Origin of the sequence: Sphingomonas sp. (genome assembly GCF_042095875.1) — a bacterium.
Taxonomy (GTDB): Bacteria; Pseudomonadota; Alphaproteobacteria; order Sphingomonadales; family Sphingomonadaceae; genus Sphingomonas.
Map to the genome: position 1 here is coordinate 44,885 of NZ_JBELMJ010000008.1, position 51,309 is coordinate 96,193.

The window sequence follows — 51,309 nt, forward strand, 5'->3', positions numbered from 1 at the left end:
CTGGCGGTGACGGGGGTGACGGCGGCGGTGTTCTTCTGGCGGGCGTATGGGTGAGGGGGGGCTGGCGAGCCGTGTAGCCGCGGCCCCTCTCCCAACCCTCTCCCCGAAGGGGAGAGGGCTTTTGGCTGTCCTTAGCCCGGCCGTTTCATCGCGAACTTGGCGGCGTCGGTGATCTCGAAGTAATCGGCGGGGCCGCCGCCGCGCAGGATCGGGTGGGCGCGCGCGGTTTGGTAGGTGCCGTTTTCCAGCATCGCGCGGTCGATGTGGATGCCGACGACCTCGCCGATGACGAGCCAGGTGTCGACCTGCTCGCCGCCGCGCGTCTCGAGCCGGATAAGCTGCGTCAGAACGCATTCGAACGAGGCGGGGCTGCGCGCCACGCGCGGGGCGTCGATCTTGCGCGAGGGCGCGGTATCGAGGTTCGCGAGGGTGAACTCGTCGACCTCGCCCGGCACGGTGGCGGCGCTCTGGTTCATCTGCTCGGCGAGCGCGCGTGTCGCGAGGTTCCAGGTGAAGGCGCGCGTCTGCTCGATGTTGGCGACCGAATCCTTCCAGCCGTTCGATGAGAAGGCGAGCAGCGGCGGATGGTAGTTGAGCAGGTTGAAGAAGCTGTACGGCGCCAAGTTGCGCACGCCGTCAGCCGACACGCTGCCGATCCAGCCGATCGGGCGCGGCGCGACGATCGCGTTCAGGGGGTCGTGCGCGAGGCCGTGGCCGTTCGCGGGTTCGTAGAAATGCCATTCGGTCATCGCGCGATAACTGTTATGGGTCGGATATGGACGCAACGCCGATCAACGATCCCGTCACCATCCGGCGCCACTCGCTCGCCACCCGGGTGTGGCACTGGATCAACGCGGTCGCGATCTTCATCCTGATCGGGTCGGGGCTGGGGATCAGCAACGCGCACCCGCGGCTGTACTGGGGACGGTATGGCGCGAACTTCGATCCGCCCTGGGCGACGCTGCCGCGGTTTCCCGCGTGGATTACCATCCCGCAGAACTATAATCTGGCGATTTCCAGGCGTTGGCACCTGTTCTTCGCACTGGTGCTCGCGTTTGGGTTGCTGGGGTACATGATCGCGAGCCTGATCAACCGGCATTTTCAGCGCGACCTTCGGCTGCGCGCCAAGGACCTGAGCCCGGCGCATCTCGCCGCCGACGTGCGCGCGCATTTGCAGTTCAAGTTCCACGACGAGGCGCATCCGGGCGCGTACAATCCGTTGCAGAAACTGTCCTACGCGGGCGTGGTGTTCGTAGCACTGCCGCTCGTCATCCTGACCGGGCTGGCGATGTCGCCGGGAATGGATGCGGCGTGGCCGTGGTTGCTGGAGCTGTTCGGCGGGCGGCAGTCGGCGCGCTCGATCCACTTCATCACCATGGCGGCGATCACCGCGTTCGTGGTGGTGCATCTGGTGCTCGTCATTCTGGCGGGGTGGCGGCGCCAATTGTGGTCGATGATTTCGGGCAAGTGGCGCGTGCCGGCCAGCGAGCGCGACGCGCGCGCGGAGACGCCCGCGGGAGAGGCGGCGGCCAAGGACCTGAGCCACGGCGCACGGGGAACGGAGGCGGTGCGATGATTCGGCGCAGGACGCTGATCGCGGGCGGCGGCGCGGGGCTGCTGCTGTCGGGGTGCGACCGCGTGATCGCGCAGCCGCAGGTGCGCGACATCATCTTCAAGGGCGAGGATATGCACCGCGCGCTGCAACGCGCGCTGATGAACCGCGACGCGCTGGCGCCGGAATATTCGGCCGATCAGCGCTCGCCTTATTTCCGCACCAACGGGACGCGCGATCCCGGGACGGCGGCGTATAACGCGCTGCGCGCCGGCCACTTCGCGGACTGGCGGTTGCAGGTCGACGGACTGGTCGCGCGGCCATTGTCGCTGTCGCTCAGCGATCTGGGGCAGTTTTCGCAGCGCGCGCAGATCACGCGGCACGACTGCGTCGAGGGGTGGAGCGCGATCGGCAAGTGGCAGGGGCCGAAACTTGGCGACGTGCTGAAACAGGCGGGGGTGCGCGACGCGGCGCGCTACGTCGTGTTCACCTGCGCCGATCTGTACGGCGGCGCGCCTTATTACGAGTCGATCGACATGGTGGACGCGTTCCACCCGCAGACGATCCTCGCCTGGGCGCTGAACGACCGCTTCCTCGATGTCGGCCACGGCGCGCCATGCCGGCTGCGGGTCGAGCGGCATTTGGGGTACAAGCACGCCAAATATCTGATGAAGATCACCGCGGTGAACAGCCTGACGGGCATCGGCAAGGGGCAGGGCGGTTATTGGGAGGATAACGTCGACTATGATTGGTACGCGGGAATCTGATCGTTTCCCCGCGTTGCTAGTGACAGCCGGGCGCACGATCCGTTAGCAGCCGCCGCATGGCACTGATCGACGTTTTCCTGCGCCGCGCGATCCGGCGCGGCGCGCTTACCCTTATCAAACCCGATGGCTCCAGCACCCGTTTCGGAACACCCGACCCCGCGCTGACGCCGGTTACCTTCACGATTCACGACAAGGGCGTGTACCGCGCGATCCTGGCCGATCCGGCGCTGGCGCTGGCGGAAGCGTTCATGGACGGGCGCGTGACGTTGCAGCAGGGCGACATCCTCGACCTGCTGACGCTCGCCACCGCCAATTCGCGCTGGGAGAATGGCGCGAACCACCTGGGCGCGAACCGCTGGCGCAAGGTGAAGGGCATGTTCCGCCACCGCTTCCTCCGGCTCAACAAGGCGCTGGAATCGAAGAAGAACGTCGCGCATCACTACGATCTGTCCGACCGGCTGTACGACCTCTTCCTCGACGCGGACAAGCAGTACAGTTGCGCTTACTACACCAGCCCGGACAACAGCCTGGAGCAGGCGCAGGCGGATAAGAAGGCGCATATCGTCGCGAAGCTGGCGATCGAGCCGGGGATGCGCGTGCTCGACATCGGCTGCGGCTGGGGCGGGATGGCGCTGTACATTCACGCGAAGACGGGCGCGGAGGTGCTGGGCATCACCTTGTCCGAGGAGCAGTTGAAGGTGGCGCGCGCCCGCGCCGAGGAGGCGGGGGTCGCCGACAAGGTCCGGTTCGAGCTGATCGACTATCGCGCGTTAGACCAGACGTTCGATCGCATCGTGTCGGTCGGCATGTTCGAGCATGTCGGGGTGCGCAATTTCCGCACCTACCTGGAGAAATGCCGCGACCTGCTCACCCCCACGGGGGTCATGCTGCTCCACACGATCGGGCGCGCCGACGGGCCCGGCTTCACCGACCAGTTCACCGACAAGTACATCTTTCCCGGCGGGTACATACCCTCGCTGTCGGAGATCATGGAGGCGAACAATTTCATCCGCTGGTTCGTCAGCGACGTGGAGGTGCTGCGGCTGCACTACGCCTTCACGCTGCGCGACTGGTACGCGCGGACGGTCGCGAACCGCGACGCGATCGTGGCGCTGTACGACGAGCGGTTCTTTCGGATGTGGACCTATTATCTGGCGGGCGCGATCGTGTCGTTCACCAACGGCCCGCTGGTCAATTTTCAAATCCAGTTCGCGCGCGACCGCGACGCACTGCCGCTGACGCGCGACTATATGGTGGAAGGGGAGCGGGCGTTGCGGGGATGAGGAATAGGTCGGCTAATGGCGTGTAATGACGCTCTACTACCCGCCATGAGCGACGCTCGCTACACGAGGTGCATGACCGAGTGGCGAAGAGGCTTTACCGCACCGAGCTCCAGCTATCCAGGCGCCGTCGTTTCTCTCGAATGCACGCGCTACATAGACGGATGTTCTCGTGGAGACGACTTGGGCGGTGAACGTCCTGAACCCTGATGGCAGCTGGGTGGCTCTCGCCGATGCCGACCACATCCAATCTAATCTGGACTCGCTGATTTCTATGCTGGCGCCATTCTGCGACGGAGAGACACGCTGGACGGCTGATCGTGACGGTCGCACCATGACGTTCTTCGACATGGTTCTCTCGACATGGCCGGACCAGACGAACGGCAGCTAGCCCTAAGAACTAGACAAGCGCCGTTCAGTTGGAGTCGGACCTTCAACGCCCCTTGGGCGGGCCACTCTTGGTAACGGCGCCGCGGGCTGCCGCGCGGGCGGCGGCGGCTTCCTGGCCATCGACGCGGCCGTCCTTGTTCAGGTCGTATTTAGCGAAGACGTTGCTCATCAGCGCCTGCGACTCCGCCTCGCTGACCTTGCCGTCCTTGTTGGTGTCGGCGCGCGCGATGAACAGCGTGGCGATCTTCTTCGCCTGTGCGGGGTCGAGCGTCTTTCCGCCGGCGACCTTCATGCGCTTCATGCGCGCCTCGATCTCGGCCTGGCTGAGGAAGCCGTCCTTGTTCGCGTCGGACGCGGCGAACTCGCCGTCGAGCTTGGTTTCCGCGCTCTGGCGCGTCTCCTGCGCGGCGGCGGGAAGCGCGAGGGCGGGGAACGTGAGGGCGGCGAGGAACAGGGCGCGGGTGCTGGGCACGGTGTCGGGTCTTTCCACGAGAAAACGGACGCCCGCGTTGGCGCGCGGCGCTTGTACCGCGCATGAACGCGAGCGGCGGATCGGGGTTCACTGCCTGACAAGGAGCACCGGCCGGCGTGCCGCTTGAACGGGTTTCGGGTCGCGTCGCGGACCCGCGGGGCCGGTCACGGACCCCTCAGCGCCGGTCAACGGTTGCATGGCCGCGCAGGCGCGCATAGGGCCGCGCGCGACTTCACCGCCCGTATGCAGGAGCTCCCCACGCCATGTCCGAGCCAATCAAGAAGGTCGTCCTCGCTTATTCCGGCGGGTTGGACACCAGCGTGATCCTGAAATGGTTGCAGGAAACCTACGGCTGCGAGGTCGTGACCTTCACCGCCGACCTGGGTCAGGGCGAGGAATTGGAGCCCGCGCGCGCCAAAGCCGAACTGATGGGGGTCAAGCCCGAGCATATCTTCATCGACGACCTGCGCGAGGAATTCGTGCGCGATTTCGTGTTCCCGATGATGCGGGCGAATGCGCAGTACGAGGGGCTGTACCTGCTCGGCACCTCGATCGCGCGACCGCTGATCTCCAAGCGGTTGATCGAGATCGCGCGCGAGACGGGCGCGGACGCGGTGGCGCACGGCGCGACCGGCAAGGGCAACGACCAGGTGCGCTTCGAGCTGTCGGCCTACGCGCTCGATCCCGACATCAAGGTCATCGCGCCGTGGCGCGAATGGGATCTGAACAGCCGCACCAAGCTGATCGAGTGGGCGGAAGCCAGGCAGGTGCCGATCCCGCACAACAAGCGCGGCGAGGCGCCGTTCTCGACCGACGCGAACCTGCTCCACACCTCGAGCGAGGGGCTGGTGCTCGAGGATCCGTGGGACGAGGTGCCCGACTACGTCTTCTCGCGCACGGTCAACCCGGAGGACGCGCCCGATCAGCCGGAGACGATCGAGATCGAGTTCGAGCGCGGCGACGGCGTCGCGCTGAACGGTGAGCGGATGAGCCCGGCGTCGCTGCTGGAGGCGCTCAACGAGCTGGGGCGCAAGCACGGCATCGGGCGGCTCGACCTGGTCGAGAATCGCTTCGTCGGGATGAAGAGCCGCGGCATGTACGAGACGCCGGGCGGCACGATCTACCTGGAGGCGCATCGCGGGATCGAGGCGATCACGCTCGATCGCGGGGCGGCGCACCTGAAGGACGAGCTGATGCCGCGCTACGCCGAGCTGATCTACAACGGCTTCTGGTTCTCGCCCGAGCGCGAGATGCTGCAGGCCGCGATCGACCTGAGCCAGGAGAAGGTGTCGGGGACGGTGCGGCTGAAGCTGTACAAGGGATTGGCGTCGGTGACCGGGCGCAAGTCGCCCAACACGCTGTATTCCGAGAAGGTCGTGACGTTCGAGGACGACCAGGGCGCGTACGACCAGCGCGACGCGGCGGGGTTCATCAAGCTGAACGCCCTGCGGCTTCGCTTGCTGGGACGGCGCGATCGCTGATCGCACCTAGAGGCTTGCTCGGGCGGGGCGATCGCTGAGTGATCCGGGCGGGTCGCGGAGGCTCGCCCGATTACGACAGCCTTGCGGGCGCACCCCTGTCGCCCCTAAGGCGTGGCGATGGACGCGGGGGAGCGGCAGTGGTGGCAGACTAGGTGGTTCGTCGTCCTGGCGGCGCTGATCGCGTGCGTGCCGCTGCTCTGGCCCGACATTCCGCCGATCGTCGACCTGCCCGGGCACATGGGGCGCTACCGAGTCCAGCTCGATCGCGGCGCGCACGCGTGGCTGGCGGACTGGTACACGTTTCAATGGTCGCTGATCGGCAATCTGGGCGTCGACCTGCTGATCGAGCCACTGGCTCCGATCATCGGGCTGGAGCCGGCGGTCAAGCTGATCGTGATGGCGATCCCCGCGCTGACGGTCGCGGGGCTGTTGTGGATCGCGCGCGAGGTGCAGGGGCGTATTCCGGCAACCGCGCTGTTCGCGCTGCCGCTCGCCTACGGTTACCCGTTCCAGTTCGGGTTCGTAAACTTCGCGCTGTCGATGGGGTTGGCCTTGTGCCTGTTCGCGCTGTGGCTGCGGATGGCGCGGCTGAGGCGGTTGCGGTTGCGCGCGATCGTGTTCGTGCCGCTGTCGTGCCTGTTGTGGGTGTGCCACACGTTCGGCTGGGGCGTGCTGGGCGTGCTCGCCTTCTCGGCCGAGATGATCCGCCAGCACGACCTGCGCAAGACGCGCCAGTCGGGGCATTGGGTGGCGAGCTGGTTCCGCGCCGGCCTGGGCTGCGTGCCGCTGGCGCTGCCGATGATCTTCATGGTGGTGTGGCGATCGGGCGCGGACGTGACCGGGCAGACCGGCGACTTCTTCTACTGGCGCACCAAGATCGCCTGGGTGCTGATGGCGCTGCGCGACCGCTGGCTGTGGTTCGACGTGGCGTCGATGGCGGTCCTCTACCTCGTGCTGTTCAAGGCGGTGCGCGATCCCCGCATCACCTACTCGCGGCACCTGGGCATCTCCGCGCTGTTCATGCTGGCGGTGTTCATCCTGCTGCCGCGGATCGTGTTCGGATCGGCCTACGCCGACATGCGGCTGGCGCCGTTCATGCTGGCGATCGCGCTGATCGCGATCCGGCCCAAGCCCGGCATGTCGTTCCGCCACGCGCACGTGCTGGCGGCGGTGGGGCTGGCGTTCTTCCTGGTGCGGATCGCGGCGACGACGGCGAGCTTCGTGCGATTCGACCGCGATTACGACGAGGAACTGGTCGCGCTCGACCACGTGCCGGTCGGCGCCCGGCTCTTGTCGTTCGTCGGGCATAATTGCCACAACGACTGGCGGATGAGCCGGCTGGAGCATCTGCCCGCGATCGCGCTGGAGCGGCGGCTGGCCTATACCGACGACCAATGGTCGATGGCGGGCGGGCAGTTGCTGACGGTCAATTACGACGCCGCCGGCGGCTGGGCGCACGATCCGACGCAGATCGTGACGCCGGTCAGGTGCCGCGCCGAATGGTGGCGTCCGGTCAATTACGCGATCGCGCGACTGCCGCGCGACGCGTTCGACTATGTCTGGCTGATCCGTCCGCCCAATTGGGACCCGCGGTTCGCGCCCGGGCTGATCCCGGTGTGGCGTTCACCGACGAGCGCGTCGGTGCTGTTCCGCATCGATCATTCGGTGCCCGCCCCGGAGGCGAGCGACGAGGAGCTGGGCATCCCGCACTACATCGTCGAGTTCATGCGCCGGCGGCGCGAGCAGTTGATCGCGGCCGGCGCGATCGGGAAGTAAGCGGCGCTTCAACGGGGTGAGGTGGTTCGTGCCGGGCCTACCGACCCCAGCCCCTCCCCTCCCGGTAAGGGGGGGCTCGTCGCGATCAACCGCGCTTGAACGGGGTCATCTGCTCGAGGAAATGCTGGTCGTGCTCGACCGCGGCGCGCTCGCGCACGAGGAAGTCGGACACCGCGCGGCGGAAGCCGGGGTCGGGGATGAAGTGCGCCGACCAGGTGGGGACGGGGGAGTAGCCGCGCGCGAGCTTGTGCTCGCCCTGAGCGCCCGCCTCGACCGTCTTCAGGCCGCGCGCGATCGCGGCGTCGATCGCCTGGTAATAGCACAGCTCGAAGTGGAGGAAGGGCACGTCCTCGGTACAGCCCCAGTAGCGGCCGTAGAGCGCGTCGGCGCCGATCAGGTTGAGCGCGCCCGCGATCGGCACGCCGTCGCGCTCGGCGAGGATCAGGAGCACGCGGTCGCCCATCGCCGCGCCCAGCAGCGGGAAGAAGGCGCGCTTGAGGTAGGGCGTACCCCACTTTCGGCTGCCGGTGTCCTGGTAGAAGGTCCAGAACGCGTCCCACTCGCGTTGGCCGATCTCGGCACCGGTGAGGTGGCGGATCGTCAGCCCCTCGACAGCCGCCGCGCGTTCCTTGCGGATCGCCTTGCGCTTGCGGCTGGCGAGCGCGGCGAGGAAGTCGTCGAAGGTCGCGTAACCGTCGTTCTGCCAGTGGAACTGCGTGCCCTCGCGGATCAGCCAGCCGGCGGCCTCGAACAGCGGAAGCTGGTCGGGCGCGACGAAGGTTGCGTGCGCGGAGGACAGGTCGTGTTGGCGCGTCACCGCCTCGATCGCTGCGATCAGCGAGGGGGCGGCGGATGCGTCGCGCAGCAGCAGCCGCGGACCGGGCACGGGAGTGAAGGGCGCGGCGACCTGCAGCTTGGGGTAGTAATCGCCGCCGGCGCGGGTCCAAGCGTCGGCCCAGGCGTGGTCGAAGACGTACTCGCCCTGGCTGTGGCTCTTGGCGTAGGCGGGGGCGACCGCCACGGGCACGCCGTTCTCATCGTCGACGATCAGCGGAATCGGTTGCCAGCCGGTGCGCTGCCCGACGCTACCCGAGTCCTCCAGCGCCTTCAGGAACGCGTGGCTGGTGAACGGATTTGCGGTGCCGGCGCAGGCGTCCCACTGATCGGCGGGGATTTGGGCGACGCCGTCGGCGATCCGTGCGGTGATGGCGGTCATTGCGCGCCAAGATAGGGGCGGGTGGGGGTGAGGGGTAGGGGCGCAATCTGCGCGATCCGTCCACCTGTCGTTCTATCCATCGTCACCCCGGACCTGATCCGGGGTCCCGCTTTCTCCGGCAGGTGAGGAAGAGAAGCGGGATCCCCGGTCGAGCCCGGGATGACGGGATGCTGGTGTGCCGGGTTGTTCGTGCCGCGGGCGGTTCGTGCGCGACCTACCCACCCCCGGCCCCTCCCTTGTCAAGGAGGGGAGTAGTCACTTTACAGCGAGCGTTCGATCTCGACGATGGCGTCGACCTCGACCGCGGCGCCGAGCGGCAGGACCGCGACGCCGACCGCGGAGCGGGCGTGCTTGCCGGCGTCGCCGAACAGCGCGGTCATCAGGTCGGACGCGCCGTTCGCGACCTTGGGCTGGTCGGTGAAGTCGGGCGTCGAATTGACGAACACGCCGAGCTTCACGATCCGCTTCACGCGCTGGAGATTGCCGAGGTGTTGACGAATCTGCGCGACCAGCATCAGGCCGCAGCGCTGCGCCGCGTCCTGGCCCGCCTCGAGGCTGACGTCATCGCCGAGGCGCCCGGTGACGATCTGGCCGTCCTTGAACGGCAGCTGGCCCGAGATGTGGAGCAGCCCGCCCGCCTCGACGACGGGCGTGTAGGAGGCGACGGGCGCCGCGGCCTGGGGCAGTTCGAGCCCGAGGTCGGCGAGTTTGCGGTCGATCTGGTCGGTCATACGGCGCGGATTGGGCGCGGCGCGCGCGTGGGTCAAGAGCTGGCGAGCGCGTCCATAGGCGGCGCCGGCTCGGCGGCGGCGAAGTGCGCCTCGATCCAGGCGCGGCCTTCCCGCCAATCGTCGATGCGCGCATGCGCGGCGGGGGCGGGCGCGATGCCGGCGGCGAGTTGCGGCTCCGACACCATGTGGAGGCGCCAGACCTCGGGCGCTTGCTCGGCGACCGATTGATGGTGGACGGGCAGGTCGTCGACGAACACCGCGACCGAGGGCGCGTACTCGGCGACCAGCGCGGCGACGGGCGCGCCCTTGCCGCCCTGGTTGCAGACAACGCGGTGCTCGATCCCGAAGGCGGCGAGCTGGTCGACGCGGTGGGTCTGGCACTGGTCCTGCAGGTTGGTGAGGATCACGACGTCGGCCTGTTCGGCCAGCGCGGCGATCGCTTCGCGCGCGTGGGGGACGATCGTCTGGCGGTGCATCTGGTCGGGGAAGAAGCCGTGGAGATAGCCCCACATCTCCTCCTGCGTGAGCGGCTCGCCCGAGCGGCGGCGCATGTTCTTGGCGAGTTCCCACGAGCCGAACGAGAAGTCGACCTGATGCTCGTCGCCGAGCCAGTCGGCGAAGTGGCGGACCATGTGGACGAGGACCTCGTCGCAGTCGGTGATGAGCAGGGGTCGGGTCATGTATGCTCCAGGGTCGCGCGCGCGGCAACCAGCGTCTCGGGACGGGTGTCCAGGTCGTCGGCGCAGGCGATCAGATCGGGTTCGTAGCTTTCGAGATAGGTGAGCACGGCGGCGAGCACCGCCGGTTCGCCCAGCCGCTCGCGCAGGTCGCCGGGTGCGAGGCCGGTGAGCGTCAGGAGGCGCCCGGCGCGGTCGTCGTCCGACAGGACCCAGGCGAGCGCGGACAGCGCCAGCGCCGCGGCGGCGTCGGGATCGATCCCATTTGTCAGCGGCGTGCGCATTGCCTATCTCTCGCTAAGGTCGATGGGGGTTAATGATCGCGTGGCAAAAAGGGTGCTCGTTGTCGAGGACAACGAACTGAACCTGAAGCTGTTCTGCGACCTGCTGCGCGCGCACGAGTTCGCGGCCGAGCCGGTGCGCGACGGACGCGAGGCGGTGGCGCGCGCGCGCGAGGTGATGCCGGACCTGATCATCATGGACATCCAGATGCCGCACGTGACGGGATACGAGCTGATCTTGGAATTGAAGGCTGACGAGGCGCTCAAGCACATACCCGTCATGGCGGTGACCGCTTACTCGGGGCGCGAGGACGAGGAGCGCATCCGCGCGGCGGGGGCGGACGCGTACGTGTCGAAGCCGATCAGCCTCGCGCGGTTCATGCAGGCGGTGGGGGCGTTGGTGTAGGATTGCTCCCTCTCCCCGGTGGGGTGAGGTGCATGTGTCTCTCAAAGAGCGGCGCCTGGATCAGCCCCTCACCCAACCCTCTCCCCGGAGGGGAGAGGGCTAATTGCGCGTACGACAAAAACCGCGGTGGATCGCTCCACCGCGGTTCTGGAACCCTCACGTAATCGCGCGGTCGGCGCGTGGCCGCCGGTGCGGATTACTTGATCTTGGCTTCCTTGAAGTCGACGTGCTTGCGCACGACTGGGTCGTACTTGCGGAACGACAGCTTCTCGGTCTGGGTGCGCGGGTTCTTCTTGGTCACGTAGAAGAACCCGGTGTCGGCCGAGCTGACGAGCTTGATCTTGACGGTGGTCGGCTTTGCCATGACCGTATCCTGTGCACGAATAGAAAACAAAAAGCGGCGAGGCGTGCCCGCTGGGCTGCCTTGCCGCGTCTGGGGGGCGAATGACGGATTCGTGCTGGCAAGTCAAGGCGTGTGCGCCGCCTGTATATCGCCCGCGGCATTTAGCCGCGCGTTAACGATGTCGCGCGCATGATCGAGGCGACGACGGGGAGGGTTGGCGCATGGTGGTCGGGCAGCAGAACAGCGTCGGAGCGGTGCCGAGCGAGGTGGGCGCGGTGAAGGCCGATCTCGCGCGGCGCGTGGCGGCGATCGAGTGGCGCGGCGGGCCGGCGCGGCTGGCGACCGAGCTCGACCAGATCCGACGAGTGGCGCGCGCACGGGCTGCTGCCCGCGCTGGTCGTCGCCCAGCAACTGGAGCGCGCGCTGGCGCGCGGCGACCACGGGCCGATCGTCCACGCCTGGCTGGCGATGCTGGGCGAGGCGATCTCGAGCGACCGGCAGGACGCGGCGGCGTCCGACACGTTCGCGGCGGCGTGCCAGGTGCGCTTCGCAGGCTGACGCGCGCGAGCTAGCACCGTGGACGCGTTGATGGCGGCGATCGTGCTGGGCGCGATCTGCCAGGTATCGGACAAGACGCCATGGCTGGCGGCGATCTTCGCCGACCGGTTCCGCAGCCCCGCACTGGTGGTGCTGGCGGCGGTGCTGGCTCTCACGTTCAACTACGCGATCGGGGTGGCGGCTGGGCTGGCGGTGACCGCGCTGCTGACGCCGGAGGCGCGATTGCTGCTGCTAGCGCTCGCGCTGGTGCTGGCGGGCGCGGGCACGGGGTTCCGGTTCAAGCGGCCCGACGCGCTGGAAGGGTGGCGGACGGGCGCCGCGTTCACCAGCATCGCGGGGCTGGCGATCATGGCGTTCGGCGATCGGATGCAGTTTATCGTCGCGGCGCTCGCCGGGCGCAGCACGCTACCCTGGGCGGCGATGGTCGGCGCGGTGATCGGCGGTGCGGCGGTCAACGTCGTGGCGGTGGCGCTGGGCCAGGCGGCGTGGCTGCGGTTGCCGCTGAAGGCGCTGCGCGTCGCGGCGGCGGCGATCCTGCTGATCGCGGGGGTGGTGATCGGGCTGAATGCGCTCAGGCTGGTGTGAGGCGGGGAGCAATTCGAGGCGCGAACCGTTGTGCGGGCGAAACCATCCCATCTGGAGACCCCGCGCCGTGGCCGACATCGATCCCAAGCTCGCAACCCCGACCGACCTTGCCCGCAACGACACCATGACCGCGGCCGAGGCGCTGAACGTCGCACTCGCCGACTGTTTCGCGGTGTACCTCAAGACCAAGAATTTCCACTGGCACGTGTCGGGCCCGCACTTCCGCGACTACCACCTGATGCTCGACGATCAGGCGGCGCAGATCCTGGGCGTGACCGACGCGATCGCGGAGCGCGTGCGCAAGACGGGCAACACCACACTGCGCTCGATCGGCGACATCAGCCGCCGCCAGCAGATCGCCGACAACGACCGCGAGTTCGTGTCGCCCGACGACATGCTGGCCGAGCTGCGCGAGGACAATCTCAAGCTGGTCGAGGCGCTGCGCCGCGCGCGCGAGAAGGCCGAGGAAGCCAACGACACCGCGACCTCCAGCCTGGCCGACGACTGGATCGACGAGGCCGAGGAGCGCGCCTGGTTCCTGTTCGAGGCCAGCCGCAAGGGCTGAGCCGATCAACGACGCGGCCGGACGGTCGCGCCGACCCTGACCTATTCTATCGGAGACCCACCATGCTCAAGCTCGCGATAACCTTTCTCGTGATCGGGCTCGTGCTCGGTCTGCTCGGCTTCGGCGGCATAGGCGGCGCGTTCGTCGGTATCGCCAAGATCCTGTTCTTCATCGCCATCGCGCTGTTCGTGATCTTCCTCATCATCGCGCTGGTGACGGGCAAGGCGGTCAAATCCGCGATCGACTGACGCTTACCTGCTCGCCGGGCCAGCCAACGGCCCCAAGGTGAGCAGCCACAGGTCGGGCGGCGCCTGCCAGCGGATCGGCAGGTCGCTGGTGCCCAGACCAGCGGTCACCAGCACGCGGTGGCCGTGATCCTGAACCATCCCGCACAGGTAGCGGCGATGCGTGCGCACGGGCAGGAATGGCGGGCCGATCAGCGGCAGCCGGACCTGCCCGCAGTGGGTGTGACCCGCGATCATGAACGGCGCGCCCGCCGACAGCTTGGTCGCGAGATCGGGCGAGTGGGTGAGGAGCAGCGCCGCACCGCCCAGGCGTTGGAGTGCCGCCATCGTCGCCGGCAGGTCGTCCGCGCCGCTGTAATCATCGTCGACCCCGCCGATCGCGAGCGGCCCGCGCCGGATCGCCTGGTTGGCGAGGACGGTGATTCTGGCACGCATCAGTGCGGCGCGCACGACCGCGAGGCTGGTGCCGTGGTCGTGATTGCCCGGCACCGCGACGACGCCGAGCCGCGCGCGCAGCGGCAGCAGCGCACGGGTGAGCGCGTCCTCCATCTCCAATGCATCCGGCCGGCCGTAGCCGTCGATGAAGTCGCCCGCGATCAGCACAAGGTCGGGGCGGAGCGCATTCACTTGCGCGACGATGCGCGACAGTCGCGCCTCGTCCATTGCCAGGCTGCCGATATGGATGTCGCTCATCACCGCGACGCGAAGCGGCGCGGCACCCGCGGGCCAGTCGGATAGCCCGACGCTCGCGCGCCGCACGACCGGATCGGCGCGCGCGTTCCACATGGCGAATGCGAACAGCGCGGCGGCGAACGCGGCCATAATGGCGAGCACGAGGAACAGGCGGCGACGCATGGCGCGGCGGTGTAGGGCAGGCGCACGGCGGCGCAAGGGTGTCGCTGCCCGCAAACAAGGTGACGCGTTAGCGGGAACGCGGCGTGGAGCGTGATCGCCCGCCAATCGTTACGCCCCCATGCACGCCTTCGCGCAGCTTCTCGACTCGCTGATCTATACCCGGTCGCGCAACGCCAAGTTGAAACTGATCGGCGATTACCTGCGCGTCACGCCCGATCCGGATCGCGGCTGGGCGATGGCGGCGCTGACGGGCGACCTGGACCTGCCTGGGGTCAAGCCGGCGCTGCTGCGCGCGCTGATCGAGGAGCGGTTCGACCCCGTCCTGTTCCGCATGAGCCGGGAGTACGTCGGCGACACCGCGGAGACGATCGCGCTGCTGTGGCCGACGCCGGACGGCGTGGTGGAGGCCGAGCCGCTGAGCGTGTCGGCGGTGGTCGATCGGTTAATGCACCTGTCGCGGTCGGACGCGGGCGGCGTGCTGGCGGGGATGCTCGACCGGCTGGACGCGGAGGAAAGGTTCGCGCTGCTCAAGATGGCGACGGGCAGCCTGCGCGTCGGCGTGTCGTCCAGGCTGGCGAAGCAGGCGCTGGCGGACGCGTTCGGGCTCGACGTCGATGCGGTCGAGGAGGTTTGGCACGGGCTGGAGCCGCCGTACCCGACGCTGTTCGCCTGGGCGGAAGGGACGGGCGAGCAGCCGACGCCCGCCGACGTACCGGTGTTCCGCCCGTTCATGCTGGCGCATCCGCTGGAGGATCTACGCGTAGACCTGTCGGACTATGTGGCGGAGTGGAAGTGGGACGGTATCCGCGTTCAACTGGTCCATGTCGTGGGTGCGGACGGGCGCGGCGAGACGCGGCTCTACAGCCGCACCGGCGACGACGTGACGCGCGCCTTTCCCGACGTCGCGGCGGCGTTCCGCACCCCTGGCGTGCTCGACGGCGAGCTGATGGTGAAGGGCGACGTGCAGGGCGGCGCGTTAGAGGACGGCGGCGGCGCGGCGAGCTTCAACGCGCTGCAGCAGCGGCTGGGGCGCAAGGTCGTGTCGGCGAAGATGCTGGAGGAGAGCCCGGCGTTCGTGCGGCTGTACGACATATTGTTCGACGGCGCGGAGAATCTGCGTGCGCTCGGTTGGAGCGAGCGGCGCGTGCGGCTGGAGGCGTTTATGCCGCGGCTCGATCCCGATCGCTTCGACCTGTCGGCGGTGGTCGAGGCGGAGGATTTCACCGCGCTGGAAGCCATCCGCATGGGCGCGCGCGACGCCGCGATCGAGGGCATGATGCTCAAGCGTCGCGACGCGCCTTATGTGGCGGGGCGGCGCGCGGGACTGTGGTACAAGTGGAAGCGCGATCCGCTGACCGCCGATTGCGTGATGATGTACGCGCAGCGCGGCAACGGGCGGCGCTCGTCCTATTACAGCGATTACACCTTTGGCTGCTGGACTGGCGGTGCGGCGGGCGAGGGCGAGCTGCTGCCGGTCGGCAAGGCGTACCAAGGGATCACCGACGAGGAACTGCGCCAGCTCGACCGCTTCGTGCGCCACCACACCACCAACCGGTTCGGGCCGGTGCGCGAGGTGGAGCGGTCGATGGTGCTGGAGATCGCATTCGATTCGATCCACGAATCGAAGCGGCACAAGTCGGGGCTGGCGATGCGCTTTCCCCGGATCGCGCGCATCCGCACCGACAAGCCCGCGCACGAGGCGGACACGATCGCGGGCTTGCGCAAGCTGGTGACGTGAGGCGCCAAGTGCCCGGCGTTCCGACCGCCGATCGCGCGGAAGTCTGAACGTTTGCGCGATCGGCCGAGCCGGACGTCGCGCCCGCCGCCCGCGTGCGAGCGGCGGGCACCGTCGTCAGGCGAAGTCGCCGAGCTTGTCGCCTTCCTTGTCGGGGAGGCCCGAAGGATCGTCGTCCATCGGCGGCTGTTCGGGGTTGGCGATGCCGTCGGCTTCGGTCGGCTCGACGCCGGTCTGCTGGGGATCGTGTTCGCCGTGGTCGGGGGTGATTGCCATCGTCTGCTCTCCTTCTCTCTCGCAACGTGAACGCGCGAGGGGCGGCGAAGGGTACGAGGCGTCGTCGAGGCGTGCGTGTTACGGGCCGTCGGCGGGTTCGACGGCAGGTTGACCCAGGCGGCGGACGTCGAGCGCGGTGATCCCGATCAGCGTGACGGTGCCGAAGCGGCGGTCGCCCTCAATCACGATGCCCTCCACCGTCTGACGCAGCGCGGTCCAGGGGACAGGCGCGGCGATCGCGCGCGCGCCGCGCAGGCGGACCGCGAGCACGCCGCCGTCCGCGTCGATCGCCAGCCCCGCGCGGCCGTCGTGCGAGACGAGCGCGTCGACGGCGGCGAAGGCGACCTTGGTCTCGGCAACCGCCTCGATCACCTCGTCGGGCGAGCGCAGCAGGCGGTTGGGGCGGCCGAACCCGAGCATCACGCGGCCCCCCGGCGACGCGCGCTCACTGGTTCGGGTCGCTCCGCTCGGGCGCGACGGCGTCCATCAGCGGGCGCAGGCCGTTCAGGTCGTAGCCGGCGCCCGCGCCCTTGGCGACGAGCGCGTCCTGATCCTCGCCCAGCCCGGCGGCGGCGAGCGCCCACAGGTTGCACGAGCGCGTGCCCGAGCGGCAGTAGGCGAGGACGGGGCCGTTCGCTTGTTGCATCGCGTCGATCATCGCGGCGACCTGCGGGTGCGAGAAGCCGGCGTGGGTGACGGGGATCGCGGTATAGGCGAGGCCGGCGTCCTCCGCGGCGGCGCGGATCGCGTCGCCGCTCGGCTGCGCGGGTTCCTCACCGTCGGGGCGGTTGTTGACGATCGCGGAGAAGCCCGCGGCCTTGATCGCGGGGATGTCGGCGGGGTCGATCTGGGGCGAGACGGCGATGCGCGCGTCGATGCGGCGAATGTCCATGCGCTGCGCGATAGGCGATGGCGGCGCGTGCGTCACGGGGGTGCGATCGACTAATTGCCGTCATCCCAGACTTGATCCGGGATCCCGCTTGCTGGCGGAGGTGGAGAAGGCAGCGGGGCCCCGGATCAAGTCCGGGGCGACGGGGGGTGGGGTTTTGCCGACGCGGCCAATCGGTTAGGCGTGCTCGCGGATGACCTGGAGGAAGGCGTCGCCGTAGGCGTCGAGCTTGCGCTGGCCGACGCCGGTGATGCGGCCGAGCGCCCAGGCGTCGCGCGGGCGTGCCTCGGCCATCTCGCGCAGGACCGAGTCGTGGAAGATGACGTAGGGCGGCACGCCCTGTTCCTTGGCGAGGTCGCGGCGGCGGGCGCGGAGTGCCTCGAACAGCGGATCGTCGGTCGGGTTGGCGGTCCCGCCAGAACCGGCGCTGCGGCGGCGCTTCGGGCGCGCGGGTGCTTCCAGCAAGGCAACGTCGGCCTCACCTTTCAGGATCGCGCGCGCGGCGGGGCCGAACTCCAAACCGCCGTGCGGGTTGGTGCGCAGCGCGTCGCGCAGGAGGAGCGCGCGGCCGACCGGCTTGAGCAGCGCGGCGTCGTCGCCCGCGACGATGCCCCAGACCGAGAGTTGCTCGTGCCCGTTCATGAGGCTGCGCTCGCTCGACTTGGCGGTCAGCACGCTCTCGATATAGCCCGAGCCGAACATCTGACCGGTGCGGAATACGGCGGAGAGATATTTTCGCGCGACCTCGGTCGCGTCGGTCGAGCGCGGGGGCGAGAGGCAATTGTCGCAATTGCCACAAGATGCGGGCGGGTTCTCGCCGAAGTGGCGCAAGAGGATCACGCGGCGGCAACCGGCGGTCTCGACCAGCGCACCGAGGCTCGCCAAACGCTGGCGCTCGCCGGCGTGGCGCTCGGGCTCCATCTCGGCAATGCGTTGGCGCGCGCGGGCGAAGTCCTCCGCGCCCCAGAACAGGTGCGCGACCGACGGGTCGCCGTCGCGGCCCGCGCGACCGGTCTCCTGGTAATAGGCCTCGATCGACTTGGGCAGGCCGGCGTGGGCGACGAAGCGGACGTCGGGCTTGTCGATCCCCATGCCGAAGGCGACGGTGGCGCACATCACCATGTCCTCGGACGCGACGAAGTCGCGCTGGTTCCTGGCGCGGATCGCCGGGTCCAATCCGGCGTGATAGGCGCGCGTCGGGCGGCCGGTGGCGGCGAGTGCGGCGGCCATCTTCTCGGTCGCGGCGCGGGTCTGGACGTAGACGATGCCGGGGCCGCTCGTGTCGCGCACCACGTCGGCGATCTGGCGCGTCAGATTGTCCTTGGGCTGGATCGTGTAGCGGATGTTGGGGCGGTCGAACCCCGCGACGATCATCCCCTCGGCCGGAATGCCGAGCTGTTCGAGGATGTCGGCGCGGGTATGCGCGTCGGCGGTCGCGGTGAGTGCCAGGCGCGGCACGTCCGCGAAGCTGTCGAGCAGCGGGCGCAGCAGGCGGTAGTCGGGGCGGAAATCGTGCCCCCACTCGCTGACGCAGTGTGCTTCGTCGATCGCGAACAGCGCGAGCGGGGCGGCGGAGAGCAGGTCGCGGAACGCGCCCGACGACGCGCGCTCGGGTGCGACGTATAGCAGGTCGAGCTGGCCGTCGCGGAAACGCTGCATCGTCTCGGCGCGGTTCTCGTCGACGCTGGTCAGCGTGGCGGCGGCGAGGCCCACCGCCTCGGCGGCGCGGAGCTGGTCGTGCATCAGCGCGATCAGCGGCGACACGACGACGCAGGTCCCCGGCAGCATCGCGGCGGGAAGCTGGTAGGTCAGCGACTTGCCCGCACCCGTCGGCATGACGGCGAGCGTGCGCTGGCCGCCGAGCGTACGGTCGACGACCTGCCGCTGGACGCCGCGGAAGTCGGGGAAACCGAAGATGCGCTGTAGTTCGGACTTGGGGTCTTGCACGCCACTCCTATCGGTATTGCGGGCGTGCCGCGCAACAGGCGAGCGGGGCGGGGCGTTTAGCCGCGCGACGAAGGGAGTGCTGCATGAAGAACGTGATCGACAACAAGGCCGAGCAGGAGTTCGAATTGACCGTGGACGGCTACCGCGCGGTGGCGGCGTATCAGCTGGAGGGCGACACGATCGTGTTCACCCACACCGAGGTGCCGCCCGCGATCGAGGGGCGCGGGGTCGGCACGAAGCTGATCCAGGCGGCGCTCGATTCAGCGCGCGACCGCGACCTCAAGGTGGTGCCGCAGTGCCGCTTCGTGCGGGCGTATATGGAGAAGCACCCGGAGACGCGCGACATGCTGGGGTGAGGGGCCTGCCAACGTCCTAGGGTCGATCCGGGATCCCGCTTCTCACGAAGCTTGCAGAAGAAGCGGGATCCCGGGTCGAGCCTGGGATGACGAGCAAGGCAGGATCGGCGTTACTTCCCGATCTTGCCCGGCGCGGCGGCGTCGGGGGCGGGCGGCAGCGGAACCGGGCCGTCGCTGTTGGGCGTGGCGCCGGTGCTGGGTGCGACGCGCGAGCCGTCGGCGTTGAGGCCGAGATCCTTCAACAGCGGCGCGACCTGCGGGTCGGCGCCGTTGAAGGCGCGGAACATCGGGGCGTAATCCATCGTGTGACCCTTGGACAGGATCATGTCGCGGAAACGCTGGCCGTTGGCGCGCGTCATGCCGCCGTGCTGCTCGAACCAGTTGAACGCGTTCGCGCTCAGCATCTTGGTCCAGCTGTAGGCATAATAGCCGGCCGAGTAGCCATTGCCCCAGATGTGGAGGAAATAGGGCGAGCGGTAGCGCGGCGGCACGTCCGCCACGTCGAGCCCGGTGGCGGCGAGCGCCTGTTGCTCGAACTGGTCGACGTTCTGTCGTCCCTGCGCGGCTGTCAGCGAGTGCCAGCTCATGTCCATCTCAGCCGCGGCGAGCGCCTGGCCGAAGGAATAGCCCGAGTTGAACGTGCCCGCGCGCTTGATCTTGTCGACCAAGGCCTGCGGGATCACTGCGCCGGTCTTGTAGTTGACCGCGTAGTGCGGCAGCACCTTGGGATCGAGCGCCCAATGCTCGTTGAACTGCGACGGGAACTCGACGAAGTCGCGCGCGGTGTTGGTGCCCGAGACGCTGGGATAGGTCTGGTTCGCGAACAGGCCGTGGAGCGCGTGGCCGAACTCGTGGAACATCGTCACCACGTCGTCGAAGCTGACCAGCGCGGGCTGGCCGGCGGCGGGCTTGGTGAAATTGCCGACGTTGTAGATCACCGGCTTGGTGCCGTTCAGCTTCGACTGGTTGACGAAATTCGACATCCACGCGCCGCCGTTCTTGTTGTCGCGCTTCCAGTAATCGAAGTACATCAGGCCCACGGTGGCGCCGTTCTCCTCGGTCACCTCGTAGACCATGACGTCGCTCTGGTAGACGGGGATGTCGGTGCGGCGCTTGAAGTTCAAGCCATAGAGCTGGTTGGCGGCGTAGAAGACGCCGTCGGTCAGCACCTTGTTGATCTCGAAATACGGCTTCAGCTCGTCCTGGTTGAGGTCGTACTTCGCCTTGCGGACCTGTTCCGAGTAGAAGTCCCAATCCCACGGCTTGAGCTCGAAATCGCCGCCCGTCGACTTGATCTGCGCCTGGAGTTCGGCGGCCTCGCGGCGCTGCTCGGCCGCAACCGGGGTGCCGAGCTGCTGCATGAAGCCGAGCGCAGTCTTGGGCGTCTTCGCCATCTGGTCCTGCAGGACGTAGTCGGCCCAGGTCGGGAAGCCGAGCAGCTTGGCCTTCTGCGCGCGCAGCAGCGCGATCTGCGAGATGGTGTCGCGCGTGTCGTTGGCGTCGCCCTTGCTCGCACGGGTCCAGCTGGCGTTGAACAGCGCCTCGCGCGTCGCGCGGTCCTTCATGGTGGCGAGTTCGGGCTGCTGCGTCGTGTTCTGGAGCGTCAGCACGTACTTGCCGTCCATCCCGCGCGACTTGGCGGCGTCGGCGGCGGCGGCGATCTCCGCGTCGGACAGCCCGGCGAGCTTCGCCTTGTCATCGACGACGAGTGCACCCGCCTTGGCGGCGGCGAGCAGTTTCTGCTGGAACGCGGTCTCCAGCGTCGAGAGCTGCGCATTATACTGGCTGAGCGTCTGCTTGTCGGCCGGCGACAACTGCGCGCCGGCGCGGACCATGCCTTCGTAGGTGAGGATCAGGACCTGCAACTGCTCGGGGTCGAGGCGCAGCGACTGGCGCTGGTCATACAGCGTCTTCACGCGCGCGAAGAGCGCGGGATCGAGGTTGATCGCGTCCTGGTGCGCGGCGAACTTGGGCGCGAGTTCGGCCTGCGTCTTCTGCAGGGTATCGTCGGTGTTGGCGCCGACGACGCCGTAGAAGGCCATCGCGGCGCGCTCGAGCAGGCGGCCCGAGCGCTCCATCGCGGCGATCGTGTTCTCGAACGTCGGGGCCGAGCGCGCGCGGGTGATCGCGGTGATCTCCGCGCGCTGCTGCGCCATGCCGGCGAGCAGCGCGGGGGCGTAGTCGCTGCTCTTGATGCGGTCGAACGGCGGCGCCTGGAGCGGCAGCGTGCTGGGCTGCGCGAACGGGTTGGAGGCGGGCAGCGTGGTGCTCGCGGCAGGGGTGGGAGCAGCGGCGGGAGCGCCGGTCTGGGCGAGGGCGGTGGTCGACATCAGGGTCATCAGGGCAGTGGCGGCGAGCAGACGCATCGGTGTTCCTCTTGCGGCGTGTATGGTGCGCGTGATGCACCCGGCGGGCGAGCGCATCAAGGGTGCGCGCAACGTTGTGCAACGATTAGGACAGTGCGGCTGACCTCGTCGTGAACGACATGCTCCCCTCCGTGACAAGGGAGGGGCGGGGGGCGAAAGCTTAAAATCTCTCTCCTAACCCACCCCCGACCATTCGCTTCCGGGGAGGGGAGTAGGACAGGGGAGCACCTACGCCGCTTCCGCCTCCGCCTCCGCGCGCTCGTTCGCCTGACGGTCCCACATCTCCGCGTAGAGCCCGCCGCGGCGGAGCAGCTCGGCGTGGGTGCCGCGCTCGACGATCTGGCCCGCCTCGAGCACGACGATCTGGTCGGCGTGGACGATCGTCGACAGGCGGTGCGCGATGACGATGGTAGTGCGCCCGCGCTCGATCGCCTCCAGCGTGTCCATGATCTCGGCCTCGGTGCGGCTGTCGAGCGCGCTGGTCGCCTCGTCGAGGATCAGCACCGGGGGGTTCTTGAGCAGGGTACGCGCGATCGCGACGCGCTGCTTCTCACCGCCCGACAGCTTCAGCCCGCGCTCACCGACGCGGGTGGCGTAGCCATCGGGCTGACGCTCGATGAAGCCGGCAATCGCCGCGCCCTTCGCCGCGCCCTCGATCTCGGCCTGGGTGGCATCGGCGCGGCCGTAGGCGATGTTGTAGCCGATCGTGTCGTTGAACAGCACCGTGTCCTGCGGCACGATGCCGATCGCGGCGCGTAAGCTCGCCTGCGTGACCTGCGCGATATCCTGTCCGTCGATCGTAATTCGCCCGCCGGTCAGGTCGTAGAAGCGGTACATCAGCCGCGCGAGCGTCGACTTGCCCGCACCCGAGGGCCCGACGACCGCGACGGTGCTGCCGGGTGCGACGTCGAGGTCGATGCCTTTCAGGATCGCCATGCCGTCGTCGTAGCCGAAGCGCACGTCCTCGAACCGCACGTGGCCGCGCGCGACCGACAGCGGGCGGGCCGCGGGTGCGTCGGTGACCTCCGACGGGGTGTCGATCAGGTCGAACATCGATCCCATGTCGATCACGCCCTGACGGATGGTGCGATACACCATGCCGAGCAGGTCGAGCGGGCGGAACAGCTGCGACAGCAGGGTCGAGACGAGCACGACGTTGCCCGCGGTGAAGCGGCCCTGGCTCCAACCCCAAGCGACGTAGGCCATCCCCGCGCCAAGCATCAGGTTGGTGATGAGCGCCTGTCCGACGTTCAGCCAGGCGAGGCTGTTCTCCGACTTGATCGCGGCATCGGCGTAGGAGCGCATCGCCTGATCGTAGCGGCGCGCCTCGCGCTCCTCCGCACCGAAATACTTGACCGTCTCGAAGTTCAGAAGTGAATCCACCGCGTGCGCGACCGCACCGGTGTCGAGGTCGTTCATCCGCTCGCGCAGGCTCGAGCGCCAGTCGGTGACCATCCGCGTGAACCAGATGTAGACGACCACCATCACGACCGTGGCGGCGACCAGCGGCCACCCGAACTTCACCCAGAAGATGCCGAGTACCAGCACGAGTTCGAGGATCGTCGGGGCGATGTTGAACAGGAGGAAGTAGAGCATCGTGTCGATACTCTTGGTCCCGCGCTCTACCACTTTGGTGACCGCGCCGGTGCGGCGTTCGAGGTGGAAGCGCAGCGATAGCTGGTGGAGGTGGCGGAACACGCGGGCGGCGAGCCGGCGCGTCGCTTCCTGCCCGACGCGCTCGAACACGGTGTTGCGCAGATTGTCGAACAGCGTCGCGCTGAACCGCGCGGCGGCGTAGCCGAGCACCAGCAGCACGACGAGCGACACCGGCGTGGTCGCCACACCCATGCCGTCGATCGCGCCCTGCAGCGCGAAGGGCGCGCCGTAGACCTGAACCAGTTTGGAGCAGAGCACGAGCGCCATCGCGCCCGCGACGCGTGCCTTCATGCCGGGCGCGTCGCTGGGCCACAGATCGGGCAGGAAACGGCGGATCGTCGGCAGCAGCGGACGCTCGGTGCCGGGGGTGGTGGAAGATTGCGGAGGCATTGCTGCCCGATGTCGTGCGCGCGGCTGCTCGCGTCAATGCGCGGGCTCGACGCGCGCGATCGGTCCAGAACGGCGCGGATCGGCTGGCTTATCAGCGGAGACGGGGAACCCGGCCGCAAAAGCTTCGTTTTGAACGACATAAGGAAGGCCGATCATGGAAGCAACGTTCTTCGTCATGGCGATCATGGGCTGCGGTGACGCGAACACCGCATGCACCGAGGCGCGGGTCGATCCGGTCCGCTACAGCAACGTGGCGCAGTGCCAGGCGGCGATGCCCGCGGCGCTCGCGCGCAACAACGATCTGTCATTTCCGGTCATCAGTGCGACGTGCCGTTCGGGTGCGCCGCAGTGGGTGCGGACGGCGGCCAAGGCGCTGCCGCGAGGGTAGTCGCGAGAGCGCCGCTTTGCGCGAATAAGTTGCGAGCGCCGTCACTGCGCGCTGAGCATCGACTGCTTGGTCTCTCCAACAATCGCTGCGCCAGCGACAACGCAACTACCTGGGCGGAGCTTTTCGGGCTTTCGCGCTCACGAGTCTCTAACGGAACTTTGGCTCGAACTCACCCGACTTACGAGATAGTCGCATCGCCAAGGGTTGCAGGGTTGGGCAGGGTAACCGTGACCACCTCTCCCGACGACGTATCGCTTCCGCGCCGCGCGGTCAGAAAGTAATCGAGCGCCCTCGATTGGCCTAGCGCAAAGCCGCTTGCCGAGAGCGTCAGGCCGGTAGTGTCGATCACCTCCAGCCCCGCGTCGCGAACCATGGTCGCGAGTTCGTCGGGGGTGAGGAATTTGTCCCAATCGTGCGTGCCGCGCGGGATGATGCCGGTGCGCTCCGCCCCCTCGACCAGCGCGAGGCGAGTCAGCCATGTGCGGTTGGGTGTCGACATGACGAGCACGCCGCCGGGTGCGACCGCGTCGGCGAGGCCGCGGACGAAGGCGGCGGGATCGGCGACGTGCTCGATCACCTCCATTGAGGTGACGAGGTCGAAGCGCTCTCCCGCCGCCGCCTCAACGCCGCCAACGCGGTAGTCGATCGCGAGCCCGCGACGCGCGGCGTGGTCGCGCGCGACCGAGATGCTCTCTCCCGCCGCGTCGATCGCGGTGACGTGCGCGCCCAGTCGCGCGAGCGGCTCGGCGAGCAGCCCGGCGCCGCAGCCGACGTCGAGCACGCGGCGCCCACGGAGCGCCTGGAAGCTCTGATCGTCCAGGTCCCAGTGGCTGTCGACGCGCTGGCGGATGTAGCTCAGCCGCACCGGGTTGAGGCGGTGGAGCATCGCCGACGAACCCTTCGGATCCCACCATTCCGCCGCCATGCGTCCGAAATGCGCCGCCTCGCGGTCGATCACCGATGCGTGAACGGGCCTGTAAGTCGTCGCGGTTGTTACGGTTGCGGTCGTCATGGCGCGATCCTATCAGGACCGCCCTCTTACCCCAAGGCGTTTGGACCAGCGGCATGGCGCGCATCGTGATGAAGTTCGGCGGGACCTCGATGGCAGGCATCGAGCGCATCCGTTCGGTCGCCGCGCGCGTCAAACGCGAGCATGACGCGGGCAACGAGGTGGCGGTGGTCGTCTCCGCCATGGCGGGCGAGACCGATCGGCTGGTCGGCTTCTGCCGCGAGGCGTCGCCGCTCTACGATCCGCGCGAGTATGACGTGGTGGTGGCGTCCGGCGAACAGGTGACGAGCGGACTGCTCGCGATCGCGCTGCAGGCGATCGGCGTCCGCGCGCGGTCGTGGCTGGGTTGGCAATTGCCGATCCACACCGACCAGGCATTCGCCAAGGCGCGGATCGGCGGCATCGACACCGAGGCGCTCAACGCGAGCCTGGCATCGGGCGAGGTCGCGGTGATCCCGGGGTTCCAGGGCGTGAGCGACGCCGGAGACGGCCAGGGCGGCCGGATCACCACGCTGGGTCGCGGCGGATCGGACACTTCGGCGGTCGGGGTCGCGGCGGCGATGAAGGCGGATCGCTGCGACATCTACACCGACGTCGACGGCGTCTACACCACCGATCCGCGCATTGTGCCGCGCGCGCGCAAGCTGCGCCAGGTGACGTACGAGGAAATGCTGGAGCTCGCCTCCGTCGGCGCGAAGGTGCTCCAGACGCGCTCGGTCGGGCTCGCGATGAAGGAACAGGTGCGCGTGCAGGTGCTGTCGTCCTTGACCGGCGACGATGCGCCCGCCGCGGATACATTGCCCGGCACGATGATCGTGGGCGAAGAGGAGATCGAAGACGTGGAACGCCAGCTCATCACCGGCATCGCGCACGACAAGAACGAGGCCAAGATTACGCTGACGGGCGTGCCCGACAAGCCCGGATCGGTCGCGGCGATCTTCGCGCCGCTGTCGGCGGCGAACATCAACGTCGACATGATCATCCAGAACATCGCGCACCGCAGCAGCGGGTCGACCAGCGCGACCGACGTGACCTTCACCGTGCCGTCGGCCGACCTGCCGCGATCGATCGAGGCACTGAACCAGGCGCGCGGCGAGATCGGGTTCGGCGAGCTGATCCACGACACGCGCGTGGCGAAGATCAGCGTCGTCGGCGTCGGCATGCGCAGCCACGCGGGCGTCGCCTCGACCATGTTCGAGACGCTGGGTGCGCGCGGCATCAACATCCTCGCCATCTCGACCAGCGAGATCAAGGTCAGCGTGCTGATCCACGAGGACGAGACCGAGCTGGCGGTGCGCGTGCTGCACACCGCCTACGGGTTGGACGCAGAGGCCGCGTAGGGGGGCGAGGCCGCTACGTGCCCGGATTGCTGGCACGCGCACTAGACTGGATCGGGCGAGCCAACGCACTCGCTTGAGCCTGGACTATTCTACCCTCCAGTGTGGCAGCGAGCATCGTCGGATGGCTAGCTTGGCGCGATCTGCAACGCGACTGGGCGGTTGCGCTCGCGTGCCTCGCATCGTTCGCTGCGGTGGCGTGCACAGTCGCCGTTTGGCGCCGACAGCGCGCAACCAAGATGGTAGAGCTTAGCTATCTCGAATTGCGTCGGCGTGCCTATGAAGGCCGGCTGGCGGAGCTGGAGGGCACATCGGCGGCAGAGCGGGAGCACGCCACCAATAAGCTTTTCCGGTCGATGAATGCCCCATTAGCCGACCTTGCCGAAGAGGCGGAAGCGCGTCGGCAGGCTCGTCTCAGCAGGATCAGGTCGGGCAAGGAGTAGGTCACTCGCCAATCACATGCAGCGCAACCCGCCTGCGATGCGGCGCGGCGCGGTGTTCGAATAGGTAGATGCCCTGCCACGTGCCGAGCACGGGTTCGCCGCGCGCGATCGGGATCGAGAGCGACACGTCCGTCAGCGCGGTGCGCAGGTGCGCGGGCATGTCGTCGGGACCTTCGTCGTCGTGCTCGTAGTCGCGTGATTCGGGCGCCAGCTTCGCGAAATAGCGCTCCATGTCGCGGCGGACGGCGGGGGCGGCGTTCTCGTTGATGAGGAGCGAGGCGGAGGTATGGCGGCAGAACACCGTCAGCAGCCCGGTGTCGATCGCCTGCTCGTCCAGCCAGCGCGTGACCTGATCCGTGATCTCGACCAAGCACTGCCCGCGCGTGTCGATCGTCAGTTCGCCCGATGCCTGCTTCATGCTTTCTCCACTGCGCCGCCCGCGCTAGGGCCGATCCATGAACGAGATGAACAATGTCGGCGTCGATCGCCTGTCCCGTCGCATGGAACGCGGCTGCGCCTTTCTCGGGTCCGAGGTCGCGATCATGGCGGGCGCGATGTCCTGGGTGTCGGAGCGCAACCTCGTGGCCGCGATGTCGAACGCGGGCGGGTTCGGGGTGATCGCGTGCGGCGCGATGACGCCCGCGCTGCTCGACGCGGAGATCGCGGCGACCAAGGCGCTGACCGAGCGCGCGTTCGGGGTGAACCTGATCACGATGCACCCGCAGCTGGACGAGCTGATCGCGGTGTGCGCGTCGCACAATGTCGGCCACGTCGTGCTGGCGGGCGGGTTGCCGCCGAAGGGTTCGCTGGAGGCGATCAAGGCATGCGGCGCCAAGGTGATCTGCTTCGCGCCGACGCTCGCACTCGCCAAGAAACTGATCCGCTCGGGCGTCGACGCGCTGGTGATCGAGGGAATGGAGGCGGGCGGGCATATCGGCCCAGTGTCGACCAGTGTGCTGGCGCAGGAGATGCTGCCCGAGATCGCGGACAAGGTGCCCGTCTTCGTGGCGGGCGGGATCGGGCGCGGCGAGGCGATCGCGGGCTACCTCGACATGGGCGCGGCGGGGGTGCAGCTCGGCACGCGCTTCGTCTGCGCGACCGAGTGCGTCGCGCACCCCAACTTCAAGCGCGCGTTCATTCGCGCCAGCGCGCGCGACGCGGTGGCGAGCGTGCAGCTCGACCCGCGGCTGCCGGTGATCCCGGTGCGCGCGCTGAAGAACGCGGGCGGCGAGCTGTTCACCGCCAAGCAGCGCGAGGTCGCGCAGCGGCTGGACGAGAGCGCGGTCGCGATGGCCGAGGCGCAGCTGGAGATCGAGCATTACTGGGCGGGCGCCTTGCGCCGCGCGGTGATCGATGGCGACGTGGAGCACGGCAGTGTGATGGCGGGCCAGTCGGTCGGCATGGTGACCCGCGAGGAGCCGATCGCCGACATCATCGCGCAGCTGATGACCGAGGCGGCGGACGCGCTGCGCGCGCGGGCGGCGTAACGGGGCCGACGCGCCGGGACGAACGACGGCGTGAGCGGGGCGAGCCGAGCACGGCTTCGCCGCATGATTACCGCGCGTTAACCACTCGCGACGTAGAAACGAGTCACCGGGGGGCCGGAAGGATTCGTAATGCGTAGGTTGCCGCTCCACAAGATCGTCGTCGTGAGTGCACTGGCTCTGGTCGCCGGCTGCGCCAAGGTCGCGCCGCCGCCGGTGGTCGCGACGCTGCCGCCGCCCGCACCGGTCGTGGCGCAGATGCCCGCGGGCGGGCGCCCGGGCATGGTGATCCCGATCCGCATGGCGGACGGCAGCTACGCCACGCCCAATCGCGCGCTGACCGAGGCCGCGACATTGTGGCACCTGCGCACCGCCCTGAACGTCGCCGCACTCGCGTGCCGCGACAGTGAGGAGGCGCAGACGACGGCGGCGTACAACGCGATGCTGACCGCGCGAAAGACGGTGCTGACGCGAGCGGAGACGAGCCTGTCGGCGGAGTTCAAGGCGCGCGGCGGCGATTGGCGCGACAGCTACGACGACGCGATGACGCGGTTGTACAATTACTGGTCGCAGGACTTCGCGCGCGCCGGCTTCTGCGCCGCGGCCAAGCAGGCGCTGGTCGCCGCGCCGACGGTGCCCGAGGCCGAGTTCGCGCAGTTCGCGACCGCGCAGCTCGCCGCGCTCGATCGCCCCTTCACCGATTTCTTCCGCGCTTACGATGCGTGGCGCACGCGCGCCGCGCTGGTACCGGTGAGCCCGCGTCCGCTCGCCGCGCCGGTGGTCGCGACCTCCGCGACCGTGCAGGCGGTGCCGGGCGCCGAGTCGCGCGCGCAGGTGGTGACGCAGGCCGTGCCCGCGCGGGCGACCGCGACGCCGCTGGTGGCGAAGGACCTGCCGCGGCTGAGCGTGGACGCGTCGTCGCTCAACTAGGTCAGGTCGAGCAGGAGTCGAACCCGCGAGCGGGCTTCCGTCGCGCGACGGTCTTGGTTAAAGCGCGACGAATGTCGAGTGGCGGACCAATGCCCGCGAGTGGAGGCTTCGAGGGCAGGGTGCACCTGTTCCCGCTGCGCGTCTATTTCGAGGACACCGATCTCTCGGGCGTCGTCTACCACGCCAACTACCTGCGCTACATGGAGCGCGCGCGCTCGGACATGCTGCGCGTCGCCGGCATCGACCAGCGCGCACATTTCGAGGGTGGTGGCGGCGCCTACGCGATCCACGACCTGCATATCCGCTACGCCAGCCCGGCGCGGCTCGACGACGCGCTGGTGGTGCAATCTACCGTGGAGGCGGTGACGCCCGCGCGCGTCGTCATTCATCAGTCAGTCAGGCGCGACGCGCTCTTGTTGGCGCGCGGCGTCGTCACCGCGGCGCTGGTCGGACCCGACGGGCGCCCGCGGCGGCAACCGGCCGAGTGGCTCGAGCTGTACCGCACGCTGGTGCCGACCAACGATACACGTACCGACGACGGACAAATGGGGGAGCCTGTCACTTGAACCCGATCGTGAACACCGACGCGGCGACATTGTCGCCGATCGCCTTGTTCCTTCAGGCCGACTGGGTGGTGAAGGGCGTGATGCTCGGGCTGCTGCTCGCCAGCATCTGGACCTGGGCGATCATCGTCATGTTCTGGCTGAAGGTCGGCCGCACGCGCCGCGCGACCGAGACGTTCGAGCGCGATTTCTGGAAGGCGGAGGATATCGACGCTTTCTACAAGGCGAAGGGCAATGCGGACCTGCCGTCGGCGCGGGTGCTGGCGGCGGGCGTGGCGGAATGGCGCCGCTCGACGCAGGGGCAGGTGATCGACCGCGAGGGCACGCGCGACCGGCTGGCGACCACGATGGGCGCGGCGGTGGCGAAGGAGATCGACGAACTGTCCGACCGGCTGAACGTGCTGGCGACGGTCGGCTCGGTCGCGCCGTTCGTCGGATTGTTCGGCACGGTGTGGGGCATCATGCGCAGCTTCACCTCGATCGCGAGCCAGCAGAACACCAGCCTGGCGGTCGTCGCGCCGGGGATCGCGGAGGCGCTGTTCGCGACCGCGATCGGGCTGTTCGCCGCGATCCCGGCGGTGATCGCCTACAACCGCTTCAGCCACGGCATTAACCGCATCGAGGCGCGGCTGAACCGCTTCGCCGACGGGTTCCACGCGACGCTGTCGCGGCAGCTCGACCGCGAGCGCTGAGGCAACGCCATGGCAATGCATCTCCCTTCCGGGCGGAGCCGCGGGCGGCGCGCGCCGATGGCGGACATCAACGTGACCCCGCTGGTCGACGTGATGCTGGTGCTGCTGATCATCTTCATGGTGACCGCGCCGCTGCTCACCGCGGGCGTGCCGGTGAACCTGCCCGACAGCCGCGCGAAGCCGCTCGACCAGGAGAAGCAGCCGACCGAGATCTCGCTCGACGAGCAGGGCCGCATCTTCATCGCCAAGGAGGAGCTGTCGTTCGACACGCTGTCGGCGCGGCTCGACGCGATCGCAGCGGCGGCGCAAGGCGGTGAGCCGCCGCAGGTGTACCTGCGCGCCGACCGCAAGCTCGATTACGGGCAGGTGATGCGCGTGATGGGCGAGCTTAACCGCGCGGGGCTGAACCGCGTCGCGCTGGTGACGGTCGGGGAGGATTGATGGACCGCACCGAGAAGGTCGGTCTCGGCGTCGCCGTAGCGGGACACGTCCTGCTGTTCGGCGCGATGTCGCTCGGCTTTCTCGATACGCCCAACCCGGTCAAGTTGAAGCAGACACCGGTCGAGGTCAGCCTGGTGCCCGAGGTGGCACTGGAGGCGGCGGCACCGGCGAGCAGCGAGGCGCCATCCGAGCGCGTCTCGCCCGAGGAAGGCGAGCCCGAGGATGCGGCGCCGCCCGCCGCCGAGCCCGAACCCGCGTCCGAGCCGGCACCTGCTCCGGCGCCTGCACCCGAGCCTAAACCCGCACCGAAACCAGCGCCCGCGCCCAAGCCAGCGCCGCCCAAGCCAGCGCCGCCCAAACCTGCACCCAGGCCCGAGCCGGCAACGCCGAAGCCTGCGCCCAAGCCGAAGCCGGCGCCGAAACCCGCACCCGCGCCCAAGCCGAAGCCGCCGGTGCGCGAGGCGGCGGAGAAGGCGCCCGCCAAGCCGACGTCCAAGCCCGTGGCGAAGCCGGCACCGGCCAAGCAGGCGAGCGCGAGCAAAGCGACCGGCAGCAAGGCGAGTACCTCGACCAGCAGCGCCAAATCGTCGGGCAAGCCCGCGGCGAAGCCCGCCGCCAAGCGCGGCAGCGGCGCGACCGAGACGGCCAAGGCCGAGCGGCCGCGCGGTGGGCGGCTGGGCGCCGACTTCCTGAAAGGTCTGTCGGCCGAGCCGAGCAAGGCGAAGAGCAGCGACGCACCGCCGTCCGCCGCGCGCGTCGACGGCGCCGCACTGGCCGCGATCCAGCAGGCGATCGCGCGGCAGATCCAGCCGTGCGCCGATCGCCAGGTCGATCCCGGCCCCGGCGCGAACCAGATCGTGACGACGCTCAACCTTCGGCTCAACCGCGACGGTACGCTGTCGGCGACGCCGACGATGGTACGCCAGCGCGGCGTCGACGACGACAACCAGCGCTACGCGCGGCGCGTGGTCGATCTGGGCGTCGCGGCGTTCAAGGGTTGTTCGCCGCTGAAACTGCCGGCCGAATATTATTCCACCGCCAACGGGGGGTGGAGCAACATCAACTATAATTGGAAATTGCGGTGAGGATTCGCGCGCTTCTTCTCGGGCTGACCTGTCTCGCTGCGCCGGCGCTGGCGCAGGACGTTCCGCCCGTCACGCTCAACCCGCCTGCCGGTGCAGTGCCCGCGCAGGCCGAACCGGGGCAGACGCCGCCGCCGCTCGAGGTCGACGTGACCGGCGGCATCTCCGCGCCGATGCCGATCGCGATCCCCGCGATGCCGACGCCCGCGGTGACGAGCACCGCGGCGGGGTCGACCGATGCGCTCGGGCGGCAGCTGTCCGACATCATTGCCAGTGACCTGCGCGGGTCGGGGCTGTTCACGCCGATCCCGCCGGCGCAATTGCGCACGGTGATGTTCCCGGAGGTGACCGCGCCCGCCTACGATTACTGGGGCGGGACGGGCGCGCAGGCGCTGGTGCAGGGCTATATCCGCGCCAACGGCGACGGCTCGCTGACGGTCGGCTGCTACCTGTACGACGTGACCGCGCGTGCCGAGCTGGTGCGGCAGGGCTTCGTCGTGCCGCCGTCGCAGTGGCGCCGCGCCGCCCACAAATGCGCCGACGCGATCTACGCGCGGCTGACCGGCGAGGGGCCGTATTTCGACAGTCGCGTGGTCTACGTGTCGGAGACGGGACCGAAGGGCAACCGCATCAAGCGACTGGCGATCATGGACCAGGACGGGGCCAACCACCGCTTCCTGACCGCGGGATCGTCGATCGTGCTGACGCCGCGCTTCGCGCCCAACCAGCAGTCGATCGTGTACATGAGCTACGTCGGCAAGAACCCGGCGATCTACGTCTACGATATCGGCACGGGCAAGCAGCGGCTGGTGGTGCAGAATGCGGCAACGACGTTCGCGCCGCGCTTCTCGCCCGACGGGCGCTGGATCCTATTCTCGCGCGCGGACGGCGGCAATACCGACATCTACCGCGTGTCGAGCGCGGGTGGCGGCACGCCGCAGAAGCTGACCAACTCGCCGGGCATCGACACCGGCGGCAGCTACTCGCCCGACGGCTCCAGGATCGTGTTCGAGAGCGACCGGTCGGGCGGGCAGCAGATCTACGTCATGAATGCGGACGGATCGAACCAGCAGCGGATCAGCTTCGGCGGCGGGCGCTACGCGACGCCGGTGTGGAGCCCGCGCGGCGACCTTATCGCGTTCACCAAGCTGGCGGGGTCGTTCCGCATCGGGGTGATGAACCCGAACGGTTCGGGCGAGAAGCTGCTGACCGACGGTTATCAGGACGAGGGGCCGAGCTGGTCGCCCAACGGCCGCGTCATCACCTTCTTCCGCACCGGGCGCGGCAGCGGCGGCAAGGCCGATCTGTGGTCGGTCGACCTGACCGGCGTCAACGCGCGGCGCATCCCGACCCCGCTCGACGGGTCCGATCCGGCGTGGGGACCGCTTCAGCCGTAGTGGCTTTATCCGCCGATTACCGCGCGTTACCCTGGACATATCAGGGATCATCACGGGAGTAGATTGCATGGCACGACTGACGACGACGATCCTGCTGGTGGGCGCACTCGCCGCCAGCACCGCTTGTTCCAAGAAGCGCCCCGCGGTGCTGCCGCCCGCCGCGGGTGAGGCGCCGCCGCCCGCGTACCAGGACCCGAACGGCGGGCTGAACGGTGGCGCAGGCGCGGTGACGCCGGGGTCGGCGGCCGACTTCAAGCGCTCGGTCACCAGCGACACGGTGCTGTTCGGGCTCGACATGTACGACATCGACAGCGAGGCGCGCGCGATCCTCGACACGCAGGTGCAGTGGCTGACGCGCTACCCCAACGTGCGCGTCACGATCGAGGGTCACGCCGACGAGCGCGGTACGCGCGAGTACAATCTGGCGCTCGGCGACCGTCGCGCCAATGCGGCGAAGAACTATCTGGCGACGCGCGGCATCTCGCCGTCGCGGATCAGCGTCATCAGCTACGGCAAGGAGCGTCCGGTCGCACTCGGCTCGGACGAGGCGAGCTACGCGCAGAACCGCCGCGCGGTGACGGTGGTGGTGAACTGATGCCTTCGTCACCCCGGTCGCGGCCGGGGTGATGGCGTCGATTCGCGGATCAGGTCGGCGTGACGACCTCGTGATTACTTGGCCAGCGCCCAGCGCAGCACGCCGCCCATGCCGCTGGCGCTGAGCCGTACCGCCGGGCGGGCAAAGGCGGGCAGGCTTCGGCCGTGCAGCGCCTGCGCCCAGGGCGGCAGCAGGTCGATCGCGGCGGCGACGGCGAGGTTCATCGCCGAGGTGGTCGCCTTGTCGTCGCCGGGTGCGAGCAGGGCGGCGGCAACCTCGCGCGTGCGGTGGTCGGCGCGCAGCTCGGGCCGGACGCGCGCCAAGTACGCGTCGACGTCGGCGCGCGTGCGCGGGACGTCGGCGGCGCCGAGTGCTTCGGCGATGCCGGCAGTCTCGACGAGGTAGTGCTCCTGATCCGCGGCGGTCATCGCCGGATCGCGGTAGCGCAGATAGGCGCGCAGGAAGCTGTCGACCTCGGCGACGTGGACCCAGGTGAGCAGTGCGGGATCGTTGGCGTCGTAGCGCGTCCCATCCGGCAGCGTGCCGTGGACGCGGTCGTGGATCCGGCGCACCTGCGCGATCGAGGCGCGCGCGAGCTCGGTCGAGCCGAAGGTCGTGGCGGCGATGAAGCGCGCGGTGCGTTTCAGGCGACCCTGTCGGTCGTCGCGGAAACCCGAATGGTCCCACACGCCCGCGAGCGCCAGCGGATGGAGCATCTGCAGCAGCAGTGCCGAGATGCCGCCGATCATCATGGCGGAGAAATCGCCGTGGACGCGCCACGCGGCGGACGAGGGGCCGAACAGCCCATCGTCGCCGGGCGGGCGCGTCAGGTCGACCTCGCCCGAGCCGACCAGGGCGCGCACCCGCGTCGCGAGGACGCCGCGCAGCTGGTCGGTCAGGGGCGAGGGGAAGGGAGGCGAGGGGATCAGGCCTCGGTCGTAGCGGCTGCCTTGCGGCCACGACGCGGTGCGGCGGGTGCCTCGGCCTCGTCGGACTGCTCGGCGGCGTTCGCCTTAGTCTGGCCGGCCTTGCGGCCTAGGCCGATCTTCTTCGCCATGTCGCGACGCGCTTCCGAGTAACTCTCGGCCACCATCGGGTAATCGGGCTTGAGGCCGTAGCGCTGGCGGTACTCGTCCGGGGTCAGGCCCTGACCCGCGAGGTGACGCCGCAAGGTCTTGTAGGGCTTGCCGTCGATCAGCGAAATGATGTGGTCCTTCGACGCCAAGGACTTACGAACCGACACGGCCGGCGTGTACTCGGTCTCGGGCTCCTCGGTGCTTTCCGACTGGCCGGTGCCGGTCAGGTTGGTCACGGCCTGGTGCATCTGCTGCAGAAAGGCGGGAACGTCTTCACTGGCGGCGCGGGTGTTGGGGTTGGAGAGCCATGCGATGGTGAGCTCGGTTGCTAGCTCCACATTATTGTTGGTCGTCATCTCATCGCTCACGTTCGCAGTTCCTTCTTGTTTGAACCGTAGATATCACGCGGTTACACGAGGTCAACGCACAGCATTGTAAAAAACAACAGCGTCAGATCATAAATTCTCAACTCTGACTATTCGGTTGCGTGATTGGTCGTCGCTTGGCCGCGACCGATCGTGTGCTGCGCGGGGATAGCGCTTGCGTCTCGCCGGTCGCCGCGTCAGGATCGCCGCAACAAGAGACGGGGGCACAGCATGAGAACGGGACGCGTCGCGCGGGCGCTGGGGATGGTCGCGACGGTGTCGCTGATGCTGCCGGCCTGCTCGGCGAATAGCGAGCGGCCGCGCTCCGCGTCGGATAGGTCCGCGAGCAGCGGCAGCGCGAAGGCGCCGCCGAAGCCGTACTCGCGCGATCCGTTCCCATCGACCTACCGCGTCTATCCCGGCGTGCCGACGCTCGTCACCAACGTCACCGTGCTCGACGGCGAGGGCAGTCGGATCGAGCGCGGGCAGGTGCTGTTCGCCGACGGCAAGATCGTCGCTGTCGGGCAGAGCGTGTCGGCGCCCGCCGGTGTGACGACGATCGACGGCACCGGCAAGTTCGTGACGCCCGGGATCGTCGACATACATAGCCACCTTGGCGACTATCCCAGCCCGCAAGTGCGCGCACTGTCGGACGGCAACGAGGCAACCGCGCCCGTCACCGCCGACGTCTGGGCGGAGCACAGCGTCTGGCCGCAGGACCCGGGGTTCAGCCGCGCGCTGGCGAACGGCGGGGTCACCACGCTGCAGATCCTGCCCGGATCAGCCAATCTGTTCGGCGGTCGCTCGGTGGTGCTGAAGAACGTCTACGCGCGCACCACGCAGGCGATGAAGTTTCCCGGTGCGCCCTACGGATTGAAGATGGCCTGCGGTGAGAACCCGAAGCGCGTCTACGGCGGCAAGGGACGCGAGCCGTCGACGCGGATGGGCAACATCGCGGTCGACCGCGCGACCTGGGCGAAGGCGGCGGCGTACAAGCGCAAGTGGGACAAGTTTGACGCCGACGGCGGCGACATGCCCGACCGCGACATCGCGATGGACACGCTGCGCGGCGTGCTGTCGGGCGAGATCCTGGTGCAGAACCACTGCTACCGCGCCGACGAGATGGCCAACGTGCTCGATATGGCGAAGGAGTTCGGCTACCACGTCGAGGCGTTCCACCACGCGGTGGAGGCGTACAAGATCGCCGACCTGCTCAAGGCCAACAACACCTGCGCCGCGGTCTGGGCCGACTGGTACGGGTTCAAGATGGAGAGCTACGACGGGATCGGCGAGAACCTCGCCATCCTAGAGAAGTCGGGCGCGTGCGGGATGATCCACTCCGACGACGAGAACGGCATTCAGCGATTGAACCAGGAAGTCGCCAAGGTGCTCGCCTCCGCGCGGCACGCCGGGATCGAGATCAGCGACGCGGCGGCGTGGAAGTGGCTGTCGCTCAACCCGGCGAGATCGCTGCACATCGCCGACCGCACCGGCAGCCTGGTGGCGGGCAAGATGGCCGACGTGGTGCTGTGGAACGGCAATCCGTTCAGCGTCTATACCCGGCCGGAGAAGGTGTGGATCGACGGTGCGCTGCTGTACGACGCGGACAATCCGAGGCTCAGGCCGGTGAGCGACTTCGAGTTGGGCCAGCCGGGTTCGGGAGACGTCAAGTGAAGCGCGCCCTTCTTCTCGCCGCTGCCGCGTTCGTCTCGCTTCCCGCCGCCGCGCAGACGGTCGCGATCACCGGCGGCACCGTCGCGATCGGCGACGGCTCCGCGCCGATCCAGGGCGGCACGGTCGTGGTGCGTGACGGCCGCATCGTCGCCGCCGGGCGCGGCGTCGCGGTGCCCGCGGGCGCCGAGGTGATCGACGCGACGGGCAAGTGGATCGCGCCGGGCTTCGTCGCCGGCTTCTCCAACATGGGGCTGGAGGACGCCGACGGGGTGGAGGAGAGCAACGACGTCACCGCGCGCCAGTCGCCGTTCAACGCCGCGATCGACATCGCGCCCGCAATCAACCCGGCGAGCGTCATCATCGCCAACGAGCGGCTCGGCGGCGTGACGCGCGCGATCGTGTCGCCGCGCTCGGCGGGGTCGATCTTCGCCGGGCAGGGCGCGGTGATCGGGCTGGGTGGCGGCACCGATACGGTGATCCGCCCACGCGCGTTCCAGTACGTCGAGCTGGGCGAGGAGGGCGCGCGCCAGGCGGGCGGCAGCCGACCCGCCGCCTACGCGGCCCTGCGCGACGCCTTCGCGCAGGCGCAGGACTATCGACGCAGCCCTGCCAGCTTCGACGGCCGCGGGCGCGACGCGCTGATCAAGCGCGGCGACGCGCAGGCGCTGGGCGAGGTGCTGGCCGGGCGCGTGCCGCTGCTGGTCCACGTCGAGCGCGCGAGCGACATACGCTCGGTGCTGTCGCTCAAGCGCGATTACCCGCAGGTCAGGCTGGTGCTGGTCGGCGTCGCGGAAGGATGGCTGGTCGCGCGCGAGATCGCCGCGGCGCGCGTGCCGGTGATCGCGCAGGCGCTCGCCGACCTGCCCGCCGCGTTCGAGCAGGTCGCGGCGACCGAGTCGAACGTCGGGCGAATGGCGGCGGCCGGAGTGACCGTCGCGATCTCGACGCTCGGCTACAACGACGCGCCGGGCGAGCACGTGGTGAAGCAGTTCGCCGGCAATCTGGTCGCGATCACGCGCGTGCCGGGCGCGACCGGGCTCGACTGGGGCCGCGCGCTCGCCACCATCACCAGCGGGCCGGCGGCCGCACTGGGCATGGACGGCGAGATCGGGTCCTTGCGCGCCGGACGGCGCGGCGACGTGGTGATGTGGGACGGCGACCCGCTGGAACTGTCGTCCAAGCCGGTCGCGATCTGGATCGACGGCAAGCCGCAGCCGATGCGCTCACGTCAGACCGAGCTGCGCGACCGCTACTTGACGCCGACCGAGGGCGCGCTGCCCAAGGCGTACGAGCACCGCTGACGCGGGCGATCAGTGAGGCGACCGGGCGGCGCGTCGATGCCGCCCGGCGGGTTGCCGATCTGCGTCAATGCTTGTCCGGATCACGCCGGCGGGAGCGGAACGCGCGCGCCGCCGTTTGAGACCACGAACACGAGGCGCTGTCGCGTCGTGCGCCGGAGTACGTGCCATGACGCAGAGCCTAGACCAGCGATCCGAGACCGCGCTCGATCAGAGTGCGGGTGCGCAGCCGATCACCGAGCAGGCCGCCGACACGCAGATCCCGCGGCACAGCCCGGCGCAGCTTCGCGACGAGCAGCCGATCCAGGCGCCGGGATTGCATCCCAAGGCGACGAAGGCGGCGGACGTGTTCCACAAGCTCGACCTCGAACTGCACCCCGATCCGTCGCGCACGGTGGTGAGGCCGTTCTCCTTCGGCTACCCGCCGGCATTCTCGGGTGAGCGCACGCCGCGGGTCAAGGCGGCGGTGGAGCGGCTGCTCGCGCTGTCACCCGACATGCGCGCGCGTATGCGCGACCTGTTGATGGAGCCGATGTGCGAGCGGCACCGCAACGTGCAGGACACCTTCCTTCGTCGCTACGACGCGATGCGCGAGGAGATCGGCGACCCGTGTACGAACGAGACCGATCGGCTGCTCGTCGGTGCCTATTTCAGCCAGGAATATGCGTTCGAGTCGGCGGCCCTGTTCAACCCCAGCGTCGTCGCCCTGCCCGACGAGGAGCCGTCGAAGCCGGGCTCGGTCAGATTCCTGATGTCGCTGCGCGGCATCGGCGAGGGGCATATTTCCTCCGTTACGTTCCGCACCGGCGAGTGGGACGGCGGCGACAACGTGACGCTCGACCCGCCGAGCAGCAACGGCGTCCCGCCGCAGGTCGAGCCGCACGACGACGATTGGATCAGGCTGATCTGCGAGGACAGCCAGGACGTGTCGGAAACGGTGATCTTCCCGGTGCTGCCGAGCCAGCGGCAGGGGATCGAGGACGTTCGGCTCGTCAACTTCACCGACGACGACGGCACGCGCAGCATCCTGGGCACCTACACCGCGTTCGACGGCAAGGAGGCGCGGCAGGAGATGCTGCGCGGCGTCGACCTGCGCACCGTGGAGATGCGCGCGCTCAACGGGCGGATGACCGGGTACAAGGGCATGGCGATGTTCCCGCGGCGCATCGACGGCGACTTCGTGATGCTGGGGCGGCAGGACAGCGAGAACATCTGGCTGCTCCGCTCCGACGACATGGACACGTGGGAGGAGGGGCAGATCATCATGACGCCCAAATACCCATGGGAGTTCGTGCAACTCGGCAATTGCGGATCGCCGATCGAAATCGACGAGGGCTGGCTGGTGTTCACGCACGGCGTCGGGATGATCCGCGGTTACTGCATCGGCGCGTGCCTGCTCGACAAGGACGACCCGTCCAAGGTGCTGATGCGCACGCCCTCGCCGCTGTTGTTTCCGAGCGCCGAGCAGCGCGGCGGCTACGTCCCCAACGTCACCTACAGCTGCGGCGGGCTGCTGCACGGACGCCGCGTGCTGCTGCCCTACGCGATCGGCGACGAATATAGCGCGATCGCGGTGGCGGAGGTCGACGACATTCTGGCGGTGATGGAGCCGGCGTAGCGGAGGGGGGCTCGTCCTGCAATCTCGTGAAGGGCAGGGGTTGGATCGCGCGAAGTGCGGGCTTCGGCCGTTGCCGAAGCCGGAGATGCGCAAGATGCAAATGCTGGCGGTCGGAGAGGGTTGGTCGGGCAGGGTCACGGCTAACGGGCGTCACCAAGCTGCTTGGCCGTGACGATTGGCAGAGGTCCGCCGCCGCGAAATTCCACAACGTGCCTCGTTAGCGAGGCGTCGGGTCCACCGGGAAAGAGGCATCACCCGGCGACAGGTCCGGCGTCGTTTCGGTAGACGCCGCTGCCGCTTCGCTGCCGTCCAGAGTCGCGACGACTGCCGGCGGCGTAACCGTCTCGGCTACGCCGCCATTCGCATCGTCGGCTACGTCGATGGTGCGCACTAGCGGCGGCGGGGTTGGATCGTAGTAATCGCGCCACGCGTCATAGGCCGCGTAGAAGGTCACGAACGGACGATCGAGACGCAGCAGCGATGCGCGTGCGAAGGTCGGCAGATCGTCATCCGCGACCTGACTGACGGCCGCGATCTCCTGGCGCGCAGCCGCGCAGAAAGACCGCCGCATCGCGGGCTGCGCGTAGAAATTGTAGATGCGTGTCTGGTTGTCGTCGTAGACACGCATCCAATCGAACCAACCGGCCTCCTGCCATTCCCGGATATAGGCTCGGTAGTAGCGGTCGAGGACGCCAGCGTGCGTCTCGATCCAGGTATTATAGGGCTCCATTACCCCGCCCCCCGCCTGCTGGCAGCCGAGTGCGGCGACGTTCAGCGCGTTGCGCAGGTGCCAGACCGCGGCCTGGTCGGTGTTGTCGAGATTGGGCGTAAAATATGAGCCATCAGCGAGCTTGGTCGGGTTCTTCATACCGACATAGCCACCCGGCGGCATCGTCGGGGGCGGCGGCGTCAGTGTCGCGACGACGGCCGGCGGCTGCACGGGAGCAGTCGCGCAGCCCGAAACGGCGAGCGCGAGTCCTGCCAGCAGACCCAGACCATAGTTCGCGCTCGGTGCCATTGATTCGTTCGGATACTTCATCGGGGTTCGGCGCTAAGTCCAGGTTGCTGAACGTCACAGCAACGAGCCGCGTTCCCTGCCGCTGTCTGCGCAGGTGAAGGTCGCGGCCGGGCGCAGGGGAGACAGCGATGCGGCGGTATGCGAGCGTCCTGATTGCATGATGCGCTAGCTGGTTCTCGGCCGCGGACGCGCGTATGGCGCGGGTGACGTGATGCTTCATCCCTTTTCCGCATGACTGCCGAGTTCGGCCTCGCCGCCCTCTGGTTCGCCGCGACGCTGGCGGTGTTGCAGATCGCGCTGTCCGTGATCGCGCTCAGGCGCGGGCGCGCCGACGTGGCGGCGGCGCTGCGGCCGGTCGCGATCGTGCAGGGTGCGCTGGTCGCGGTCGCGATGGCGGCGCTGATCGCGTGCTTTCTCGGCTCCGACATGTCGGTCGCGCTGGTCGCAACCAACAGCCACTCGGCGAAGCCGTGGCTGTACAAGTTCGCGGGCGCGTGGGGGAATCACGAAGGCTCGATGCTGCTCTGGGTCACGATCTTGGGGCTGGCGGGCGCAGGCGTCGCGCAGTTCGAGCGGCATTTGCCCGAACGGACACTGATCGCGACCCTGGGCGCGCAGGCGGCGATCGCGCTCGGCTTCTACGCCTTTCTGCTGTTCGCCTCCAATCCATTCGCGAGGGTCAGCCCGGCCCCGCGCGACGGTGCGGGATTGAACCCGTTGTTGCAGGACCCCGGGCTCGCGTTCCACCCGCCGACGCTCTACGCCGGCTACGTCGGGCTGTCGGTCGCCTTCTCCTTCGCGGTCGGCGCGCTGGTGACGCGCGACGTCGGACCCGTGTTCGCGCGCGCGATGCGGCCGTGGGTGCTCGGCGCGTGGGTGTTCCTGACGCTGGGAATTACCGCGGGGTCGTACTGGGCCTATTACGAGCTCGGCTGGGGCGGGTGGTGGTTCTGGGACCCGACCGAGAATGCGAGCCTGATGCCGTGGCTGGCGGCGACCGCGCTGCTCCACTCGGTCAGCGTGCTGGCGACGCGCGACGGGCTGCGCGCCTGGACGATCATGCTGGCGGTGGTCGCCTTCTCGATGAGCATGATCGGCACGTTCCTGGTGCGCTCGGGCATCCTGACCAGCGTTCACGCCTTCGCGGTCGACCCGACGCGCGGCACGTTCATCCTGGCGTTGCTGGTGATCTACATCGGCGGCGCGCTGGCGCTGTTCGGCGCGCGGATCGGGACCGTCAGGCAGGGTAACGTGTTCGATCCGCTGAGCCGCGAAGGCGCGCTGGTGATCAACAACCTGCTGCTGTCGGTGATCCTGGGCGTGGTGCTGATCGGCACCTTCTACCCGATTGTCGCGGGCGCCTGGGGCGTGCAATTGTCGGTCGGCGCGCCGTTCTTCGACAAGACGGTCGGGCCGCTCGCGTTGCTGCTCGTGGCGGTGATGGCGGCGGGGCCGCTGATGCGGTGGCGGCGCGACGAGGCGGCGTTGGTGGTCGAGCGACTGCAATGGCCGATCGCGGCGGCGCTGTTCTCGGCGGTCGGGGTGTTCGTGCTGGGCTGCTGGATCGGCGTGCTGCCGCTCGCCGGGATCGGGCTCGCTGCCGGGCTTGCGGTGGCGAGCGTCGCGCCGCTGGCCAAGCGCAACCTGCGCCGCGCGCCGCTGACGCTGTGGGGCATGGTGATCGCGCACCTGGGCGTGGCGGTGAGCCTGGCCGGGATGGCGGCGTCGAGCGCGTTCACGACCGAGCGGCTGGCGGCAGTCTACGTCGGCGATCCGGTGCGCGTGGCAGGGTTTACGGTGACGCTGGACGGCGTACGGCCGGTGATCGGCGATAATTGGACCGCGCTGGAGGCGAGGCTGTCGGTGCGCGACGGTGAGGATGCGCCGTTCGTGCTCCACCCGCAGGTGCGCTATTTCTCCACGCCGGTGACGACCACCAACGAGAGCGCGATCGCGACGCTGGCGGGCGGGCAGCTCTACACCGTGCTCGGCGCGCTGGGCGACGACGGGCGCTGGCAGCTGCGGCTGTGGTGGAAGCCGTTCGTGACGCTGATCTGGCTGGGCGGCACGATGATCGCCGCGGGCGGCGCGCTGTCGATCGTCGGGCATCAGCGGCGCGGGTGGCTGCGGCGGCGGCGGCGCGCCGACATGGCGTGGTTCGCGTGAGTGGCGCGGTGCCGGACGCGGCGAGCCGCCGCCACTGGCTGGTGTGGCTGCCGCTGTGCGCGTTCGGCGTGATCGTCGCGGTGGTGATGTGGGGGCTGTACCTGCCCGCCGATCGCACCGTCTACTCGGCGATGGTCGGCAAGCCGCTGCCCGCCTTCACGCTGCCGCCGGCGGTCGCGGGCAAGCCGGGGTTGTCGGACAAGGATTTTCGCCAGGGCAAGCCGCGGCTGCTCAACGTATTCGCGAGCTGGTGCGTGCCCTGCATCGCCGAGGCGCCGCAGCTGATGACGCTGAAGGCCGCGGGCGTGCCGATCGACGCGGTGGCGATCCGCGACACCGGACCCGCGATCACCGGCTTCCTGCGCCGCAACGGCGACCCGTACGCGCGGATCGGCGACGACGCGACCAGCCGGCTGCAACTGGCGCTCGGCTCCTCGGGCGTGCCCGAGACGTTCGTGATCGACGGCCGCGGCGTGATCCGGGTGCAGCACGTCGGCGACATTCGCGCGGAGGACGTCGCCACCTTGCAGCAGGCGCTGGCGGAGGCGGAGTGATGCGGAGCCTGCTCGTCGCACTTGCCCTCGTCGCCGTGCCCGCGGCGGCGCAGCGCCCGCCCGCCGCGCTCGCCTACACGCAGCTGCGCGATCCGGCGCAGGAGGCCGAAGCGCGCGCGTTGATGGAGACGCTGCGCTGTCTCGTCTGCCAGGGACAGTCGATCGCGGATTCGGACGCCGACATGGCGGGCGACATGCGCGCGCTGGTGCGGCAGCGGATCGCGGGCGGCGAGCGGCCTGACGAGGTGCGAGCATGGCTGATCGCGCGCTACGGCGATTACGTGACCTTCGATCCGCCGATCGGGGGCACGACCTGGCCGCTATGGTTCGCGCCGATAGCGCTGCTCGGCATCGGCGTGATGATCGCGCGCGCCTCGTTCCGCCGCCGCTAGAAAGCGCTTTGCGCGTGCGGCGATCACGCTTAGTCTCGCCAGAACAAATGTTACGGTGAGTGCGCTCGCCAGGCGAGGAGGAGAGCGGCATGCATCTGGTCAGCGACCATATCGTCGAGGGCCGGGCGGGTCCGAACTTCCCGCGAGCCTATCCCACGCTGCCGGACGTGCGGTTGACCGACATTCGCGCCTTCACCGGCGGGCAGCCGTGGTCCGATTACGCCCGGATGCGCGAACAGGCACCGGTGATGTGGCACGAGGGGCCGCGCACCGGCGACGGGGGCGCGGGCGTCGGCTTCTGGGCGGTCACGGGCTACGACGACGTCAAGCGCGTCAACGGCGACCCCGATACCTTCTCGTCGGAGGCGGGCGGCATATTGATGGGTCTCGGGCCGGAGGAGACGCGGCACCCGACATTGTTCTCGGCCTCGACCAACTCGATGATCAACCTGGACGGGCGTCCGCACCGGCAGCTGCGCCGCGAGCACATGCCCTATTTCACCGCCAGCTACATGAAAGGCTTGCGCGCGCGGGTGGCGGATGAGGTCACGCGGTTGCTGGACGCGATGGCGCCGCTCGGCACGTGCGACTTCGTTGAGCGGTTCGCGCAGCGGCTGCCGATCTTCACGCTGTGCGAGATGCTGGGCGTGCCGGTGGAAGACCGCGAGCGGTTCATCGGCTGGATTCACTTCCTCGAACTGGCGCAGCAGGTCGCGGCCGAGCAGATCGAGCAACTGGCGGGACTGTCCGAGCCGAGCCCGCAGGTCGCGGCATTTATCCAGTTGTTCAACAAGAACGTCGCCGAGATGTTCGAGTACGGCCGCGTCATGCTGGCCAAGCGCCGCGCCGATCCGCGGGACGACCTGATGAGTGCGATCGCCAATGCCGAGGTCGAGGGCGAGCGGCTGCCGGGCGAGTATCTCGACGGCGCGTGGCTGCTGATCGTGTTCGCGGGCAACGACACGACGCGCAACACGCTGTCGGGCGCGATGAAGCTGTTCACCGAGCATCCCGAGCAGAAGGCGCGGTTGCAGGCGGACGGCGCGCTGTTGACCAACGCAGTGCACGAGATCACGCGAATGGTCTCGCCGGTGATCTACATGCGTCGTACCGCAACGCGCGACGTCGAGTTGAACGGGCAGATGATCGCGGAGGGCGAGAAGGTCATCATGTACTACGGCGCGGCGAACCGCGACCCTGCGATGTTTCCCGACCCCGACCGGTTCGACATCGCGCGTGCCAACGCGGAGAAGAACATCGCGTTCGGCTACGGCCCGCATTTGTGCATCGGGCGGATGACCGCGCAGGTGCAGCTGGAGGAAGCGTATCGGCAGATCTTCCGGCGCTTTCCCGATATCCGCTGGTCCGGCGGGATCGACATCGCGCCGAACAACTTCGTTCACGCGCTGCGGCGGTTGGAGGTGGCGTTCACGCCCGAGCGGACGAACCGGGCGGCGTGAGCTGCTACAGCGCGCCCGCCAGAATCGCGCGCGTGCCGCGGTGCGCAGGGTCGTACTCGACGATCGTGTCCAGGCTCTGCGCCATCGCGCGGATCAGCTTGGTGCCGACGCCGGTTCCCTGGGGAATGCCGTCCCCGATCCCGACGCCGTCGTCCTCGACCGACAGGCGGAAGCGCGCGTCGCCCTCGCGCGTTAGCGCGACGCGGATCTCGCCCGGACCGTGCGGATAGGCGTATTTGCACGCGTTGCTGACCAGTTCGGTGACTATCACGCCCAAGGACACCGCGCGGTCGGTCGGCAGCCGGACCGGCTCGGCGGCGAGCGTCAGCGCGCGCGGGGTCGCGGGCGTCGACCAGGTCGCGGTCAGTTCGTCGATCAGCGCGGTCAGATACTCGTGCATGTCGACGCTCTCGACCGCGTCGCCGGTGTAGAGCCGGCGGTGGACCTGCGCGATCGCGGTGATACGGCGCTGCGTGTCCTCCAGCGCCGCGCGCGCGCCCTCATCGGTCAGCGCGCTCGATTGCAGCCGCACCATCGCCGAGACGAGTTGGAGCGAGTTGGCGACGCGGTGGTTGACCTCGGCGAGCAGCGCCTCCAGCCGCGCGTTGCTGGCACGCAAATCCTCCTCCGCGCGCAGCGTCTGCTGCTCGAGCAGACGGCGCTCGATCACCTGCGCGAAGGTCGCGTCGAGCAGGTCGAAGAAATCCTCGCCCGGCGTCTTCACGACATAGTCGGCCGCGCCGGCGCGCAGCGCGGCGATCGCAACGCGGCTCTCCTCCGATCCGGTGACGTAGACGACCGCAGGCGGATCGGGCAGTGCGCGCAGCCGGGCGAGCGTTTCCAACCCGTCGATGCCGGGCATGTAGTGATCGACCGCGACGAGGTCGAACGGCTCGCTCGACGCCGCCGCCACCCCGGCCTCGCCACCGTCCGCCACGGTCACCGCGTAGCCGCGCCGCTGCAGCGCGCGCGACACCAGCCGGCGGATGCCGGCGTCGTCGTCTATGTAGAGGACGCGGCGCACGTGCGTGGGCTCGCTTACTGCCCGTCGTCCAGGTCGGGCACCTGGATCACCGACAGGAATAGCCCGAGCTGGCGGATCGCCTGCGCGAAGCTCTCGTAATTGACCGGCTTGGTGATGTAGACGTTGGCGCCCAGATCGTAGCAGCGCTGGATCTCGGTCTTGTCGTCGGTGGTGGTCAGCACGACCACGGGGGTGCGGCGGACGGGCCCGTCGCTGCCCTTGATGCGCGCGAGGATGTCGGTGCCGCTCATGTCGGGCAAGTTGAGGTCGAGCAGGACGAGCGCGGGGCCGTTGCGCTGCGGGCCATCGTCGGCGTTGAACAGGTAATCGAGCGCCGAGGTGCCGTCGGTGAAATGGCGAATACCGTTCATGATGCCCGCGCGGCGAATGTTCTTCTCGATCAGGCGCGCGTGGCCCTCATCGTCCTCGATCATCACGATGTTGACCGATTGAGGATTGGAAGAGGCGTTCATGCGGAGCGGTCCTGCGGTTCGAGCGTGAGCGGAAGTGTTAGGCGGAAGGTAGCGCCTTCGCCAAGTGTCGACGATACCTCGATATGTCCGCCGAGGCGGAACACCAGCGCGCGCACCGTGGCAAGCCCGATCCCCTCGCCCGGACGATCCTGCGCGCCCGAGCGGCGAAACAGGTCGAAGACGCGCGAATGGTCGCGCGGGTCGATGCCGCGGCCGTTGTCGCACACCTCAATGATGGCGCGCGAAGCCTGGCGTCGCCCGCGCACGACGATGCGGCCGGGTACCCCCGGCTTCAGATACTTGACCGCATTGTCGACGAGGTTGGAGAGGATCTGGTCGAGCGAGAAGCGGTCGCTGACGAGATCGGGCGTCGGACGCTCGATCACCAGTTCGGCGTTCGCCTCGGTCAGGCGGTGCGTCATCGCGTCGCGGATGTTCTCCATCAGCGCGACCATGTCGATCGGTTCGGGCGACAGCACGCGCCGGCCCTGGCGCGACAGCATCAGGATGGCGTTGATCAGCCGGTCCATCTTCTGCGTCGAGGTGCGGATAAACCCGATCGCCTCGGGCAGGTCCTCGCGCACCGCGAGCCGCGCGTCCTCGGACACGAGCTGCGGCGCTTCCGCTTCGGCGCAGTCGAGCAGGGTGCCGAGCTGCTGCGTCGCCGCCTCCAGCTCGGCGGTGAAGCCCATGACGTTAACGAGCGGGGAGCGCAGGTCGTGGCTGACGATATAGGCGAAGCGCTGGATTTCCTCGTTCGCGCGCGTCAGGTCGGCCGTCCGGTCCTGGACGATCGTCTCCAGGTTGGCGTTCAACTCGTTGAGCGTGTCGCGCGATCGGGCGAGGTCGCGGGTATAGGTCAGCACGGCGGCGAGCGAGATCGCGGCGACCACGACCAGCAGCACGCCGGTCAGCGCAAGCATGACGTAGAAGGTGCGCACCGCGTTCTGCAACTCGCGGTCGCGCCGCGTGAGCAGGACGCGCTCGATCGCGATCATGCGATTCATCGTGCGGCGCACGCCGATCATGCGCCGCGCCGCGGTCTCGGCGCGGAACAGGTCGCGCGCCTGTGTCACCTCGCCCGCGTCGGTCAGCGCGATCGAGCGCGCGCGCGCCGCGACGATCGGTACGAGCTGCCGGTTTAGGGCCGAGAGGTTGCGGCGCTGCAGGTCGTTGTCCGCGATCAGCGTGTTGAGCGCGGCCAGCCGCTGCGGCAGTTCGGTCGCCGTGACGCCGTACGCATCCTTGAAGAGCGCTACGTCGGGCGCCAACAGGTAGCCGCGACGCGTCGTCTCGCCTTCCTCGATCAGGCGGCGCAGATCGATGATCGCGTTCTCGACGCGGTAGGTATGCTCGACCCAGCGCGCGTGAACCTGGTTGCGCTGGGTCATCCAGGCAGCGGCGACCCCGGCAACGACGAGCGCGAGGAAGCCGATCGACATCAGCGCGGTCAGCCGCTTGCCGATCGGGCTCTCGGTCGGGGAGACGAACAGGCGGGGCGAGCGAGCCATCGCGCCCAGGCTAAGCAGCAAAGCGAAGCGGTCACAAGTGCAATAGCTTAAGGCCGCGGCGGGGACGGTGGCTAGAGCAGCAATTCCTGCGCGGTCGCGCGGCCGACGTGGCCGCCGCCGCGGCGCCTGGCCATCTCGGTCTCCGCGGTGAAGCGGATGTCGGGATCGCGGTCGGTCATGAACTTGACCAGGCTCTCCTCCTCGATCTCGCGCCATTCCTTGCCGCGGTCGGGGCCGTAGCGGACGCGCGGGAGCAGGCCGGGCTGGTTCGACCATTCGACCAGCTGCGCGACGCTCGCCTCGTTCAACTGGTCGCGGACGTGGTGCGCAGTGACGTAGGCGTCGGGAAAGGCGCGGTGCGCGGGCAGGCCGCGCTCGTGCTCCAGCCCGTACGGCTTGCGCCAGTAGCGCAGCACCTGGTTGGAGAAGGACGGGCTGTCGGGCCAGAGCCGCAGCGCGCACTTCCACGTGCAGATCCAGTCGGCGTTGCGCGTGAAGGCGGGGGTGCAGAATTGCTCCTCGAATGCGGCGCGGTGCGCGGCGAGCGCGACGCGGCGGGGATAGGGGTCGAGCACCTGGCGCGCGACGTCGTGCCAGTAGGGCGCGTCGGCCACGTCCTCGTCGCGGATGTGGTGGATCGCCTGCGTGACGGGCGGCATCGGGCGGCCCGGGTTGACGAGGATGTTGCCCCCCTCACCGTAGAGTTCCCAGCGGCCGTCCTCGCCGAGCGCCACGTCCTGCCAGCCGACCTCGCACACCGCGTGGGCGGGCGGGGCGGAGCCGGTGGTTTCCAGGTCGACGACGCGAACGATCTGCGGTTGCGGGCGGGGGCGGGTAGTGAAGCTCGACACGAAGGGTAAATGGGCGTTCAGGCGCGCGAATACCACCACGTGGCGTCGCGCACGGTGCGCAGCGCGCGGCCGGTCAGCTCGAGGTGGCGCAGGTGCGCGAGCGCCTCGCCGGTCGCCATGCCGATCACGTCGGGGCCGATCGGGCGGCGGAACAGTTGCGCGAAGCAGTCCACCGCGCGGCGCGGCTCGGTCATGTGCGCGACCAGGGCGTCGAGCCGGTCGCGGTGCTCGCGCTCCAGTGCATCGAGCCGCGCGTGGAGGCCGTGGAACGGGTCGCCGTGGCCGGGCAGGACGAGCAGGTCGTCGGGCAATTGCCGGAACCGCTCGATCGAGGACAGCCAGTCGCCGAGCGGGTCCGCGCCGGGCTCGCCGGCGTGGAGCGAGATGTTGGAGCTGATCCGCGGCAGCACCTGATCGCCCGCGATCAGGATGCGGCGCTCGTAGTCGACCAGGCAGGCGTGCTCGGGCGAGTGGCCGCTGCCCACCACCACGTGCCAGTCGGCGTCACCGATGCGCAGCACCTCGCCGTCCCGGATGCGGGTGTAGCCGAGCGGCAGGCGCGCAATCATCTTGGCAAAACGCGCGAAGCCGCCTTTGCTGGCCTCGGCGATCTGCTCATCGTTCCAGCCCGCGCCGCGCCAGAAGGCGACCTGCTCGTCGGGCACCTCGGGTCGCGCGTCGGACGACAGCATTCGCACGGTCAGCCATTCGGTGCGCGTCATCAGGATCGGTGCATCGTAGAACCGCCGCGACAGCCAGCCGGCGAGACCCAGGTGATCGGGGTGCATGTGGGTGCACAGGATGCGCCCGATCCGCTCCCCGGCGAGCGGACCGTCGAGGATCGCGCGCCACGCCTCGGTCGTGCGCGGGCTGGCGGTGCCGGTGTCGATGGCGAGCAGCGCGGGGCCGTGCTCGTCGTGATCGTCGAGGACCAGTCCGTTGACGTGCTTGAGCGGCCCCGACATCGGCACCCGCCACCAGCGGATGCCGGGCGCGATCGTCACCAGCTCGCCCGGCTGCGGCACGCGGTCGCCGAAGGGATAGGTGAGGCCGGCGGCGCTGGTCGGGGTCAGTCCCTCGTCGCCGATCAGTCCGCGCTGGTGATGTGTCGCCATGCCGGCGACGCTAGCGGGCGGGGGCGGGCGGCGTCACGCAGATAATGCGGGTGGCTTAGTGGCGGGCGTGGCGAGGCGGGCAGCGGGTGGTGGCGCGGAAGGTGAGGCCAAGGTGAGGCCAATTCGGGGTTTCGGGCGACCGGAAGGTGAGGCTAAGGTTAGGCCAAGGCGACGTGCTGCACGGTCGAGCCGCCGGCGGCACGAGTCGGCGCGGCGGGGGCGCTCGTCCGGAAGGTGAGGCTAAGGTGAGGCCAATGGGCGTGGCGGCGCGGGGGTAAGAAGAAGCGGGGCCCCGGATCAGGTCCGGGGCGACGGTTAGGCTCAGGTTTAGACCTGACACTCCGCCGAGGAACGCCAATCGTGGCGTGCCGGGAGGAGCTTCCAGCCTTGTCGACGATGAAAAGAGCCGCGACCGGGAACTCCGGTCACGGCTCTCACGCTATCGCGTGACCGGGCTGTAGGACAGCCGGCAGGTGGCTCAGCGGCGGAACGGGTCCTCGAACGTGGGGCGGGCGGTCGCGCCCTGGTCGAAGCCGTTCTCGACGTTCTCCGCGTCGC

Annotated in this window: 54 protein-coding genes; 29 read left to right on the forward strand and 25 right to left on the reverse strand. The window is 68.9% G+C overall.

What is annotated here, in order from left to right; translation table 11 throughout:
• Positions 1-131 precede the first annotated feature (131 nt).
• Entirely contained in the window at positions 132-749 is a 618-nt protein-coding gene (locus tag ACFDS6_RS04895) for a flavin reductase family protein (protein ID WP_375270992.1), read from the reverse strand.
• Positions 750-775: 26 nt separating this feature from the next.
• Here ACFDS6_RS04895 and ACFDS6_RS04900 point away from each other — a divergent pair, with 26 nt between their 5' ends.
• The 4 genes from ACFDS6_RS04900 to ACFDS6_RS04915 all read left to right on the forward strand — a co-directional run bounded on the left by ACFDS6_RS04900 (position 776) and on the right by ACFDS6_RS04915 (position 3,990).
• Positions 776-1,576: a cytochrome b/b6 domain-containing protein gene (locus ACFDS6_RS04900; protein ID WP_375270993.1), complete on the forward strand. Its 801-nt coding sequence runs from the start codon at positions 776-778 to the stop codon at positions 1,574-1,576.
• Entirely contained in the window at positions 1,573-2,319 is a 747-nt protein-coding gene (locus ACFDS6_RS04905) for a molybdopterin-dependent oxidoreductase (RefSeq protein WP_375270994.1), read from the forward strand. The genes ACFDS6_RS04900 and ACFDS6_RS04905 overlap by 4 nt, the downstream gene beginning before the upstream one ends.
• Before the next feature lie 56 nt (positions 2,320-2,375).
• The gene (locus ACFDS6_RS04910; RefSeq protein ID WP_375270995.1) at positions 2,376-3,602 is read left to right on the forward strand and encodes a class I SAM-dependent methyltransferase; all 1,227 of its coding nucleotides are present in this window, start codon (positions 2,376-2,378) and stop codon (positions 3,600-3,602) included.
• Positions 3,603-3,789: 187 nt separating this feature from the next.
• A complete protein-coding gene (locus ACFDS6_RS04915) occupies positions 3,790-3,990 on the forward strand; it encodes a hypothetical protein (protein ID WP_375270996.1) in 201 nt (66 codons plus the stop codon).
• A gap of 42 nt (positions 3,991-4,032) precedes the next feature.
• On the opposite strand, the gene ACFDS6_RS04920 is transcribed toward ACFDS6_RS04915, so the two are convergent.
• Positions 4,033-4,461, reverse strand: a complete 429-nt coding sequence (locus ACFDS6_RS04920) for an EF-hand domain-containing protein (RefSeq protein ID WP_375270997.1) — start codon at positions 4,459-4,461, stop codon at positions 4,033-4,035.
• A 263-nt stretch (positions 4,462-4,724) separates the two neighbouring features.
• Between ACFDS6_RS04920 and ACFDS6_RS04925 the strand changes: the two genes are divergently transcribed.
• Both ACFDS6_RS04925 and ACFDS6_RS04930 read left to right on the forward strand, forming a co-directional pair.
• Positions 4,725-5,942 carry an argininosuccinate synthase gene (locus ACFDS6_RS04925; RefSeq protein ID WP_375270998.1) on the forward strand — a complete coding sequence of 406 codons (1,218 nt, stop codon included), beginning with the start codon at positions 4,725-4,727 and terminating at the stop codon, positions 5,940-5,942.
• 117 nt (positions 5,943-6,059) lie between these two features.
• The gene (locus tag ACFDS6_RS04930; RefSeq protein WP_375270999.1) at positions 6,060-7,718 is read left to right on the forward strand and encodes a hypothetical protein; all 1,659 of its coding nucleotides are present in this window, start codon (positions 6,060-6,062) and stop codon (positions 7,716-7,718) included.
• A gap of 85 nt (positions 7,719-7,803) precedes the next feature.
• Here ACFDS6_RS04930 and ACFDS6_RS04935 read toward each other — a convergent pair whose 3' ends face one another.
• From ACFDS6_RS04935 to ACFDS6_RS04950, 4 genes are all read right to left on the reverse strand, one after another.
• The gene (locus ACFDS6_RS04935; RefSeq protein ID WP_375271000.1) at positions 7,804-8,934 is read right to left on the reverse strand and encodes a GNAT family N-acetyltransferase; all 1,131 of its coding nucleotides are present in this window, start codon (positions 8,932-8,934) and stop codon (positions 7,804-7,806) included.
• A gap of 260 nt (positions 8,935-9,194) precedes the next feature.
• On the reverse strand, positions 9,195-9,665 hold the full coding sequence (locus tag ACFDS6_RS04940) for a RidA family protein (protein ID WP_375271001.1): 471 nt from the start codon (positions 9,663-9,665) through the stop codon (positions 9,195-9,197).
• A 32-nt stretch (positions 9,666-9,697) separates the two neighbouring features.
• Positions 9,698-10,345 carry an HAD family hydrolase gene (locus ACFDS6_RS04945; protein WP_375271002.1) on the reverse strand — a complete coding sequence of 216 codons (648 nt, stop codon included), beginning with the start codon at positions 10,343-10,345 and terminating at the stop codon, positions 9,698-9,700.
• Positions 10,342-10,626: a DUF3572 domain-containing protein gene (locus ACFDS6_RS04950; protein WP_375271003.1), complete on the reverse strand. Its 285-nt coding sequence runs from the start codon at positions 10,624-10,626 to the stop codon at positions 10,342-10,344. Before ACFDS6_RS04950 ends, ACFDS6_RS04945 begins: the two co-directional genes overlap by 4 nt.
• Before the next feature lie 40 nt (positions 10,627-10,666).
• Here ACFDS6_RS04950 and ACFDS6_RS04955 point away from each other — a divergent pair, with 40 nt between their 5' ends.
• Positions 10,667-11,029, forward strand: coding sequence for a response regulator (locus ACFDS6_RS04955; RefSeq protein ID WP_375271041.1), 363 nt, complete (start codon positions 10,667-10,669; stop codon positions 11,027-11,029).
• Between the two features lie 196 nt (positions 11,030-11,225).
• Here the strand turns inward: ACFDS6_RS04955 and rpmG are convergent, their stop codons facing one another.
• Together rpmG and ACFDS6_RS04965 are read right to left on the reverse strand one after the other, a co-directional pair.
• Complete coding sequence (gene rpmG, locus ACFDS6_RS04960) at positions 11,226-11,393, reverse strand: 50S ribosomal protein L33 (protein WP_019516727.1); 168 nt, start codon at positions 11,391-11,393, stop codon at positions 11,226-11,228.
• 140 nt (positions 11,394-11,533) lie between these two features.
• Positions 11,534-11,893, reverse strand: a complete 360-nt coding sequence (locus ACFDS6_RS04965; RefSeq protein ID WP_375271004.1) for a hypothetical protein — start codon at positions 11,891-11,893, stop codon at positions 11,534-11,536.
• Positions 11,894-11,948: 55 nt separating this feature from the next.
• On the opposite strand from ACFDS6_RS04965, the gene ACFDS6_RS04970 reads away from it, so the two are divergent.
• The 3 genes from ACFDS6_RS04970 (at position 11,949) to ACFDS6_RS04980 (ending at position 13,328) form a co-directional block, all read left to right on the forward strand.
• On the forward strand, positions 11,949-12,515 hold the full coding sequence (locus tag ACFDS6_RS04970; protein ID WP_375271005.1) for a TMEM165/GDT1 family protein: 567 nt from the start codon (positions 11,949-11,951) through the stop codon (positions 12,513-12,515).
• A 124-nt stretch (positions 12,516-12,639) separates the two neighbouring features.
• Complete coding sequence (locus ACFDS6_RS04975) at positions 12,640-13,080, forward strand: Dps family protein (protein WP_375271042.1); 441 nt, start codon at positions 12,640-12,642, stop codon at positions 13,078-13,080.
• A 62-nt stretch (positions 13,081-13,142) separates the two neighbouring features.
• Complete coding sequence (locus ACFDS6_RS04980; RefSeq protein WP_375271006.1) at positions 13,143-13,328, forward strand: DUF1328 family protein; 186 nt, start codon at positions 13,143-13,145, stop codon at positions 13,326-13,328.
• Between the two features lie 3 nt (positions 13,329-13,331).
• On the opposite strand, the gene ACFDS6_RS04985 is transcribed toward ACFDS6_RS04980, so the two are convergent.
• Positions 13,332-14,180, reverse strand: coding sequence for a metallophosphoesterase (locus ACFDS6_RS04985; protein WP_375271007.1), 849 nt, complete (start codon positions 14,178-14,180; stop codon positions 13,332-13,334).
• A 118-nt stretch (positions 14,181-14,298) separates the two neighbouring features.
• Here ACFDS6_RS04985 and ACFDS6_RS04990 point away from each other — a divergent pair, with 118 nt between their 5' ends.
• Positions 14,299-15,918 (forward strand): cisplatin damage response ATP-dependent DNA ligase, encoded by a 1,620-nt coding sequence (locus ACFDS6_RS04990; protein ID WP_375271008.1) that lies wholly within the window; start codon positions 14,299-14,301, stop codon positions 15,916-15,918.
• A 114-nt stretch (positions 15,919-16,032) separates the two neighbouring features.
• On the opposite strand, the gene ACFDS6_RS04995 is transcribed toward ACFDS6_RS04990, so the two are convergent.
• From ACFDS6_RS04995 to recQ, 4 genes are all read right to left on the reverse strand, one after another.
• Positions 16,033-16,191, reverse strand: coding sequence for a hypothetical protein (locus ACFDS6_RS04995; protein WP_375271009.1), 159 nt, complete (start codon positions 16,189-16,191; stop codon positions 16,033-16,035).
• Positions 16,192-16,269: 78 nt separating this feature from the next.
• Positions 16,270-16,611 (reverse strand): hypothetical protein, encoded by a 342-nt coding sequence (locus ACFDS6_RS05000; RefSeq protein ID WP_375271010.1) that lies wholly within the window; start codon positions 16,609-16,611, stop codon positions 16,270-16,272.
• Between the two features lie 25 nt (positions 16,612-16,636).
• Positions 16,637-17,083 carry a TIGR01244 family sulfur transferase gene (locus tag ACFDS6_RS05005; protein WP_375271011.1) on the reverse strand — a complete coding sequence of 149 codons (447 nt, stop codon included), beginning with the start codon at positions 17,081-17,083 and terminating at the stop codon, positions 16,637-16,639.
• Between the two features lie 174 nt (positions 17,084-17,257).
• Entirely contained in the window at positions 17,258-19,027 is a 1,770-nt protein-coding gene (gene recQ, locus ACFDS6_RS05010; RefSeq protein WP_375271012.1) for a DNA helicase RecQ, read from the reverse strand.
• Between the two features lie 83 nt (positions 19,028-19,110).
• On the opposite strand from recQ, the gene ACFDS6_RS05015 reads away from it, so the two are divergent.
• Positions 19,111-19,383, forward strand: a complete 273-nt coding sequence (locus ACFDS6_RS05015) for a GNAT family N-acetyltransferase (protein WP_375271013.1) — start codon at positions 19,111-19,113, stop codon at positions 19,381-19,383.
• Between the two features lie 110 nt (positions 19,384-19,493).
• Here ACFDS6_RS05015 and ACFDS6_RS05020 read toward each other — a convergent pair whose 3' ends face one another.
• A complete protein-coding gene (locus ACFDS6_RS05020; protein ID WP_375271014.1) occupies positions 19,494-21,749 on the reverse strand; it encodes a M3 family metallopeptidase in 2,256 nt (751 codons plus the stop codon).
• A 228-nt stretch (positions 21,750-21,977) separates the two neighbouring features.
• Positions 21,978-23,795 carry an ABCB family ABC transporter ATP-binding protein/permease gene (locus ACFDS6_RS05025; protein WP_375271015.1) on the reverse strand — a complete coding sequence of 606 codons (1,818 nt, stop codon included), beginning with the start codon at positions 23,793-23,795 and terminating at the stop codon, positions 21,978-21,980.
• A 154-nt stretch (positions 23,796-23,949) separates the two neighbouring features.
• Between ACFDS6_RS05025 and ACFDS6_RS05030 the strand changes: the two genes are divergently transcribed.
• Entirely contained in the window at positions 23,950-24,183 is a 234-nt protein-coding gene (locus ACFDS6_RS05030; protein ID WP_375271016.1) for a hypothetical protein, read from the forward strand.
• Between the two features lie 178 nt (positions 24,184-24,361).
• Here the strand turns inward: ACFDS6_RS05030 and ubiG are convergent, their stop codons facing one another.
• Positions 24,362-25,195 (reverse strand): bifunctional 2-polyprenyl-6-hydroxyphenol methylase/3-demethylubiquinol 3-O-methyltransferase UbiG, encoded by an 834-nt coding sequence (gene ubiG, locus ACFDS6_RS05035; protein ID WP_375271017.1) that lies wholly within the window; start codon positions 25,193-25,195, stop codon positions 24,362-24,364.
• Positions 25,196-25,248: 53 nt separating this feature from the next.
• On the opposite strand from ubiG, the gene ACFDS6_RS05040 reads away from it, so the two are divergent.
• Complete coding sequence (locus ACFDS6_RS05040; protein ID WP_375271018.1) at positions 25,249-26,532, forward strand: aspartate kinase; 1,284 nt, start codon at positions 25,249-25,251, stop codon at positions 26,530-26,532.
• Between the two features lie 441 nt (positions 26,533-26,973).
• Here the strand turns inward: ACFDS6_RS05040 and ACFDS6_RS05045 are convergent, their stop codons facing one another.
• A complete protein-coding gene (locus tag ACFDS6_RS05045) occupies positions 26,974-27,390 on the reverse strand; it encodes a secondary thiamine-phosphate synthase enzyme YjbQ (RefSeq protein WP_375271019.1) in 417 nt (138 codons plus the stop codon).
• A 37-nt stretch (positions 27,391-27,427) separates the two neighbouring features.
• Here ACFDS6_RS05045 and ACFDS6_RS05050 point away from each other — a divergent pair, with 37 nt between their 5' ends.
• The 8 genes from ACFDS6_RS05050 to pal all read left to right on the forward strand — a co-directional run bounded on the left by ACFDS6_RS05050 (position 27,428) and on the right by pal (position 34,156).
• Positions 27,428-28,459: an NAD(P)H-dependent flavin oxidoreductase gene (locus ACFDS6_RS05050; RefSeq protein WP_375271020.1), complete on the forward strand. Its 1,032-nt coding sequence runs from the start codon at positions 27,428-27,430 to the stop codon at positions 28,457-28,459.
• Between the two features lie 129 nt (positions 28,460-28,588).
• Positions 28,589-29,386, forward strand: coding sequence for a hypothetical protein (locus ACFDS6_RS05055; RefSeq protein WP_375271021.1), 798 nt, complete (start codon positions 28,589-28,591; stop codon positions 29,384-29,386).
• Positions 29,387-29,475: 89 nt separating this feature from the next.
• Positions 29,476-29,952, forward strand: a complete 477-nt coding sequence (locus ACFDS6_RS05060) for a YbgC/FadM family acyl-CoA thioesterase (protein ID WP_375271022.1) — start codon at positions 29,476-29,478, stop codon at positions 29,950-29,952.
• Positions 29,949-30,641 carry a protein TolQ gene (gene tolQ, locus ACFDS6_RS05065; protein WP_375271023.1) on the forward strand — a complete coding sequence of 231 codons (693 nt, stop codon included), beginning with the start codon at positions 29,949-29,951 and terminating at the stop codon, positions 30,639-30,641. The genes ACFDS6_RS05060 and tolQ overlap by 4 nt, the downstream gene beginning before the upstream one ends.
• 9 nt (positions 30,642-30,650) lie before the next feature.
• Positions 30,651-31,082, forward strand: a complete 432-nt coding sequence (gene tolR / locus ACFDS6_RS05070) for a protein TolR (RefSeq protein WP_375271024.1) — start codon at positions 30,651-30,653, stop codon at positions 31,080-31,082.
• Positions 31,082-32,167 carry a cell envelope biogenesis protein TolA gene (locus ACFDS6_RS05075; protein WP_375271025.1) on the forward strand — a complete coding sequence of 362 codons (1,086 nt, stop codon included), beginning with the start codon at positions 31,082-31,084 and terminating at the stop codon, positions 32,165-32,167. Before tolR ends, ACFDS6_RS05075 begins: the two co-directional genes overlap by 1 nt.
• Positions 32,158-33,561 (forward strand): Tol-Pal system beta propeller repeat protein TolB, encoded by a 1,404-nt coding sequence (gene tolB, locus ACFDS6_RS05080; RefSeq protein WP_375271043.1) that lies wholly within the window; start codon positions 32,158-32,160, stop codon positions 33,559-33,561. The genes ACFDS6_RS05075 and tolB overlap by 10 nt, the downstream gene beginning before the upstream one ends.
• 67 nt (positions 33,562-33,628) lie before the next feature.
• Entirely contained in the window at positions 33,629-34,156 is a 528-nt protein-coding gene (gene pal, locus ACFDS6_RS05085; protein WP_375271026.1) for a peptidoglycan-associated lipoprotein Pal, read from the forward strand.
• Positions 34,157-34,230: 74 nt separating this feature from the next.
• On the opposite strand, the gene ACFDS6_RS05090 is transcribed toward pal, so the two are convergent.
• Entirely contained in the window at positions 34,231-35,019 is a 789-nt protein-coding gene (locus ACFDS6_RS05090; RefSeq protein ID WP_375271027.1) for an oxygenase MpaB family protein, read from the reverse strand.
• Positions 35,020-35,081: 62 nt separating this feature from the next.
• Positions 35,082-35,600 (reverse strand): MucR family transcriptional regulator, encoded by a 519-nt coding sequence (locus ACFDS6_RS05095; RefSeq protein ID WP_375271028.1) that lies wholly within the window; start codon positions 35,598-35,600, stop codon positions 35,082-35,084.
• A 228-nt stretch (positions 35,601-35,828) separates the two neighbouring features.
• Between ACFDS6_RS05095 and ACFDS6_RS05100 the strand changes: the two genes are divergently transcribed.
• From ACFDS6_RS05100 to ACFDS6_RS05110, 3 genes are all read left to right on the forward strand, one after another.
• Positions 35,829-37,271: an amidohydrolase gene (locus ACFDS6_RS05100; protein ID WP_375271029.1), complete on the forward strand. Its 1,443-nt coding sequence runs from the start codon at positions 35,829-35,831 to the stop codon at positions 37,269-37,271.
• The gene (locus tag ACFDS6_RS05105; RefSeq protein WP_375271030.1) at positions 37,268-38,572 is read left to right on the forward strand and encodes an amidohydrolase family protein; all 1,305 of its coding nucleotides are present in this window, start codon (positions 37,268-37,270) and stop codon (positions 38,570-38,572) included. Before ACFDS6_RS05100 ends, ACFDS6_RS05105 begins: the two co-directional genes overlap by 4 nt.
• A gap of 166 nt (positions 38,573-38,738) precedes the next feature.
• Complete coding sequence (locus tag ACFDS6_RS05110) at positions 38,739-40,187, forward strand: glycoside hydrolase family 130 protein (protein ID WP_375271031.1); 1,449 nt, start codon at positions 38,739-38,741, stop codon at positions 40,185-40,187.
• Between the two features lie 217 nt (positions 40,188-40,404).
• Here ACFDS6_RS05110 and ACFDS6_RS05115 read toward each other — a convergent pair whose 3' ends face one another.
• Positions 40,405-41,226, reverse strand: coding sequence for a hypothetical protein (locus tag ACFDS6_RS05115; RefSeq protein ID WP_375271032.1), 822 nt, complete (start codon positions 41,224-41,226; stop codon positions 40,405-40,407).
• Between the two features lie 210 nt (positions 41,227-41,436).
• Here ACFDS6_RS05115 and ACFDS6_RS05120 point away from each other — a divergent pair, with 210 nt between their 5' ends.
• The 4 genes from ACFDS6_RS05120 (at position 41,437) to ACFDS6_RS05135 (ending at position 45,777) form a co-directional block, all read left to right on the forward strand.
• Complete coding sequence (locus ACFDS6_RS05120; RefSeq protein WP_375271033.1) at positions 41,437-43,371, forward strand: heme lyase CcmF/NrfE family subunit; 1,935 nt, start codon at positions 41,437-41,439, stop codon at positions 43,369-43,371.
• 86 nt (positions 43,372-43,457) lie between these two features.
• Entirely contained in the window at positions 43,458-43,925 is a 468-nt protein-coding gene (locus ACFDS6_RS05125; RefSeq protein ID WP_375271044.1) for a DsbE family thiol:disulfide interchange protein, read from the forward strand.
• Positions 43,925-44,317 carry a cytochrome c-type biogenesis protein gene (locus tag ACFDS6_RS05130; protein ID WP_375271034.1) on the forward strand — a complete coding sequence of 131 codons (393 nt, stop codon included), beginning with the start codon at positions 43,925-43,927 and terminating at the stop codon, positions 44,315-44,317. The genes ACFDS6_RS05125 and ACFDS6_RS05130 overlap by 1 nt, the downstream gene beginning before the upstream one ends.
• Positions 44,318-44,406: 89 nt before the next feature.
• Positions 44,407-45,777: a cytochrome P450 gene (locus tag ACFDS6_RS05135; RefSeq protein ID WP_375271035.1), complete on the forward strand. Its 1,371-nt coding sequence runs from the start codon at positions 44,407-44,409 to the stop codon at positions 45,775-45,777.
• Positions 45,778-45,781: 4 nt separating this feature from the next.
• Here ACFDS6_RS05135 and ACFDS6_RS05140 read toward each other — a convergent pair whose 3' ends face one another.
• From ACFDS6_RS05140 to ACFDS6_RS05160, 5 genes are all read right to left on the reverse strand, one after another.
• Positions 45,782-46,801, reverse strand: a complete 1,020-nt coding sequence (locus ACFDS6_RS05140; protein ID WP_375271036.1) for a sensor histidine kinase — start codon at positions 46,799-46,801, stop codon at positions 45,782-45,784.
• Positions 46,802-46,815: 14 nt separating this feature from the next.
• The gene (locus ACFDS6_RS05145; RefSeq protein ID WP_375271037.1) at positions 46,816-47,274 is read right to left on the reverse strand and encodes a response regulator; all 459 of its coding nucleotides are present in this window, start codon (positions 47,272-47,274) and stop codon (positions 46,816-46,818) included.
• Positions 47,271-48,785 carry an ATP-binding protein gene (locus tag ACFDS6_RS05150; RefSeq protein WP_375271038.1) on the reverse strand — a complete coding sequence of 505 codons (1,515 nt, stop codon included), beginning with the start codon at positions 48,783-48,785 and terminating at the stop codon, positions 47,271-47,273. The genes ACFDS6_RS05145 and ACFDS6_RS05150 overlap by 4 nt, the downstream gene beginning before the upstream one ends.
• 71 nt (positions 48,786-48,856) lie before the next feature.
• On the reverse strand, positions 48,857-49,597 hold the full coding sequence (locus ACFDS6_RS05155; protein WP_375271045.1) for an exonuclease domain-containing protein: 741 nt from the start codon (positions 49,595-49,597) through the stop codon (positions 48,857-48,859).
• A gap of 56 nt (positions 49,598-49,653) precedes the next feature.
• Entirely contained in the window at positions 49,654-50,751 is a 1,098-nt protein-coding gene (locus ACFDS6_RS05160) for an MBL fold metallo-hydrolase (RefSeq protein WP_375271039.1), read from the reverse strand.
• Between the last annotated feature and the right edge of the window lie 558 nt (positions 50,752-51,309).

Bases quoted from the DNA above. Each gene is read 5' to 3' on its own strand.
- ACFDS6_RS04895 (WP_375270992.1), bottom strand. From the start codon at position 749: ATGACCGAATGGCATTTCTACGAACCCGCGAACGGCCACGGCCTCGCG.
- ACFDS6_RS04900 (WP_375270993.1), top strand. From the start codon at position 776: ATGGACGCAACGCCGATCAACGATCCCGTCACCATCCGGCGCCACTCG.
- ACFDS6_RS04905 (WP_375270994.1), top strand. From the start codon at position 1,573: ATGATTCGGCGCAGGACGCTGATCGCGGGCGGCGGCGCGGGGCTGCTG.
- ACFDS6_RS04910 (WP_375270995.1), top strand. From the start codon at position 2,376: ATGGCACTGATCGACGTTTTCCTGCGCCGCGCGATCCGGCGCGGCGCG.
- ACFDS6_RS04925 (WP_375270998.1), top strand. From the start codon at position 4,725: ATGTCCGAGCCAATCAAGAAGGTCGTCCTCGCTTATTCCGGCGGGTTG.
- ACFDS6_RS04930 (WP_375270999.1), top strand. From the start codon at position 6,060: ATGGACGCGGGGGAGCGGCAGTGGTGGCAGACTAGGTGGTTCGTCGTC.
- ACFDS6_RS04935 (WP_375271000.1), bottom strand. From the start codon at position 8,934: ATGACCGCCATCACCGCACGGATCGCCGACGGCGTCGCCCAAATCCCC.
- ACFDS6_RS04940 (WP_375271001.1), bottom strand. From the start codon at position 9,665: ATGACCGACCAGATCGACCGCAAACTCGCCGACCTCGGGCTCGAACTG.
- ACFDS6_RS04945 (WP_375271002.1), bottom strand. From the start codon at position 10,345: ATGACCCGACCCCTGCTCATCACCGACTGCGACGAGGTCCTCGTCCAC.
- ACFDS6_RS04950 (WP_375271003.1), bottom strand. From the start codon at position 10,626: ATGCGCACGCCGCTGACAAATGGGATCGATCCCGACGCCGCCGCGGCG.
- rpmG (WP_019516727.1), bottom strand. From the start codon at position 11,393: ATGGCAAAGCCGACCACCGTCAAGATCAAGCTCGTCAGCTCGGCCGAC.
- ACFDS6_RS04975 (WP_375271042.1), top strand. From the start codon at position 12,640: ATGACCGCGGCCGAGGCGCTGAACGTCGCACTCGCCGACTGTTTCGCG.
- ACFDS6_RS04980 (WP_375271006.1), top strand. From the start codon at position 13,143: ATGCTCAAGCTCGCGATAACCTTTCTCGTGATCGGGCTCGTGCTCGGT.
- ACFDS6_RS04985 (WP_375271007.1), bottom strand. From the start codon at position 14,180: ATGCGTCGCCGCCTGTTCCTCGTGCTCGCCATTATGGCCGCGTTCGCC.
- ACFDS6_RS04990 (WP_375271008.1), top strand. From the start codon at position 14,299: ATGCACGCCTTCGCGCAGCTTCTCGACTCGCTGATCTATACCCGGTCG.
- ACFDS6_RS04995 (WP_375271009.1), bottom strand. From the start codon at position 16,191: ATGGCAATCACCCCCGACCACGGCGAACACGATCCCCAGCAGACCGGC.
- ACFDS6_RS05000 (WP_375271010.1), bottom strand. From the start codon at position 16,611: ATGCTCGGGTTCGGCCGCCCCAACCGCCTGCTGCGCTCGCCCGACGAG.
- ACFDS6_RS05005 (WP_375271011.1), bottom strand. From the start codon at position 17,083: ATGGACATTCGCCGCATCGACGCGCGCATCGCCGTCTCGCCCCAGATC.
- ACFDS6_RS05015 (WP_375271013.1), top strand. From the start codon at position 19,111: ATGAAGAACGTGATCGACAACAAGGCCGAGCAGGAGTTCGAATTGACC.
- ACFDS6_RS05020 (WP_375271014.1), bottom strand. From the start codon at position 21,749: ATGCGTCTGCTCGCCGCCACTGCCCTGATGACCCTGATGTCGACCACC.
- ACFDS6_RS05025 (WP_375271015.1), bottom strand. From the start codon at position 23,795: ATGCCTCCGCAATCTTCCACCACCCCCGGCACCGAGCGTCCGCTGCTG.
- ACFDS6_RS05030 (WP_375271016.1), top strand. From the start codon at position 23,950: ATGGAAGCAACGTTCTTCGTCATGGCGATCATGGGCTGCGGTGACGCG.
- ubiG (WP_375271017.1), bottom strand. From the start codon at position 25,195: ATGACGACCGCAACCGTAACAACCGCGACGACTTACAGGCCCGTTCAC.
- ACFDS6_RS05040 (WP_375271018.1), top strand. From the start codon at position 25,249: ATGGCGCGCATCGTGATGAAGTTCGGCGGGACCTCGATGGCAGGCATC.
- ACFDS6_RS05045 (WP_375271019.1), bottom strand. From the start codon at position 27,390: ATGAAGCAGGCATCGGGCGAACTGACGATCGACACGCGCGGGCAGTGC.
- ACFDS6_RS05050 (WP_375271020.1), top strand. From the start codon at position 27,428: ATGAACGAGATGAACAATGTCGGCGTCGATCGCCTGTCCCGTCGCATG.
- ACFDS6_RS05055 (WP_375271021.1), top strand. From the start codon at position 28,589: ATGCGTAGGTTGCCGCTCCACAAGATCGTCGTCGTGAGTGCACTGGCT.
- ACFDS6_RS05060 (WP_375271022.1), top strand. From the start codon at position 29,476: ATGCCCGCGAGTGGAGGCTTCGAGGGCAGGGTGCACCTGTTCCCGCTG.
- tolR (WP_375271024.1), top strand. From the start codon at position 30,651: ATGGCAATGCATCTCCCTTCCGGGCGGAGCCGCGGGCGGCGCGCGCCG.
- ACFDS6_RS05075 (WP_375271025.1), top strand. From the start codon at position 31,082: ATGGACCGCACCGAGAAGGTCGGTCTCGGCGTCGCCGTAGCGGGACAC.
- pal (WP_375271026.1), top strand. From the start codon at position 33,629: ATGGCACGACTGACGACGACGATCCTGCTGGTGGGCGCACTCGCCGCC.
- ACFDS6_RS05100 (WP_375271029.1), top strand. From the start codon at position 35,829: ATGAGAACGGGACGCGTCGCGCGGGCGCTGGGGATGGTCGCGACGGTG.
- ACFDS6_RS05110 (WP_375271031.1), top strand. From the start codon at position 38,739: ATGACGCAGAGCCTAGACCAGCGATCCGAGACCGCGCTCGATCAGAGT.
- ACFDS6_RS05115 (WP_375271032.1), bottom strand. From the start codon at position 41,226: ATGAAGTATCCGAACGAATCAATGGCACCGAGCGCGAACTATGGTCTG.
- ACFDS6_RS05120 (WP_375271033.1), top strand. From the start codon at position 41,437: ATGACTGCCGAGTTCGGCCTCGCCGCCCTCTGGTTCGCCGCGACGCTG.
- ACFDS6_RS05125 (WP_375271044.1), top strand. From the start codon at position 43,458: ATGTGGGGGCTGTACCTGCCCGCCGATCGCACCGTCTACTCGGCGATG.
- ACFDS6_RS05130 (WP_375271034.1), top strand. From the start codon at position 43,925: ATGCGGAGCCTGCTCGTCGCACTTGCCCTCGTCGCCGTGCCCGCGGCG.
- ACFDS6_RS05135 (WP_375271035.1), top strand. From the start codon at position 44,407: ATGCATCTGGTCAGCGACCATATCGTCGAGGGCCGGGCGGGTCCGAAC.
- ACFDS6_RS05145 (WP_375271037.1), bottom strand. From the start codon at position 47,274: ATGAACGCCTCTTCCAATCCTCAATCGGTCAACATCGTGATGATCGAG.
- ACFDS6_RS05150 (WP_375271038.1), bottom strand. From the start codon at position 48,785: ATGGCTCGCTCGCCCCGCCTGTTCGTCTCCCCGACCGAGAGCCCGATC.
- ACFDS6_RS05160 (WP_375271039.1), bottom strand. From the start codon at position 50,751: ATGGCGACACATCACCAGCGCGGACTGATCGGCGACGAGGGACTGACC.